Consider the following 57,003-nt stretch of genomic DNA (forward strand, 5'->3'; position numbering starts at 1 on the left):
TCGGCGTCGATGACCCGGATGACGCCGGGAAGGTCCGCAACGAAGAGTCGCCCGGTCCCGTCTGCGGGGGATGCAAGCGCAACGGGCATGGTGAACCCCTCTGCGACGAGTTCGAGGCTCACCCGGTCCGGGGCTGCTTGTTCCGGCATAGCGCTCTCGCTCCCGGTTAGGATGGATCAGGTGGAAGTACTTAAAAGTACCCGGCGGGGTGTGACTACGAAGCATATTGTGATACTGGCTGCACTGTGACCCCCATGCCGTCGCTGCATATCTCAAGGGCCGCCTCGAACGGTGCGGCTCCCTTGGACTTCACCCTCTATGTGCCCGCGGGGTTCGGGAGTCTCGCGGGTGCGAAGATCCCCAACGTAGAAGAGACGGACGATCCAGGCAGGATCTTCACCGCCCATTTTGCCGGCGGCCAAGAGGTCTGGTGAGGAGGGGAGGCGGGCAACCCCGCCGAACTCCCGTCAGTGCACCCGAGATCGCCCATAGACCGGGACCTTCATAGCATTCGGGAGGAGGGGCTGGCGCCCCCGCTTCCCGATCAGCGCTTATGGCCGGTGAACGAACCCCATATCGACGCCGACGATCCCGACGCTGGAGCCGCTCGCGTTCATGATCGGGGCATACGCGTAGATGATGGAGTAGATCTCGGCGGTGGGTCCCTCATAGCCGGCGAGGAGTCCGGCGTCGAGATCCGTCAGGGCGTAGCCGTTGCCTATCGCAACTCCGTCTTCGCTGCCGTAGTCTGCGTCCACGACATACTCGACGGTATCATCGACCTTACGCATCGTGTAGATGTAGCTGATCTCGGGGTTCGCGGTCCGGAAGGCTTCGAGCTGGTCGCGAATGGTGATGAATGCCGTGGTATTCTCATCGCCGGGCTTGAGTGCGGCGAAGGCGTCTCCGTCGATCTGCCCTGCAATCTCCGCTGCAAGGGCTTCGATCCGCTCCTGCTCGATCGGGCCATCCGGTTCGAGGCAGACTACGCCAACGGCGACGCCGCTTGCATCCCTCACCGGAGCATACCCGTAGACCCTGGAGTAGACCTCAGTGTAGGGCTCCGTAAATCCGGCAAGGAAAGGCTCGTCCGGTTCCGCAACGTAGTATCCGTCGCCGATTGCGTATCCGTCGCTGCTGCCGTAGTCCGCATCAACGACCTGCTCGATGGCGTCCCCCACCCTGCGCATCGTCGAGATGTAGACGATCTCGGGATTTGCGGACCGGAAAGCATTGAGCCGGTCATGGATGGCGATATATGCCGTGGTATTCTCGTCGCCGGGCCTGAGCGCGGCGAAGGCGTCTCCGTCGATCTGCCCCGCAATCTCCGCCACGAGAGCCCTCATCTCATCCTGCGTGGGCACCTTCTTCACCGGCACGCTCTCGGCGGGAGCCGGCCCGGTCGCGCCGGGCCCAAATGCAAGCATAATCCCTGCTGCAACAATAATCAGCGCAATAACTGCGGCTATCAGAACTTTCTGGCCTGTCATCCGATATGCCTTCACGGATCTATTGCAGAAGCAGGAACTTAAAGACTCGCAAATTTACAGCGGCTGATTACGATTTTCACGAAAATTTTCGCGGATAACTCTCTTCAGCCGCTCCCGGAAGCGCCGGGCACCCGGTGACGCAGAGGCTGCACCGGATCGTCGCCGTCCTGGCAACGAGCGGCGCAAGCGGGGCAAGAACTCCGAGAAGGAGCCGCCGCCGGAGCAGCCACTTCACGGCCGGGACGACCGGGGGCGGAACCCATGCACGCACCGTCCGACACCGGAACGCATCGACACCCTCCGGCCCCAGCGCTCCCTCCGGGCATGCCCGGATGCAGGCCCTGCACCCGGTGCAGAGCGGCGCACCGTTGCCGCCCGCCCCATCCTTTCTCCCGAATTCCGGGGCACCCGGGCCGGTCACGACGCCGGAGAGCAGCAGCCGCGGGCCGAAGCGCCGGTTGAGGAGGAGAGTGCTCGTGCCGATCTCCCCGAGCCCCGCGGCCGCGGCGACCTGTTTCAAGCGGACGACGCCCTGCACCCTCCCGTCGACGACCCGCACGGGCAGGTAGAGCGGGACGGGGCGGGCAGCGATACCCTCCGCACCCAGGAGGCCGGCGAGCCGCAGGGCGGTGTCGTCCAGGCTCCCGGCGATCCGGAGCATCTCCCGAGTCTCCTCGTTCGGCGGCATCCGGTATACCGCAGCGGGGACCTCTCTTCCAAAAACGATCACGGATCGGGCGGCCGGGAGGAACCGCAGCACCGATTCTCTATCCGCATCGGGGAGTTCCTCGATCCCGACCCGGGCGAAGACGTCGACGCCCTCATCCAGAAAGAACTTCACACAATCCATCCTGGCACTTCCCGGAGTTGTATGCGCATGAATGCCGCATCGGGATGGTGGTGGAGGATTCTCCCCGGGCAACCCGCCCCGATGACCGGCTGGAGGGCGCCGGCTTATCCCGGCCCTCTCTCGCTCTCCATCATCTTCGCCATCATCTCCTTCGCCCGGCCGATGAGGTACTCGAGTTCCGCAAGTTCCCCGGCGCTCCCGCAGGCTCCCCTGCTGCACGCCTCGTCGTGCAGCCTCCAGCACTCCTGCTCGATGCGGTTGAGGTCGTCCATCGTGTAGGTGTGGTACCGGGCAAGGACATCGGCGTACTCGCGGGTGAATGCGGCGATCTCTTTGAGGAGAGCCATGCGGTCCGCCTTCGGCGCGGATGGTCCTGCAGCACACTGGCCCGTCCTTGAGACTGTATCTTTCATAATACGCTCTTGCCGCATGGAGAGTTATCTTTTCCGGAAAAAAGATCCCCGGAGGGGATGATACATTCCTCCGACCGGGAATGGAGAGTGATCAGTGGAGAATTCCCAGATCGACACCAACGAGTCCGACGATGGTACCGTCTGAGCTCTTGACCGGAGCATATCCGGAGATGACGGTGGCGGTCCTGTTACCCCAATCGTCGAGGTAAAACCCGGGTTCTACGGATGGTTCCGTAAATCCAGCAAGGAGCGCGACGTCACTCTCGTTCGGCACGTAAACGTCGCCGATCTTGGCAGATTCCGCGCGACCGTAGTCTGCATCCACGACGTACTCGGCTACGTCCCCTGCTTTACGCATGGTATAAACATAGATGACCCCGAGGTTTTCCTTCCGGAAGGCCTCGAGCCGATCGCTGATGGCGATGTACTCCGGAGTGCCCTCATCGCCGGGTTTGAGCGCCGCCATGGCATCGCCGTCGATCTCACCTGCAATCTCCACCGCGAGCGCTTTCACCCTCTCCTGCGTGATCGGGATTCTTGCTTCGAGAATCACTGCCCCGACACCGGCGCCACTCGCGTTCTTGATTGGAGCATAGCCATAGACATAAGCGTAAATCTCAGCCGAGGGCTCCTCAAATCCGGCAAGGAGGGCAGTGTCCAGAGCCGTTGGGGTGTATATGTCGCCTATTGCCCATCCATCACCGGTGCCGTAGTCTGCATCCACGACGTACTCGGTGATGTCCCCTGCATTGCGCATGGTGTAGATTCCACTGATCTCAGGGTTTTCCTCCCGGAAGGCCACGAGCTGATCGCGGATGGCAGTGTACTCCGGGGTGTCCTCGTCGCCGGGTTTGAGTGCGGCGTGAGCGTCGCCGTCAATCGCACTTGCGATCTCCGCCGCGAGAGCCTCCAGGTCGCTCTGTGCAATCGGGACTCCGGGTACCAGGCAGACAAGCCCAACGCTGGCGCCACTTGCGTCCTTGATTGGTGCGTAGCCATAGACGGTAACGTCAATTTCGGCCGCAGGCTCCTCAAACCCGGCAAGGAACACGGTGTCTTCTTCCGTGGGAGAGTAGATCTCGCCTATTGCGCATGCATCTGCATCACCAGTGCCGTAGTCTGCATCCACGACGAACTCTGTGACATTCTCGGTCTTGCGCATGGTATAGACGTAGGTGACCCACGGGTTTGCCTCGCGGAAGGCCACGAGCTGGTCGTGGATGGCAGCGTACTCCGGGGTGGTCTCATCCCCTGGCTTGAGCGCCGCCATAGTGTCGCCGTCGATCGCACTCGCGATCTCCACGGCAAGAGCCTTCATATCATCCAGCGTGGGCGTCTTTGTTGCTGGTTCGGTCACTGCGGGGGGCGTAACTACTTTCCCGGGCACCTTCTCTGCCTCATTAGTTCCAACACATGCAGCAACGGTGACTAGGGCAATAATTAGGGCAACTATACTGATCAATGGGATTCTTTTACGTGCCATACTGCACACTCCTGCTTTCAGATTTTTGCAGAAAAAGTAACTTAAAGATTTGTAAATGTTTATCGGTCGTAGACGGCTGTACGGCAACTTTGGCTGTCTTAGATGAGACTTCTGGAGTGGTGCGAGGATACTGGAGGCGCCTCGAAATATCCACTTAAGAAAAGGAGTTGGTTAAGAAATGGAGATGGAATCCATACACCTGCAGGGCCGTCTCTCCATTACCTGTTCTTCCGGTACAGGCATACCAGCGCACAAGCCAGCCCGGCAAGTGCGGCCAGCGCGCTGAATCCGGGCAATGCAAGGGCCGGGACCTCGCTTTTAGCATAGATCTCAGTCGTGAAGACGTCCGTACCGGTCAGGTGCCACTCCGCCTTATTCCCGTTCACCGTGTTTGCGTTGGTATCAACGATCTTCCCGGGCATCTCAAGGTAGTAGTGCAGGCTGACACCGCTTAACAACGCATCGCCGAGGTCGTCTGCTTCATTGCCGAGCCAATCTGAATCATCAACGAACTCATCCGACTCATTGCCGAGCCAGTCAGAATCATCAACAAACTCATCTGATTCATCGACGAGTTCTTCCGAATCATCGGTAGACTCATTTGATACGAACCTGGCATCCCGGTAAATCATATACCCGTCGACCTTTTGCACCGTCCAGTTTCCTGGATCGAGCAACTGTGTGGGTCGCAGGCTATCCATGCGGATCGTAACCGTATCGCCATCCCAGACCTCGCTGTATTCGATAGTCCCAGGTTCGGTCTGCGATAGGAGTGATTCCCGTAACGTAGCATATCCCTGCTCTTTTGCGCTCTCCTTCAGTGCATCATACACGAACTGGTTCGTTGTAAGATTGAACGAGTACGAGCTCACCGTGGCGTCTACATCGACCTTAGAATGGACTTCAACCGTGAGACAGCCACAGAAGAGCACCGTAAGCGCAATTGCGAGGCAGATAATAGAGTGCCATGCCCTCATAGGCATTTATGTGTTATAAATTGATTTATGGCTTTGTATTATGTTTTCCTGAAATTTGAGGGGCCTGGAGGCGGGAGTGAGACCGGCCGGAGGTCTGGTGGCTCCTGGGCAACAGGGACGTTTACCGGCAGCCCTACACTCTCCTCGTTATCGACGCAAACCAGGCATGGTGCCCTTCGGCCTGGATGGCGTTCTCGAAGACCGCCGGCCTGATGTAGTCGATGGACCAGCCCTCCCGGAAGGTCTCCCGGATCTCCTCCTGCGCAATCCTCCTTGGCAGGGGGTACTCGCCGGGGTTCTGCTCGCTGAAGCAGAGCATGAAGTACTTCCCGCCGGGCGCAAGAGCGGCCGCAAGGCTCTCTGCAAAGCGGGACCGGTCCTCGTCGGAGAGGACATGGAAGAATCCGGAGTCGATGACGGAATCAAACGTCCGCCCAAGCCCGGCAAGGTCGAACGCGTTCCAGACCCGGAACTGCGCCCCAATCCCCCTCTGGGCGGCCTTCTCCTCGGCCTTCTGGATCGCGAGAGCGGCGGTGTCTATCCCGAGGACGTCGTGGCCTTGCTCTGCAAAGAAGAGGGCGTTCTCCCCCGTCCCGCACCCGACATCCAGGACGGAGCCCGTAACCTCCCCTGCCGCCGCGAGGTCGATGAATGCCTGCTGGGGCCGGCCGATGTCCCAGGGCGGCGTGCCTTGGTAGACTGTATCAAAGATATCCATATCTCCTGTACTGGATTTTGAATGATTTGACTTAAATATTGTAATCGGTAGACGGTATTCACCCCTCCACTGAAGTGAAGGGCCTTCTGCCTGATTTTTTCATAAATCGGGTGAATTAGTTCATTTTTGCATTGTCTGAATCTGGATGAGGTTGCCGCAGGTGTCTTCGAAGACTGCTATTGTCACCTGACCGATGACCTTTGTCGGCTCCATCGTGAACTTCACGCCCAGGCTTTTGAGCCTCTCATACTCCGCATGGGTGTCTTCGACACCAAAGGACGCGGCGGGGATGCCCTGTTCGAATATTCCTCTCTGGTATGCCTGTGCCACTGGATTCTCGTTCGGCTCAAGCAGAAGCTCAGTGCCACCTGGATCCTCGGGAGAGACGACGGTAAGCCATCTGTATTCTCCGGCAGAAAGATCGCTCTTCTTTACAAAGCCCAATTTTTCAGTGTAGAATTTCAGAGCCTTCTCCTGGTCGTCCACAAATATACTGGTTAGTATGATCTTCATAGCCATCACATATCCAGGGAGCCATATGTCTGTTTCGGCAGCTGGTTGTCCCTGAACGCCAGGCTCAAACCATCTCTTTTAGTTTATTACGGTTCCTGGCCCCTGGAGACCGACCCCGCCCAGTCATCGATGAGCGCCCGGGTTATGCTGAGTCTTGGAGGCAGGTCCGGGAGGTGGTCCCGGTCGAACCATGCGGCACTCTCGATCTCGACGCCGTCCGGGGTGACTTCTCCGCTCTCGTAATCGGCAACGAACGCGAGCATGAGTGAGTCGGGGAACGGCCACGGTTCACTTGCAAGGTACCGGAGATTCTTGATCGAGATTCCCGTCTCCTCACGGACCTCGCGGTGTACGGCATCTTCGATCGTCTCGCCGGGCTCGACAAATCCGGCGACGAGGCTGTACCTGCCGGGCGGCGCCCTCACCCCCCGGACCATGAGGATGGAGTCGTTCTTCCTCACGAGTACTATAATCGCCGGGGAGAGTCGGGGATAGATAGCCCGGTGGCAGGACGGACAGACTTTGGCACGCTCGATGCGTGCGGGCTTCGTCGGCGTACCGCACCTCCCGCAGAATCGGGTGTTTCGGTCGTAATCGATTATCTGGACTGCAAGCCCGGCAACGGCAAGCTCCTCGTCCGGGATGAGGCCGGCAAGTTCGCGTACGCCGAAGTATGCCAGTCCTTCGGGCAGGGGCTGGTCGCCGGGAACCTCGACGGCGTAGCAGGGTGTGCTTCCCCGGTGGCCGAGGTACTGGGCGCTCTTTTGCAGACATTCTGGAAGGTCCGGGGGTTGCGCATTGTAGATGGTTGGTGTGCTGCCTCTTCTGACGCAGACCCCCTCGCCGCGGACAAAGACCAGGGATGCATCTACCGGGAGTCGTTCCGGCTCAGGGTAGTGCTTATGCAGGGAACGAGCTGCAAACCTTGCTTTATGATCCATGATTCTCCCGTGATTCTGGCATCCATCGCATCACAGGATGCCTGGAGCGTATCTCTGCAGATATTCGGCAGCCAGTTCGTACGCCGCCTGCACCTTCCCGCTCTCGACCCCCGGCACGCCGCAGGCCACAATATGCACGACCTTCGTAGCGAGGGTGATCTTTGTTGCATCCGAGTCGCGGTAGGGATAGACGGCGACGATCGCGTTCCCGTCTTCCAGAACGACCTGGTTCTTATGAAGAAGAACGGGCGCCGCCATCCCGATCCCGAGGAACTCTTCACCCTCCTCTGCAAACCGCATAGCGAGGTCTCCGGCAAGAGTATCGGCGTCAAACGCGGCGATGGGTATGCCCGTGCGAATCGAGGCCAGATTGTAGGCACCCACCGCGGTGTTGATCGTTGGGAGCATCTTCCCGGCCAGGATCCTCCGGACCAGGGCCTCCGAGGCAGGCCGGGTCTTTGTCGGGTCGACACCCACCCTCCAGAAGAAGTCTCTGTAGGCTCTAAAGATCGGTTCGTCTTTTACCCGCTCAAGCGTGAACTGCTCTCTTACCGAGCGGATGACTTCGTCCCTCAGAGCTTCCAGACTCGGGATCTTCTCCTGAATCGAGAGCGGTCCAACATTGCCTTCTGCGACAGAGAGGCCGGGGAAGGTCTCGAGAATCTCCTTGTGAATCTTCATGGCCAATTCTTCTTACACCTGTATCTGGGTCTGCGGGATACTTATAGTTGTACACATTGCCCCATGCCATGATCGTCCGGGTGCTGTGCCGGATGCCGGCCAATATGATTGGCGTCGAATGGAGGTGATACAAAACTCTCAAAATCCCGGACGACCAGGGAGATCCGTATGAGCGGGATAGCCAGGAGAGTTATCCGCTGCCCGGTATGTCGGAGCACCGAGATCTACTGGGAAGCCCGCGGCCTGTATGCGACGCTGTATCACTGCAAGCAGTGCGGGTACCAGGGGGCGTTTGTCCTGGAGTGTGAGGAGGGGGAACAGGATGGAGCAGGTGAGGATTGAGTCTGCGATCTCTTTCCATATCTGGAAGTTATCTCGTTCTTGTTCACGGATGAGATAGAGTGCTGTGAATATCCAAGAGATATGGGGTCTGCAGGCATTTGACGCTGAAAATCCGGGTCCCCTCAAAGGCCTTGCGGCTGCTCAGTGGTAGCCCCTCAATGAAATGGTTCGGAAAAGGCAACTATAATCCGTCTGAAGCACCCATATACGCATATCTTGGAGTGTGCGGCATGGGAGTGCATTACATCTGTGATGCAGAAGGCAGAAAGACCGATGTTATCGTGCCCATTGACCTCTGGGAGAGCCTGACCGCCGGAAAACCTGCTGACGGACCTGTCGGGGTTGCCGAGCCAGCGAGATACCGGGGCATGTACCGGGACCTGGATCTCGACCTGGAGGCCGAGGCCAAGATCCTGCGGGATGAGTGGGACCGGGTATGAAACGGTACCTGCTCGATACGAATATTCTCATCTATTACCTAGCAGATGCCATTCCGCCAGAGCGGGTGGGCGAGATAGAAGATATGCTCACCTCTTCGTTTCGGGTCTCGATCGTCACGAAGATCGAGTTTCTCGGCTGGAAGAAGCATACTCCGAAAGGGTATGCACTGGCTCAGGACTTCATCCGCTCTGCCAAAGTGTATCCCCTGACTGATATGATTGCCGACCGTGCCATCCACCTGCGCCGAACGTGTGGAATGAAACTCCCCGATGCGGTCATCGCAGCCACTGCTCTCACCCACGACTGTGCGCTTGTCACCCGAAACGAGAGTGATTTTTCTGGGATCTGCGCACTTGAGGTCGTAAATCCATTCCGCGACGAGTAAGTAGGGCGAGGCAGCGTCCGCATGGACCCTCTTACATCGTTGGGTTATGGCTGCAAGCAGGGTGCGATACGATGAGACTAGTCAGTTACTGTATCTTCCTCAGGAAAGAGCCAGAAGGCGAGTACACCGTCACCGTACCGACCCTTCCTGGCTGCGTCACCTATGGGGAGACCATTGACGAGGCGATAGAGATGGCACGGGAGGCTATCGAACTCTACATTGAGCATCTCCAGGAGAAGGGCGAGGAGATACCTACAGAAGAAGGACTCCTGGAATACACCCTCACCGTCGAAGCCCATGCCTGAACTTCCGGCACTCACGGCCCAGAAGGTCATCAAGATTCTTGAGAAGAAAGGGTTTGTTCTGGACCGGGTGAAGGGAAGCCATCACATTTTCTACCATTCGGAGACAAAACGCCGGGTCACCGTCCCGGTGCATGGCCGGGACCTTCCGATCGGCACGCTTCTTGAGATCCCCAAGCAAGCCGGGGTTGAGCGGGAAGAGATTGAGGATCTTTTGTAAAACATTATCCAGTTATACGGGATAGGTTCAGCGTGGCCTGCCGAGGTGTCCCCCAGTATTGAACTCAGTCTCTTCATACTCCTGACATTGGCAGCAGATTGCAGCATGTTTGCAGCAGTTGCTGCCAACGCTCAACCCCGCAGACACCCCCTCCTGGATGAGTGTATGACAAACCTGTTACATAACAAATCTGTTATTCATCAGATAGGTCTGCTTCCAGGGGAGCAGAAGGATCGGCACTATCTCAATTCCAGTCTATGCGTAGCGGCGCTTGGGCAGGAGGAACGACAACAGACTACAGTATCTTCGCTTCCGGAAAGAGATCCTTGAGCAGGAGAGGTGCTGGTTTATCTGGTAGAAACGATAGGTGATACGGTGGATCTTACAGAAAAAATATGCTTAAAAGAACAAGATGGACCGAGCGGGATTTGAACCCGCGGCCTCTACCATGCCAAGGTAGCGATCTCCCCCTGATCTATCGGCCCCTGTTACCCTACTATGTTGATCGTCATCAGATAAAAAGGATTCCGGCCCCTCACCTCCATATCACGCGTCCGCGAGGCCTGATAGCCGGGAGAGCACCCGCTCCCGCGCATCATCCATCTCCGGGCGCGCGACGACGGTGCCGTTCCTGATGAAGGGGACGAGGAGCGGCACTGTGTCCTCCGGCGCCGGGGCGGCGAGGGGCAGCGTGACCCGCCGGCCGTCCGGCATCTCGTAGACCTGCTTTACGCCGCTTCGTTTCCCGCGCTTTGCGATGGGCTTCCCCTCGACCTCGACGATGTCCATTGCAAAGTCGATCACCGGCGCGTTCGCGATCGCCCCCCCGACCCCGAAGGCATCCACGATATCGCGGTAGGCTGCGACGTCGGCGCGGGTGAGCCCCCCGGAGAGGAAGATCTTGACGTCCGGATAGCCGTGGATATCGAGCTCCCAGCGCACCTCCTCGATGATCGCCCGCATGTTCCCCCGCCGCGACCGCGGGGTGTCCAGCCGGACCGCCTTCGCCCCGCACGCCGCCGCCCTCACCGCCTCCATCTTTTCGTCGGCGAACGTATCGGCGAGCATGATCCGCGGCACCTCCGGCCCCGCTCCCCGGGCAAACGCAGACCAGGTCTCCTCCGTCCCCGGGTAGCACATCACGAAGGCATGCGGCATCGTCCCCGCGAGCGGGATCCCCTCAGGCGCACAGGTATTGCTCACCCCGTCCACCCCGCCGATCCAGGCCGCCCGCTCGACCATCGCGGCAATCGCCGGGTGCTGGCGGCGCGAACCAAAGGAGTAGACCGGGCGATCCTGAGCTGCGAGCCGGATATGGGCCGCCGCCGACGCCACGCCCGAAGCATGGCAGAGGAACCCGAGGATGGCGGTCTCATAGACCGCGAAGTCCCGGTAGCGCCCGGAGATTCGGAGGACGGGCTCGTTTTGGTGAATGATCGAGCCTTCCGGCATCGCCTCCACGTTCACAGGAACACCCTCAAGGAGTTCGACGACATCGGCTAGGCCGCAGAAGACTCCCCAGGGATCCGGGAGGACCGCGGCGGTCACCTCCATCGTGACCTCCGGGTTGACGCCGTCCTTCTCCATGACCTCCACGACCCGCTGGAAGTAGACGTCCGTGCACTGCCCGGCCCGAATGGCGTCTTCGCCGACTATGAGAATCCTGCCCATGAATCCAGGTTGTCGCCGAAGATGTAAACCCTTCTGGACCGCGTCTCTCCTGCACCGAAAAGATGGGCTTTTTCCCATAAGACGTCGACCCGATAGACAGGAATGACGCACGGAGAAGTGTATGCCGCTATGCCGGCTAAAAGAGCCGCGGGGTGGGCCTAGTGCTCGGGATCATCGGGGGCACGAGCCTCCTCTTCGCCGACCTGCCGCCCCTCGAGAAGACGACCGTCGCCACACCCTATGGAAAGGCGGAAGTGTATACAGGAGCCTTTGCCCTCCTCCTGCGCCACCAGTACAGTCTCCCCCCGCACCGCATCAACTACCGCGCGTGTCTTTCGGCACTCGCCATCCTCGGGGTGGACCGGATCGTCGCCATCGGCTCGACCGGCTCCTTAAAGCCCGAGATCCCGCCGGGCTCGATCGTCATCCCGACCGACTACTTAAGCCTCACCGACATCCCGTCCATCTATGAGTGCAGCATCGAGCACGTCCGCCCCGAACTCGACGCGGACCTCATCCGCACCCTCGGCGAACTCGTCCCCGAAGCCCGTGTAGGGGGCGTCTACGCCCAGACCCGGGGACCCCGGATCGAGACCGTCGCCGAGGTCAAGGGGCTTTCAAAGGTTGCCGATATCGTCGGGATGACGGTTGCAAGCGAAGCGACGCTCGCCCTGGAACTAGGAATGCGATTTGCCGCCCTCTGCACCGTGGACAACTATGCAAACGGTCTCGGGAGCGAGACCCTGACCTACGAACACATCCTCGCGACCTCTCGGGCGAATGCCAAAAGGACAGGGGATATCCTTGAAAAAATTGTGGAACGACTTGCATGACAGACTTAGATGACATCTTTACTGCCCGGGGCTCGGTCCTGATCGCCGGGGCCTCCATCAACGGATCGACTGCAGACATCGCGATCGACGAGACCGGAACGATCGCCGCGATCGGGGAGGACGCCCGGCGGGCGATCGACGCCGATATCGTCATCGACGGCTCCGACCGGCTTGCCGTCCCAGGCCTTGTCAACACCCACACCCACGCCGCAATGACCCTGCTGCGGGGGTATGCAGACGATATGCTGCTGCAGGAGTGGCTCTCGCAGAAGATCTGGCCGCTTGAGGCACACCTTACAGGCGACGACGTCTACGCCGGGACAAAACTCGCGTGTCTGGAGATGATCAAGAGCGGTACCGTCGCGTTCAACGACATGTACTTCTTTATGGATCGGGCTGCAGCGGCGGTTGACGATATGGGGATGCGGGCGACGCTCGCCTACGGGTTCATCGACCTTGGGATGGAAGAGAAGCGCGAGGCCGAGATCAAGGCGACCGAAGCCCTCGTTGATCACATAAGATCGCTCAATAACCCGCGGATCCAGGCGGCCGTCGGTCCCCACTCCGTCTACACCGTCTCCCCCGAGGGTCTCTCCTGGTGTGCGGAGTACGCAAAGGAGCAGGGGATCGGGATCCACGTTCACCTCTCCGAGACCGAGAAGGAGGTCACCGACTGCGTCGCGCAGTTCGGCAAACGTCCCACGTACCTTCTCGACGAGTACGGCTGCCTCACCCCCCGGACCGTCGCCGCGCACTGCTGCTGGCTCGACGAGGCCGAGTGCCGGCTCCTTGGAGAGCGCGGGGTCTCCGCCTCCCACAACCCGGCAAGCAACATGAAGCTCGCCGTCAACCGGGCGATGCCCTACCACTGGCTGAAGCAGTATGGGGCAAACGTCGCCCTCGGGACCGACGGCTGCTCCTCGAACAACAACCTCGATATCTTTGAGGAGATGAAGTTTGCCGCGCTGCTCCAGAAGTTTGCCTGGAATTCACCGACCCTGCTTCCCGCCGGCGAGGCTGTCATGATGGCGACCGCGGCGGGCGCCCGGGCGCTCGGTATTGGCCCGGGGACGCTGACCGTGGGCGCACCGGCCGATATCGTCCTCCTCGATGCCCGGGCGGTCTGCAACACCCCGCTCTACAACCCCGACTCTAACATCGTCTACGCCTGCAACGGCGGTGCGGTCATGACCGTCCTCTGCGGAGGCAGGGTCCTGATGCACGAACGGACGGTGCCGGGCGAAGAAGAGATCATCCAAGAGGCTGCTGCGGCAGCCCGGTCGCTCATCGAGCGGGCAAAAAATTCGGCCTGATCAGGTCTGGAGGAGGGCAGGGCCCCCTCCCCTCGAACCGGTCATGCGCCAGGAGTATAGAGGTAGATATCCCAGTTCCCGGACCGGTTATCCATCCAGACGATCCGATCGCCTGATATTTGCGGGAGATACTGCGCAGCGTTGTCGCTCGTGATCTGCTGGATCTCCCCGGTGGTGATCTCATACAGGTAGATGTCATCGGTATCCTGACTCGTGGCGTTCTGCCAGACGACTAGATCCCCTGATATATCGAGGTAGGTGACCAGCCCCGGCGGGCCGCCGGCGATCCGCTGCTCCTCACCAGACGTGAGGTTATGGATGACGAGCGACGACGAACCGTTCCCCACCTCGGACCAGACGGCCCGGTCTCCTGAGATCGCCGGGAACCCCTGCATCGCGCTGCTGCTTGCAAGCGATACCGGTGCTCCTCCTCCCTGACTCACGAAGACGGTATAGTTCCCGCTGCTCTGGTCAGCCCAGATGACAGTATCGCCCGAGAGATCGGGCGAGATGATCAGGGGATCCCCCTGCACCGGGCCGGATGAAATCCGCGTCGTCTCTTGAGTTGTCAGGTTCATGGCATAGATGCCACCATCGTCTCCGGCCCGCCCATCAAGCCAGACGACCGTATCTCCATCGATTGCCGGCACATTTCCGCCGGTTCCGTTGGTGATCGGGGTCTCCGTCCTGGTTGTCGTATCATAGAGCCAGATCTCCGGTGTTCCTGAACGGCTGTCCTCCCAGACGATACGGTTCCCCGAGATCTCCGGCCAGAGCGCGATGGCATTCCCGTCGGTGACCCTAGTCTCTGTGCCGCCGGCGATATCATAGAGGTAGATGTCGGCGCCGCCGTGCCGTCCATCCACCCACACGATCCTCTCGCCGTCAATCGCTGCGGAGATCTGGTCGCTTTGGTTCGTCGTCACCTGCACCGGGGCGACTGCACCGGTCTCCCCGACCGGTGCCGCACCTGCAGCGGCCGCCAACGCTACAATAAAGATACATACAAGATACAGGAGTCGATGATCCATGGATCTCCCCCGGGGTGGGGTAACGTCCATGGTATAAAAATGAAGTTATGATGATGCCTGAAGAAGTCTTCCGGAGTTTCTATTCTTGAGCGCCTTTTTGGATCAAAAAAAGGTTTACGCGGTCTCGATCTTTGATTCGTTCTCAAGACCGAGCTCCTCGATCGCCATCTCCCGCATCTTGAACTTCATGATCTTCCCGGATACCGTCATCGGGAAGTCATCGACGAACTTGACGTAGCGTGGGATCTTGAAGTGCGCAATCCGGCCGCGGCAGAACTCCTTCACTTCATCTTCCGTAAGGGTCGCACCGTTGACGGGTTTGACCCAGGCCATCAGTTCCTCGCCGTACTTCCTGTCGGGCACCCCGATTACATAAACATCGGCGATCTTTGGATGGTTATGGAGGAACTCCTCAATCTCGCGCGGGTAGATGTTCTCTCCACCGCGGATCACCATATCTTTCAGCCGCCCGACAATCTTGATGTAATCCTCCTCGTCCATCACGCCAAGATCGCCGGTGTGGTTCCAGCCGCTCTCGTCGATCGTCGCCCGGGTGGCGCTCGGGTTGTTGTAATACCCGCGCATCACGCAGTAACCCCGGGCGCAGATCTCCCCGGTCTCGCCGCGGGGAACGATCCGCTTCGTGTGCGGATCGACGATCTTGATCTCGGTGTGGGGGAAGGGTTTTCCCAAGGTCGTGATACGCCGCTCCAGCGGATCGTCGGTCGTCGTCATTGTGACGCCGGGTGAGGTCTCGGTCTGTCCGTAGACGATCACGATCTCGGACATATTCATCTTCTTGTTGACCTCACGCATCACTTCGATTGGACAGGGCGACCCGGCCATGATCCCGGTCCGGAGCGTATCGAGACGATACTTCGGGAAGTTCGGGTGGGAGAGTTCCGCGATGAACATCGTCGGCACGCCGTGGAGCGCCGTGCACCGCTCGTCCTGAACCGTACGGAGGACCGCTTCGGCGTCGAAGATCGGCGATGGGAGGACCATCGTGGCGCCGTGAGTGACGACGGCCATATTCGAGAGGACCATCCCGAAGCAGTGGTAGAACGGCACCGGGATACATAGCCGGTCTTTATGGGTGAACTTCATCCCTTCGCCGATGATGAAGCCGTTGTTCAAGATATTGTGGTGAGTCAGGATGACCCCTTTCGGAAACCCAGTCGTCCCGCTGGTATACTGGATGTTGACCGGATCGTCGAAGTCAAGCGCCTCTTCCCGCTCTCTGAGTTCGTCGGGGCTGATGAGCGCGGCCTTCTCCATGAGCTCGTCCCAGGTGTACATCCCGTTGTAGGGAATATCCCCAAGGAAGATGACATTTTTTAAGAACGGGAATTTGTCGCTGTGGATCCGACCGGGTTTTGCCTCGAATGCCTCCGGGCAGGCCTCGTAGAACATACCAACGTAGTCGGAGGTCTTGAACCTCCCTTGAATGATGAGCGTCTGGATCTCCGCCTGCTTCATGGCGTACTCGAACTCATAGGTCCGGTAAGACGGGTTGATGTTCACCATGATGGCGCCGATCTTTGCCGTGGCGAACTGGACAAGCACCCATTCCGCATAGTTCAGCGCCCATATTCCAACCCGGTCACCGCGCTCCACATCAAGCGCCATGAGGGCGCGCGCAAGGGTATCGACGCGCTCGAGAAACTCCGCATACGTCCAGCGGATATTCTGATGGACGGAGACGAGCGCCTCGTTATCCGGATGCGCTGCTGCAATTCGGTTCAGCATCTCACCGATGGTGATGCCAAGAAGAGGTATCTGCGAGTTCCCACACGCGTAACTGCCCTCAACCATTCTATATAAATGGGTCAGCATATCGTTATATGGTTTACTGGTTTTTCCAGCGCAATCCTTATGTTTCATGACGTCGACGATATAGAGGAAAGGGGTCGTGGCCTAGTCCGGAATGGCGACGGGCTCCAGCGGTCTTTGCACGTGATGAACAATGGGTCTCCTGAATACGAGATGATGACCCGTTGGAGCACTGATGCATGTCGGAGAGACCCGTCGATCGTGAGTTCAAATCTCACCGACCCCACGTTCTTTCGATCTTTTGCCTGATACTGTGGGGTATCTTCCTGGAACTTTTTCAGACTGAATCCAAGGATACTTGCTTCGTATCTGAAGATAGAGTAGGCGCTGGCGGTTCCTTTCGCACCCCCGCGTGAGCCCATGCCCTATCTCCTGAGTTAAATCATTCCGTCTTCTTTCTCTCTTCAACTGCCGCTGCCCGGCTTCGGTCGGTCTCGCGATAGGTCAGCGCTGAGATGTCGCCGTCACTCTCGATGTAGGCGATCCGCACCTCCTCGATACTGGCGATACCCAGTGCACGGAGCCGCTCGCGGAGGTCATCATGCGTCATCAGTTCTCGCCTGAGGCTCTTTTCGATGATCTTCCCGTCCTCGATCACTTTCAGTGCTTCAGGGGAGACAATCTTGCGGATTCGTTGGCTCTTGTACTGCCCGATGGATACGAGTACTGAGAGGGCGAGGAGTGTCGAGGCGCTGACCAGAGCGGCAAGCAGGGAACTGTCACCGGCAGTGAACGCTTCTGCGATGCTCTCAGATATGATGAGCAGGAGAATGAGGTCAAAGGGGGTCAGCTGCCCGAACTCGTGCCTGCCGATGAGCCGCATGACAAGCAACAGAAAGAAGTAGATTACCGCCGCCCGGAGGATGAGTTCAAGGAGCGGCGTCTGGAGGGTGAAAAGTTCCGACATGCCCGGCGCAAGAGAGCGAGGATGGATTATACCTTTCGTCACCCTCACAGGCCGCACCCGACCGCCTTTCCTTGGGGCGGAACCTCCGCTCTATTCATTCCTCTTCGCGAAATGTCCCCTTGCAGGGCTGGTTCAGGAGGGGAACCGGGAGGTCTTTAATAGGAGTCCCACTAATATTTCTGCACTATTTGAGGGCATGCATATGTATCTCATCGGTGAAGCACTGGTTGGAGACGGCGCAGAACTTGCGCACATTGATCTGATAATGGGGAACAAAGAGGGCGCGGTAGGGCAGGCGTTTGCAAACTCACTCTCACAACTCTCAAAGGGGCACACACCGCTTCTTGCGGTCGTCAGGCCGAACCTGCTGACGAAGCCCTCGACGCTCATCATCCCGAAGGTCACTCTAAAGAAGGAGTATCAGGTAAACCAGATGTTCGGACCCGTCCAGGCGGCGGTCGCGAAGGCAGTCGCCGACTCGGTCGAGGAGGGCGTCTTTGAGGGGATCGATATCGAGGACACCGTCATCCTGGCGAGCGTCTTCCTTCACCCCACCGCACAGGACTACAACAAGATCTACCGGTTCAACTACGGCGCGATGAAACTCGCGATCCGCCGGGCTCTCGACCGGTTCCCTGACGTCGAGACGCTCATGCACGAGAAGGACCGGGCGGCCCACGCGGTCATGGGCTTCAAGGTCCAGCGCCTCTGGGACCCACCGTACCTCCAGGTCGCGATGGACCTTGTCGATAAGAACCACATGCGCAAGGTCCTTGAGTCGCTGCCCCAAAACGACCACCTGATCATCGAGGCGGGCACACCCCTGATCAAGAAGTTCGGGCTCTCGATCATCTCCGAGATCCGCGAGATCCGGCCGAATGCGTTCATAGTCGCCGACTTAAAGACGCTTGATACCGGCAATCTTGAGGCCCGGATGGCCGCCGATGCCGGTGCCGACGCCGTCGTGATCTCCGGCCTTGCGCCGCTCTCGACGATCGAGAAGGCGATCGAGGACACCCGGAAGACCGGGATATATACGGTCGTCGACATGCTCAACGTCGAGGATCCCCGCGCCGTCATCGAGCAGTTGAAAGTGAAGCCGGATGTCGTGGAGCTCCACCGCGGTATCGATATCGAGGAGACTACTCACGCCTGGGGAGACATCCCGGCGATCAAGAAGGCGGGCGGCGAGCGGCTGCTGGTCGCGACCGCGGGCGGTATCCGGCAGGACGTCGTGAAGGACGCGCTCAAGGCCGGTGCGGACATCCTGGTCGTCGGTCGGGCTATCACCGCGAGCAAGAACATCCGGCATGCGGCGGAAGAGTTCCTCGAGGAACTGAACACCGAAGAGATCGATCAATTCCGGGTTATGACCGACTTTTAGTCGGTCAGTACCTTTTTTCTGCCGGAGAATTTCCGGTAAAATTATCCGGCGCTCCCAGAAATGCACGCCATCTCGGACATAGGTTAAAGTGAGCAGAACGGCATTACATTAACCATGACGTATCCCGGCTTGGTGAGCAGACGAACTCCAGCCGATGAGGGATCCCCGGCTTCCGGGACGAATTCAGCCGCGAACGGTTACCGGCGGCTGAACTGGAAGTGCATGCTCTCGATGTACATCGGTCATGCCACACTGTATCTCCTCCTCCTTGCAGCCTATATCCTTGTGAGATCCCATGCGCAGGGGTTCTTGGGCTTTTATTATGAGCCCGTCATGTATGCCTTTACCGTGCTCCTTGCGATCGTCCTGGTCTACACGATGGCGGCTCCGCCGGTCTTCTACGTCCGCTACCGCTACCGGATCACCGACGACCGGATTGACGTGCGCTCAGGGGTCCTCGTGCTGCGCCACATCCTGGTGCCGATCGAGCGGGTGCACCAGGTGGAGATCTCTCGAGGCCCGATCAACAGCATCCTTGGCCTTGCGGAGGTCACCATAACCACCGCCGGCGGCGTTGCAACGTTGAGTTACCTCGAGGTCGAAGAGGCGGAGCGGGTTGCTGAACTGTTAAACAGCCTGGTTGGAAGGATGCTCAGGGAGAGACTATCGGCGACCCCGGCCTCGCTCTCCGGGCCTGCAGGTGACTGAACATATGGTCGTGCCCGGCGAGAAGATCAGATGCCACCCAAGCATCATCGTGGAGAGGTCGCTCTCGGGAGTCGTGCTCCTCGCGTTCCTCGTTACACGGTTTGAAGGGACTCCAGTAGCGGCCGTCCTTTTGGCCGCAATCGTCGCGCTGCTGCTCTTTTACTACAGACAGTGGAAGCTGACGACAATCCGGTTCAATGAAGCAGAGATCGTAGTGGAGAGGGACACTCTCTTTAAGATGAAGAAGACCCTCCCCTATACAAAGATTGCATCGGTCAACGTGAACCGGGGCATCATAAACAGGCTCTTTGGAACCTCGAGGCTGCAGATCAACATCAACTCCGGCAGCAGCGCAACAGTCCCGGAAGCGGTCCTGACGTTTCGCCGGGATCTGGCGGACGAGTTGCGGTCCACGATATCGGAGCATCTCTACGGCCAGGAGATCGCACCGGACGAGGACAAGGCAGTTGAGCCCCTCGTATCCTTCTCACCGGTGGATGTGATCATCCACGGCCTCTTCAGCGTCTCGACCTACCAGACCTTCGTCGGCTCGCTCTTCCTGGCTTACTCGGTCTTTGAACTGTATACCTCTATGGGCACGGGGTTTGGGGCCGACGGTAAGGCTCTCATCTCCCTGCTGATCTTCGTTGCGGTCCAGGTAGGACCGTCGATATCGCTCATACTCCGCTATTACAACTACCGGGTCTACCGCCGGGGCGAGACGATATACCTGGAGCACGGTCTGCTCCGAACCTACAAGACATCGTTTGAAGTCTCGAGGGTCAATGCCATCCGGGTAAAACAGACGCTTATCGCCAGGCTCATGCACCGGTCGTGCATTGAGGCCGAAGTAGTGGGGCTCGCGTCTGGGAGCGGGGAGAGCCTCCGTCCCATCCTCTGTCTCTTGAAGGACGATGCGACGCAGCAGCGGCTCCTTGAGGAACTGGTGCCGGAGTTTATGCACAAGACGAGCCTGGAGAAGCAGCCCGAGGGTGCACGGAGCGTGCTCCTGATCCGGGCGGCTATAGCCTCTCTCGCGCTCGCCGCGGCGTTGATCTATCCATCGATCTGGATTTACCGCGAGACGAGAACCATGGATGGGTTCGCCGGGACCGTCCTCCCGTTCGCGCTGCCCCTTGCCACGGCGCTTGCCATCCTCGCGATCTTCTACGCGACCCATGTCTCGTACCGGATCACCAGGTTCGGCGCCGGCAGCGACCTTTTTGTCTTCGTGAACGGCGCCGTCGACCGCGAGACCGTCGTGATGAACTACGACAAGGTGCAGATGGTCCGGATCACAAGAGGCCCGCTCGCCCGACACTTCGGTGTTGCGCGGGGGAAGGTGTATATGCTCTCATCGACTGGAGGTGCGAGCGTCTCGTCGGGGTATTTCGCCGGGAGCCGGCTCGCCGCCATCGGGGAGACCGTCATGGAGCGGATCGCGAGCGGGGAGTACGATTGGCGGAAGAACAGCATCTGAACAGGATATTTTTACAAGGCGAGTATTGAGCAGAAGGAGGGGTGGCCTCTCAACCCCTCTTTTCTTCCACCCGGATCTGTAACCCCTCGTTGTCGACCGTCGTCGCAATCGCGACCCGGAGGCCGGCCTTCTCCAGGATCTCCGTCACCTCCTCCTCGGGGCGGTCGGTGATGACCGCAATGGAGGGGCCGACCGAACTCATTCCGACGAACTCGAGGCCGGCGTCCCGGAGCGCCGCCATGTATCGGTAGATCTCAAACCCGTGGTGCTCCACCTCTGCGCGCTTTGAGCCGCGGAACTCGATCTCCCAGATGACGTCGCCGATCTTTGCGAGATCTCCCCGCTCCAGCGCCGGGATGAGGTCCATCAGGATGAGGTAGGACTTCAGTTCGCGGTCACGGTAGTCGAGAGTCCGCGCTTTGTTCATCAGGAGATCGAACTCCTTCTCCCCCGCCGATGAGGTCGTGGAGGTCGGAATGACGATGTAGACCTTTTTGCCATCGGCAAACGCATGCCGGTAGATAAGCGTCAGTTCATCGCCCATCACCGCCATACCGCCGTACGTGCTCGCGGCCGGCCCGACACCGGTCTCGAACCCGAACGCGACATTCCCGATCTCCGTCTCCTCGACGTAGTTGCTGCCGATGAGGACCCTGAGCTGGTCGCGGCTCAGCGGCGAACCCACTGCGGTATTGAGGGCGTTCGCGACGGCGACCAGGATGGTGCTCGTCGATCCGAGTCCCACGTGCTCGTGCTGGTGGTCGCGTGCACGGATCCTAAAACCGCCCTCATAACCGACGACCTTCCGGAAGACTTCCACAAAATGCCGAATGATCGGCTCACGAGCATAGTCGATCTCGATACCGGACTTTGTGCATTCGACCTCGGCGGTACAGTAGACCCCGATCGCAAAGCCGATCCCGCCGCCTCCGGGGCGGTCCGGGGAGAACCGGTTCATGTCGAGCACGGTGAGGTGGATCCGCGCTGGAGCGCGGACGACGACGGTCCCGGAGACCGGCGTGAGCCGGTAGTCTTTCATGAGTCCGCACGGGCGGATATGCTCGCCGGGTGAGAAGGAGGTGAACTCGTACTCGACGAGATCCAGATCCCCTCCCCGGATCTTCATGGTGGGCATGTTGCAGTTAGTGTGCGCGGTCAAAGAAGATATTCTTTCCTGATGCCCGGAGCGGAATGCCGTAGGCGACGCCGCAGCCGTCCAGCCACCCGAGCGCGAGAGCGCCGATCCCGGCCGAGTACATGACCCGGTTGTCGACGTTGTGGATGCTTGCGGTCTTCACCGCAGAACCGATGGCGATCCCGAGATCAGCCATCCGAACAGCGCAGTTCGGGCCGCGGAAGGGGGCGGCCTGCGGTTGCTTCTGTGCGGCAAGCATCTCCGCGCAGGTTGCGTAGCCGCACGCGCCGCAGTCGAGACCTACGGCGTCGTTGTAGATCGACCCGACAAGAAGGCACGCGTCGCTTGACGCGACGTTCTCCGCATCCCTGATGATGAACGCCGCGTTGTACTGCTTGCCTAACTTTCGCATAGCTTCTGCAAGCGTATTCAGTTCCTCGCCGGCGACGACCATCGTCTTGATGACGTCGATCCCGCGTGCTTTCGGGGCTGTGCGTGCAGACAGCGCCATCAATCCGGCAACCATCTTAACAGCGTCTGAATCAGAGAACATACGAGTACGTTGGACCTGCCAAAAATAAGGGTATGCCCAACTCCCCGGGGCATCGATACTTTTTTCCAAACGTCGACCGAAAGGCGGGACTGCCATGGCACAGAAACGTACCGAGAAGGCTACCTTCGGCGCAGGGTGTTTCTGGGGCGTCGAGGAGACGTTCCGGCGCGTGCCCGGCGTCGTCGATACGGCGGTGGGGTTCATGGGCGGCACCCTCGAGAACCCGACATATCGTGACGTCTGCACCGGGAGAACCGGGCACGCGGAGGTCGTCCAGGTGACCTACGATCCTGACGAGGTCTCATACCGCGATCTCCTCACAGTCTTTTGGAACGTTCACGACCCGACCACGCCGAACCGGCAGGGCCCCGATATCGGTGAGCAGTACCGGTCGGTGATCTTCTACCACACCCCGGAGCAGGAAGCGGAGGCACGGGCCTCAAAAGAGGAGATGAAACGCTCGGGTAGGTTTGGGCGCCCTATCGTCACCGCGATCGAGCCCGCCGGGACGTTCTGGCGTGCCGAAGAGTATCATCAGCAGTACTTCGCAAAACGGGGCGGCGGACACTGCAGGATTATGTAGTGGTTCGAGAAGAAACGGGATCGTCGGTAAAGGGAGGTCCCCCTTTACTTCACCGACTCTTTCATCTTGTCGACGACGTCCTGGAAGAAGCCTTTGCTCTTCTTTGCGGGGCGCCTCTTCCCCTCAATCTCAAGGAGGCGCCCATAGAGATCGCGCTCTTCGTCTGTCAGGCGTGTGGGGACGACGATGTGCACCCGCACCAGCATATCGCCGGGCTTCGTCTGCCACCGCACACCCTCGCCTGCAATCTTTAACCCGGTGTTGTGCTGCACACCGGCCGGAATACTCAATACGACCGTCCGCCCGTCGATCGTCTTGATCTCGACCTCGGAGCCCAGCGCCGCCTGGGCCGGGGTGATATCGACGGTCGTCTCCAGGTCGTCACCCCGCCTGACGAACGACTTATGCGGCGCAACACTGATCTCGATGTAGAGATCCCCCGGCGGCGCACCGTACTCTCCGGCGTCGCCGTAACCTTCCATCCGGAGGCGCATGCCCGTGTCCACGCCCGGCGGGACACGGACCTTCACAGTCTGCCGGGCGCGCCGGTGCCCGCTCCCGCCACAGGTCTTGCACCGGGCCTCGGGCATCCTCCCCCGTCCCCCGCAGGCGGTGCAAGGTGTCATCCGGACGAAACTCCCGAAGATGGACTGGCTCATCTGGCGCATCTGTCCGCTTCCGCCGCACGTCGGGCAGGTGGTGAACTTCCTCGTCTCGCTCCCCGTTCCATCGCAGACAGGGCAGGGCTCGACATGATCGACGGAGATCTCCTTCTCCGTTCCGAACACCGCCTCCTCAAGCGTGATGCGCATATTCATCAGGAGGTCGGCGCCGGGGCGGGGGCCGCTCTGCCTGCCCCCGCCGAATCCGCCGCCGAAGAACGCATCGAAGATGTCACCGAACCCCGAGAAGTCGGCGCTGAACCCGCCGGAGTAGCCGCCGCCGGAGTACGAACCGCGGGACGCGTTGCTATAGGCTTCATGCCCCATCCGGTCATACTGAGCGCGCTTCTGGGCGTCGGAGAGGACGCTGTAGGCCTCGTTGATCTTCTTGAACCGCTCCTCGGCCCCCGGCTCCTTGCAGACATCGGGGTGATACTTTCGTGCCAGGTCCCGGTACGCTTTCCTGATCTCCTTCTCGTCGGCGTCTCTCGCGACGCCGAGGATATCATAGTAGCTGTCCGGACCCATCGACCTCACTCTTTGACTTCGTAATCGGCATCAACGACGTTATCATCCTTCTTTGCGCCGCTTCCCGCCGCTTTCTGCTCCTGGGCGGCGGCCTGGGCTTTCTGGTACATCTTTGTCGTGACCGCATATACCGCTTCGGTCAGGAGATCCATCTTCTGCTTGATGGCCTCAAGATCGTCACCCTCAAGAGCCTTCTTGAGGTCGGCAATCGCAGTCTCGATCTTCTCCTTCTCCGAAGCGTCGATTGAGTCCCCGGCGTCCTTTATGGCCCGCTCGGCGGTGAAGATCGCGGTGTCGGCGGTGTTCCGAAGATCAATCTCCTCGCGCTTCTTCTTGTCCTCTTCCTCGTATTTCTTTGCCTCATCAATCATCCGCTGGATCTCGGACTCGGAGGGGCGGGAATCCTGCGGCTTGATGGTGATCGACTGCTCGTTGCCCGTGCCGAGGTCCTTTGCCGAGACGTGGACGATGCCGTTTGCATCGATATCGAACGTGACCTCGATCTGCGGGATACCCCGTGGTGCCGGCGGGATACCGGTGAGCTGGAACCGACCCAGAGTGAAGTTGTCCTTTGCGAGCGCCCGCTCGCCTTGCACGACGTGGATCTCGACCGAGGTCTGGCCGTCGGCAGCGGTGGAGAAGATCTGGCTCTTGCGCGTCGGGATGGTGGTGTTGCGCTCGATCAGTTTCGTCGCGATACCGCCGAGCGTCTCGATCCCGAGCGAGAGCGGGGTCACGTCGAGGAGCAGGACGTCTTTTGTCTCGCCGGTCAGCACGCCGCCCTGGATCGCGGCGCCGAGGGCGACACACTCGTCGGGGTTGATGCCCTTGTCGGGCTCCTTGTTGAGGATCTTCTTCACGGTCTCCTGCACGAGCGGTACACGGGTCGATCCGCCGACAAGAAGGACGTGGTCGATATCGCCGGGGCTCAGTTTAGCATCAGAGAGCGCCTGTTTCACCGGTCCGATGGTTGAGTCGACGAGATCGGCGATGAGCTGCTCGAATTTTGCACGAGTAAGATCGATATCGAGGAACTTGGGCCCGCTATCCGTCGTGGTGATGTAGGGGAGGTTGATGTTGGTCTTCTGGACCGTAGAGAGTTCGATCTTCGCGTTCTCGGCTGCGTCCCGTAGCCGCTGCATGGCGACCGGATCCTTGCGGAGGTCGACGCCCTCCTTCTTCTGGAACTCATCGACCAGGTAGTCGATGATCCGCCGATCGAAGTCGTCACCGCCAAGGTGGTTGTTCCCTGCGGTCGCCTTGACCTCGAAGACACCGTCGCCGAGCTGGAGGATGGAGACATCGAACGTACCGCCGCCGAGGTCGTAGACGAGAACCGTAGACTCGCCTTCCTTGTCAATACCGTAGGCGAGGGCGCTTGCAGTCGGCTCGTTGATGATCCGGAGCACCTCGAGACCGGCGATTGTTCCTGCGTCCTTGGTTGCCTGTCTTTGAGCGTCGTTGAAGTATGCGGGAACTGTGATGACGGCTTTTGTTATCTTCTCGCCCAGGTACGCCTCTGCGTCCAGTTTGAGCTTCTGGAGGATCATCGCAGAGATCTCCTGGGGCGTGTAGGTCTTATCCCCGATCGTGACCTTCTCACTCGTGCCCATCTTGCGCTTGATCGACTGGATGGTACGGCTTGGGTTTGTGATCGCCTGCCGCTTTGCGACGGTCCCGACCAGCCGCTCGCCCTCCTTGGTGAAGGCTACGACCGAGGGGGTAGTCCTCCCGCCCTCGGCGTTGGCGATGACGGTCGCCCGCCCGCCTTCCATGATTGCCATGCACGAGTTCGTTGTTCCGAGATCGATGCCAAGGACTTTCTCTGAAACCATCTGCTTATTCCTCCATTCCCTTAGACACTACGACTTTAGAGCACCTGATGACCTTATCCTGCATACAATACCCACGGATGACCTCGTCGATCACGGTCCCTTCTTCTGCTTCTGAAGGAACGTAGGCGATAGCCTCATGCCGTTCGGGATCAAAAGGAAGGTTCCGGCACTCGATAGGCTTGATCCCATGCCGTTCAAGAATGGTCATAAAGAGCTTCTTGATCTGCTCCATTCCTTCCTTGAGACCCGCACCGTCGGCCTTCTCCGCCCGCTCAAAGTTGTCTACGACGTCGAGCAACTCCACCGCGAACTCCTCGATGGCAAATGTTGTACGAGCGTCGAGCTCCCGGGCCATCCGCTTTCGGTAGTTGTCGAAATCTGCCGCAAGGCGCAGATAACGGTCGTTAAGGTCATCATACGCCTTCTGCAACTCTTCAAGCGTCGGAGATGCTGCATCCGTCGTTTCATCGAGATCTTGTTGCTTCTCGTTTGGTTCGGATGTATTCTCCTGCATACGCCTTACCTGCTTGAGAATGATGTAAACTACTCGTTTTTGAATATATTGTAATGTAGTTCTATATAATATTGGTGGATAGGGCAAGAATCTGGGTTCTATAATGAGTCGATTTTTCGATTGGGCGCTCTTTCGAGAATATTCCTTCACCGATATGCAGTCCCGAATGAGGCAACTGAAGCCTCTCTGGCTAAATAGCGTCTGATTCACCCCGCATACAGGCCGGCGGGATGAAATACCCCCAAATCCGCGGGCGGCGCCAAATATATCTCCCTATCCCGCTCATGTGTTAACCATGAAGTGGGCACTGCTGTCAGTCTGGGATAAAGCAGGCATCGCTGATCTTGCAAAGACGCTTGTAGAGCATGGTTATCGGATCCTGAGTTCTGGCGGCACCGGAGCCGCGCTGGAGCAGGCGGGCGTTCCGTTCACAGATGTTTCCACCTACACCGGGTTTCCTGAGATGATGCACGGTCGGGTGAAGACCCTTCACCCGAAGATCCACGGAGGTATCCTTGGGCGCCGCGGCATCGATGACGCTGTGATGCAGGAGTACGGGATCGAGCCGATCGATCTTGTCGTGGTGAACCTCTACCCCTTCGAGAAGATGAAGGATGCGGGGTTAACACTCGATGAGATCATCGAGTACATCGATATCGGCGGTCCGGCAATGGTGCGGGCGGCGGCGAAGAACCATAAGTACGTCGCGGTCGTTGTTGACCCGGCCGACTATCCCATGGTCGCGGATGCCGTCCGGCGGGGCGGGTTTACAGCAGAAGAGCGGCTGGCCCTCGCCGCAAAGGCGTTCGCCCGGACAGCGGCTTATGACGGCGCAATCACGAATTACTTCACCGGCATTGACCGGCCGTTCCCTGAAGTCCTCACTCTTCAGTTCAAGAATGGAAGACCACTCCGCTACGGTGAGAATCCGCACCAGGCAGCTGCAGTCTATGGTGATGCCGGCATCGCCGGGGAGGAACCCCTCCAGGGAAAGCAGATGTCCTACAACAATTACCTTGACGTCGACGCTGCAGTCGGCCTGCTCAGGGAGTTCGAGGAGTGCGCCGTCGTCATCGTCAAGCATAACAACCCCTGTGGGGTCGCGACCGGCGAGAACCTTCTTGAGACCTACATCGCTGCGCGGGAGGTCGACCCGGTCTCGGCGTACGGCTCGATAGTCGCGATGAACCGAGAGGTGGGGGCAGACGTCGCCCGCGAACTCACAAAGACCTTCGTCGAGGTCGTTATCGCCCCGTCCTACACGCCTGAAGCGCTTGAGATCATGAAGGTCAAGGAGAACATGCGGGTGCTCCGTCTGCCCGAGCCGGTGGTGCGGGATGAGGTTCGGAGCATCGACGGCGGCGTGCTGGTCCAGCGGACGGAGCCCTATAAGGAGAACTGGCAGGTCGTGACGGAGCGGGAACCCACAGCCCACGAGATGCGGGCGATGCAACTCGCCTGGAAGGTCTGCCAGCACACAAAGAGCAATGCCATCATATTTGCGGATGAGAAAGCCGTCATCGGGATCGGTGCCGGACAGATGAATCGGGTCGAGTCCGCAGAGATCGCGGTCAAGAAGGCCAGAAAGTCCCTTGCCGGTTCAGCGGTCGCCTCGGACGCTTTCCTCCCCTTCCCCGACACCCTGGAGGTCGCGGCGGCGGCGGGCGCAACGGCGCTCGTCCAGCCGGGCGGCTCCATCCGGGATCAGGAGGTCATCGACGCGGCGAACCGGCTGAACGTCGCGATGGTCTTTACCGGTGTGCGGCACTTCCGGCATTAAACACTTTTTTTGAGTTATTCCAAACTGTTATATTCCCCGCCCCCTCTTTGCGGCCGAAGGTGATGTGGTATGGACTATGGTAGTATCATCTCCCGGTCGTTACGTTACACAAAAGACGCCCTCTGGGGCGAATGGTGGCGGTGGGTGCTCCTGGTCATCCTATCGCTCATCCAGACGTTCACGCTCTTTTTAGTCCCGCTCTACAGCGGCTACCTTGTCCGGGTGCTCTCCGGCCGGCGGCCCGCCCCGGACGTGAACCAGTGGGGCAGGCTCTTTGTTGACGGATGGAAGCTGAACATCATCACTCTGATCTACCTGATCCCGGTAATCCTGGTCCTAGCCGTCTTTGGGGGAATTGCAGCCATCTCAGCCATAGCGGCAAAGGGGCTGGATAACCCCGATGTATGGGCATCGGCCGTCGCGGCAGCCGTCACCGGGATCGTGATCGCAAGCATCCTCTGGATCATTATATCGTTCATATCCATGCTTGCCGTCGTCCGGTTTGCCCACACGGGGAGATTCTTCCAGGCGTTCAGCTTCGGGGCGATCTTCTCTCATATCGGGCGAATAGGATGGGGTGCCTGGATCCTTGTGGTCATCATCCTCGCCCTCATCGGCCTCGTCTATGCGGTTGTAACCGGGCTCATCACCTCGATACCCATCCTCGGCTGGATCATCAACCTCTTCCTCGGGGTGGCCTACGGCATTTTCCATGCCCGCTATCTTGTTGAGGCCTATGAGAGCGTCCCGGCGCCGGGATAAGATTACATTTTTTGGTGCAATATCGGTCTTCCTCTGCAGGGAGAACTGCACCATTTACCGATTCATGAAAAGAATTAGTCAATGAACCTGGAGGTATCCTCGCCGGTATTCATCCTTGTGGCAGAGGTGCATGCATCGACGTTCCCGATGAGCCGCCGGAAAGTCGATCGGGATAAAGAGTGATAGAGTACAGGGCACGTCCAAACTATCCATGATACATCTGACCAAATCCAGAGAGGAATAAGGACAGAATTGCGGCGATGACTAGACTCCTCTGGTGAACGATGCTGCCAGTTCTGGCCGGGTCGCCTGGATCGCGACCGGGACGGCCTACAGAATCCCTTCAACCCAACTTCCGCCCTGTCCTAGGCTCTAAACGCCACCTCGCTGTGATTTCGGGATAGTTTTTCTGCACCTCAGTTGACCAATTTGAACCGAAAATATTGCTCATTTTCCATAAAAATTGGCATAATGGAGAGGGCTATGGCAACACTTTTATATCATCCTGTCTCAGGGTAAATCATAGGGGTTATACCTATGGACGTTGGAAACATGCTGAGCGATTCGTTCGGCTATGCAAAAGACGCAGTCTGGGGAAAGTGGGTCCAGTGGATCCTGCTTATCATCAGCACGATCATATTCCCGCTCATCATGGGATATATGGTCCGCATTTATAGTGGTGTGAAGCCGGCTCCCGAGATGGGGAACTGGGTGAAGACATTCATAGACGGCCTGAAACTCTGGATCATCGGGATCATCTATGCCATCCCGATATTCATCGTCATGGCCATCTTCATGGTGCCGATATTCATGGCAGCTGACAGCGGAGACGCCATGCTCGCCCTCGGGTCGCTGGGCATCGGACTCATCGTCATGCTCATCGTAGGAATCATTATCACGCTGGTCTCGGCGATCGGTATGATCCGGTTCGCGCGAAAGGACAGCATGGGCCAGGCATTTGCCTTCGGCGCTATCCTTGAGCACATCGGAAAGATCGGCTGGGTGAACTACATCGTCGCCCTCATCGTCCTCTGGATCGTCGGGATTGTCTTTGGCGTCATCGTCGCCTTGCTGAGTTTCATCCCGATCATCGGCGGACTGATCGCACTGTTCCTGTTCCCGGTCTGGGCGATCTTTGCGGCACGGTATATGACCCTGATCTACGAGAGCGCCCCGGCACCGGCGTAAAAATCTATTCTTTTTTGACTGCGGTCACATACTGCGTCTCCTCTGTATTTCCAGATCATCGCTCTGATGACTCTGATACGCTTCTCAAGGACCAACAGTTTCAGAGAGGCATTCAACATCGGTGCCATCGTCGCGGCAATCCTCGTCGAACCGTTTGCAGCAGTATTCGTGACGAGGTACTACATCCTCATCTATGACAGCGCGGCAGCACCTGCCTAAACAATCCTCTTTTTTTTGTGAAATCCCGCTCAAATTGGCGTTCATCTATCGCCCTCCTCCGTAAGAACTTCGCAGTCTTGAGGCAGAACCTCCCCTTTGCCTGACCGGGAGCTCCCGGCAGGCACGCTCCAAGGCCAGCATCCCCGCCATGAACGGACATACCGGGGCGCTCTAGCCCCGTCCGGATATCATCTTTCGGCATTTGAGTGATTATACAAGGATTACTGCATACTTCTTCAGAAACGAACGATATCTAACCAGATAAATCCAGCATATTTATATACAGTATTCTCACATCTACTCGTAGGTAAATCCTATGGACTACGGAACTGCAATCTCCAGGTCATTTGAGTATACCAAGGATGCCCTGGTGGGAAAATGGATGCGGTGGGTCATCCTGGCGGTCCTGTCAATCGTGCAGGGGCTTACGCTCTCTCTGGTCCCGCTCCTTAACGGCTACGCCGTGCGGGTGCTTGCAGGGAAGACGCCGGCTCCTGAAGTCGACGGATGGGGCAAACTCTTCATCGACGGATGGAAGTTGAACATTATCGCGCTGATCTATATGCTCCCGGCGATCATCATCTTCGCGGTATTCGGCGGGTTTGCTATCATCAGTGCCGCGGCAAACGAGGCCACCGGCGGCGACCCGACGGCAGCAGTGCTGAGTCTCCTCGGGGGTTCCCTGCTTGCAGCGCTCATCGCGATCATCCTCGCGTTCATTGCCCTGTTTGCTATCATGCGGTTCGCCCACACGGACAGCCTCGGTGAGGCGTTCAACTTTGGTGCAATCTTTGCGCACATCGGCAAACTCGGGTGGGGAACCTGGATCATCGCGGTCATCGTCCTTCTCATCATCGCACTCATCTACGGGTTTGTGGTCGGCCTCCTTTCCATGATACCCTTGATCGGGTGGCTCATCGTCCTCTTCCTCAACGTGGCGTTTACCGTCTTCTACGCACGGTACCTTGCCCTGGTTTACGAAGAGACATCTGCTCCGATGTAAGTCGGAGGAACCCTTTCTTTTTCCCCGCCTGCAGGGCCGCGATCAGGCCGGGGCAGGTCACTTGCAACCACTCACCGTTATAAACAGTCTTTCATTCCGTCATCACCTTTTACGAACAAAACGGCATGTTTTTCCCCAAAACAGTAGGACGCTATCGTCATATCCGGTGACACACATGGATTGCATGCGCCTACTCAGCGCCTCCTTCGACTACACGAAGGAAGCCCTCTGGGGCAGGTGGATCCGCTGGTTCCTCCTGCTCATCGCCTCGATCATATTCCCGCTCATCTACGGCTACAGCGTACGGGTCATGAGCGGCGCAAAGCCTGAACCCGAGTTCGAAGGCTGGATCAGGCTCTTTATCGACGGCATCAAACTGCTCGTCATATCGATCGTCTACTCGATCCCGCTCATAATCCTCATGCTCCTTCCACTGGTGCTCTACCTCACCCCGGTCTCGACGACAACGACCCCGGCGGGGGCGAGCTCCGGCGGGCTCATCGACCCGGGGCTTGGCATCTTCGTGGCTCTCGCCTTCTTCGTCATCTGTATCCTCGCCGTCATCGTCCTCGGCATTCTTGCGACGTTTGCGGTGGTCCGGTTCGCCCGCACGGGGAGGATGCGCGAGGCCTTCAGGTTCAGGGCCATCCTTGCACACATAAAAAGGATCGGGTGGCTCAATGTCTTTGTCGCTCTCCTCGTTCTGACGGTCGTCATCACGGTTGCGCAGGTCATCCTATCCCTGATCCCGATCATCGGCTGGCTCCTCTTCTTCCTCCTGACACCGGCGTTTATCATCTTCGCCTCCCGCTACCTCGCTCTCCTCTATGAGAGCGCCCCGGCGCCGGTGTAATATCTCTCATTTCTTTTTCTTGTCCTCCAAATGCCCAACATTTAAGTAACGGTGTCGCCAAATGTTATGGCGGTGGAACCCACTATGAGTGATTGTTTTATTTGGTGAATCGATCCGCTTTTTTGACACTACCTTACGGGACGGCGAACAGACACCCGGTGTCTCTCTCACGCCGGACGCAAAGCTTGAGATTGCGACGCACCTTGCCGAGGTTGGCGTACACGTCATCGAGGTCGGCTCTGCGGCCGCCTCTCTCGGGGAGCGCGAATCCATCCGCGCCATCGCCGACGCCGGGCTTTCGGCCGAGTGCTGCACCTACGTCCGGGCTCTTCCCGGGGACATCGATCTCGCCGCCGATGCCGGTGCCAACTCTGTGCACCTCGTTGTACCGGTGAGCGACCTCCATATCAGCAAGAAGCTTCGAAAGACCCGCGACGAGGTCTCCGAGATGGCCTGGAGCGCCGTCGAGTACGCGAAGGAGCGCGGGCTCATCGTCGAACTCTCCGGGGAGGACGCGTCCCGCGCCGACCAGGCGTTTCTTGCGGAGGTCTTCCGCGAAGGAGTGGAACGGGGTGCCGACCGGCTCTGCTTCTGCGACACCGTCGGGCTCCTCACCCCCGAGCGGGCGGCCGCGATGATACCGCCGCTCTGCTTTGCCCCGCTCTCGATCCACTGCCACGACGACCTGGGGTTTGCGCTCGCAAACACCGTCGCCGCCCTCAGGGCGGGGGCGACCGCTGCCCACGTCACCGTCAACGGCCTCGGCGAGCGGGCGGGGAACACCTCTCTCGAGGAACTGGTGATGGCGCTCGAGGTTCTCTACGGGGTCGATACCGGGATTAAGACCGAAGAACTCTACCACCTCTCGACCCATGTCTCCCGGCTGACCGGGGTGCCGCTCCCGACCAACAAGCCGATCGTCGGAGAGATGGCCTTCACCCACGAGAGCGGGATCCATGCCCACGGGGTGATGCGGGACGCAAGCACCTACGAACCCATCCGGCCGGAGCAGGTGGGCCGAAAGCGCCGCATCGTCCTCGGGAAGCACTCGGGGTCGGCGGCGGTCGAGGCCGCGCTCCATGACATGGGGTATACCCCGAATGCGGCGCAGCTTGCCGAGATCGTTGCCCGGATCAAGCAGATCGGGGATGCCGGAGTGCGGATAACCGACGCAGACATCATGGCGATCGCCGATACGGTGATGGAGATCGAGTTTAAGCCCTGTATCGAACTGCGCCAGTTCACCATCGTCTCGGGGAGCAACGCGATGCCGACCGCCTCGGTGACGATGCTGGTTCACGGCGACGAGATCACCGGAGCCGCAGTCGGGACCGGGCCGGTGGATGCGGCGATCCGCGCGCTCCAGCGATCGGTTGCAGCGGTCGGAAACATAAGACTCGACGAATACCGCGTGGATGCCATAACCGGCGGCACAGATGCCGTCGTTGACGTAACGGTCAAACTCAGCAGGAACGGGAAGACCGTGACCTCGCGGGGTGCCCGGACCGACATCATCATGGCCAGCGTCGAAGCAGTTATCGCCGGAATGAACAGACTACTCAGGGAAGAGCATGAAAACCGGAGCCAGGACTCTGATTGACGCGCTGCAGCGTGAAGGGGTGGACACCATATTCGGCTACCCCGGTGGCGTAGTGTTGCCGATCTACGATGAACTCTACGATTCGTCGATCCGGCATATTCTGGTAAGGCATGAGCAGGCAGCGGCGCACGCGGCCGACGGGTACGCGCGTGCAAGCGGCCGCGTAGGCGTATGCCTTGCCACCTCCGGCCCCGGCGCGTGCAACCTGGTTACAGGGATCGCGACGGCGTATATGGACTCCATTCCTATCGTGGCGCTCACCGGTCAGGTGCCCACCGGCCTCCTCGGGAACGATGCGTTCCAGGAGTCGGACATCACCGGGATCACGATGCCGGTGACGAAGCACAACTATCTGGTCAAAGATGCCAACGATCTCGATCGCATCGTTCAGGAAGCCTTCTACATCTCCCGGACCGGACGGCCCGGTCCGGTGCTGATCGATCTCCCCAAAGACGTCAGCACGAGCGAGGTGAGGAACAGCAAACCCGTCCCGGAGACAGTCTCCCTCCGCGGTTACCAGCCCACCTATCAGGGGCATATCCGCCAGATCGACAAGGCGATAGACCTTATTGCAAGAGCGGAGCGCCCGCTCGTCTATGCCGGCGGGGGCGTGATCCTCTCGGGGGCATCTGCCGAACTCCTGCAGTTCATCGAGACGGCAGGGATCCCCATCACGACGACCCTGATGGGGCTCGGCGCCGTCCCCGGCGATCACCCGCTCAACCTCGGGATGCTCGGGATGCACGGCACCCAGCCCGCGAACTACGCGGTGACGGAGTGCGACCTCCTGATAGCCATCGGCGTCCGGTTCGATGACCGGGTGACGGGCAAGATTGAGTCCTTCGCGCCGAACGCGGCGGTCATCCATATCGATATCGACCCGGCCGAGATCGGGAAGAACAAGGTCGTCGATGTCCCGATCGTGGGTGACGTCAAAGCTGTCCTCCAGGCGATCCTCCAGCGGATGCAGAAGCGCGGTGATACGGCGGGCTGGGTCAGTCGGGTCAGCGCCTGGAAGACGCAGTACCCCCTCCGCTACCGCGATGACGGCCACCTTCGCCCGCAGTACGTCATCCAGGAACTCAGCGACATCTTGAACGGCGAGGGTATCATCACAAGCGAGGTCGGCCAGAACCAGATGTGGACCGCGCTCTACTACTGCTTCAAGAAACCCCGGACCTGGATCACCTCGGGGGGCCTTGGGACCATGGGCTACGGCTTCCCGGCAGCCATCGGCGCTCACTTCGCCCGGCCGGATACGCCGGTCGTCGATGTTGCAGGCGACGGGAGTTTCCAGATGAATATCCAGGAACTCGGGACGGTGGCGCAGTATAACATCCCCGTCAAGGTCGTGATCCTGAACAACATGTACCTCGGGATGGTGCGTCAGTGGCAGGAGCTCTTCTACGACCGCCGTTACTCCTACACGGAGCTCCCGCCGGTGGACTTCGTGAAGATCGCAAACGCCTACGGCGTCGAGGGGATCCGGGTCGAGGAGAAGGCCGACGTCCGGGAGGCACTCGAGACAGCGCTTGCCACCGACGGGCCGTTCGTCCTTGACTTCAGGATCGAGCGGGAGGAGAACGTCTTCCCCATGGTTCCTGCGGGTGCCGCCATCAACGAGATGATCGGGGTGAGGCAGGGATGAAATCGCATACGCTGAGCGTCCTTGTCGAGAACCGGGCGGGTGTCTTGAGCAGGGTCGCCGGAATGTTCTCGCGTAGGGGGTTCAATATCGAGAGTCTCGCCGTCGGGACCTGCGAGGAGCCCAACATGAGCCGGATCACGATTGTCGTGAACGGTGATGACCGCGTCATCGAGCAGGTGATGAAGCAGACCAACAAACTCATCGACGTCATCAAGGTCTCGGACCTGACGGAGCGCGAGAGCGTGGAGCGGGAACTTGCGCTCATCAAGGTTGCTGCTGAATCAGGCACATCCCGTGCCGAGATCCTCCAGATCGCCGATATCTTCCGGGCCCAGGTCGTGGATGTCGGGTCAAAGACCCTGATCCTCCAGGTGACCGGGGATACGGAGAAGATCGACGCATTGGAGAAACTCCTGCGCCAGTACGGCATCAAAGAACTCGTCCGCACTGGTAAGATCGCACTCCTCCGGGGTGCAAAGACCGTTAAGAGTTCCAAATGACTCCTTTTTTGATGTGATCGAACTGACCATCCATCGGGGTAGTCTCCCGGTTCCCCGGCGATCGTGTTATATGTTAGCACGCCACACAGTGTCATAGCATGTTCTTCGGGTTACCTACTCATACGGCCCTCATCGTGGGCGGTGCGACTCTCTTTGCCGTCGTATTGCTCACCCTCTGGGGCCTCCGGTTCAGGGAGGCCGCTTGAATGGCGGATATAGCAACGCTCGTCCTGATCGCGCTCTACTTTATTGTGCTCATCGGCATCGGGAACTGGGCCTCGAAGAAGATCCACAACACCGAGGACTACATCCTCGCAGGCAGATCGCTCGGGTTCTGGGTCTTCACGATCCTGATCGTCTGCTCGATCTGCAGCGGGATGACCCTGCTCGGTGTGAGCGGCTTTGGGTACACATCAGGCTGGCCGGGGATATGGGAACAGATCTTTGTCCCGCTCGCAGCCTCGTTCTGCATCATCTTCTTTGGGGTGAAGCTCAACGCCATTGGAAAAGAGCGGGGTTACCTGACTGTCCAGGACTATCTCGCCGAACGGTTCGAGAGCCCGCGGGCGCTCCGGGGTCTCTCGGCCATCTCCGGGATCGTCGTCTCGCTGATCTACCTCGTCGGGCAGTACGCCGCGATCAGCATCGTGCTGGTCTGGCTCTTCGGTATCCCGCACTGGCAGGCGCTCCTCATCGCCGGGGTCATCATCACCGCTTACACGGTCGTCGGCGGGCTCTATGCGGTCTCCTGGACGACCCTCTTCCAGGGCGGGATCCTGATCCTCGGCGTCCTCCTGATGGCGCCGCCGGTCATCATGAGTGCCGGCGGGCTTGAGCATATCAACACAGTTCTTACCGGGATCGACCCGAACTTCGTCGAGCCCTGGTACCCGACTGCCTACGCTTCATACGCCTACACGACGCCGGAGTTCCTCTTCTCGTTTGCGATCCTCCTGATGGTCGGCCTTGCCTGCGCACCGCACGTCATCAACAACGTCCTCGCTGCAAAAGAGGCACGTTACTTCAAGTGGGCGCCCCTTGTGGCGTTCGCCATCTACGCGGTCATCATGTTCCTCGTGAAGTTCACCGGATTTGCCGTCCGCTCGCTCGTTGAGGAGGAGACGCTCGTCCTCCCGGACTCCGTGAACGCCCAGGACTTCGCCTTCATCGCCGGCGTCGAGTACGCGATACCGAACGTGGCGCTCTGGGCGTTCTTCGCGGTGATCGTCCTTGCGGCGGTGATGTCGACGACCGACCGGCTGATGCTCACCGTCGGCACCTCGTTCGCGTGGGACGTCTACAAGAACATTCTCCGCCCCTCGGCGTCCGACAGAGAGGTGCTCCTCGTCTCGAAGGTCGCGATCGTCCTCGGGGCCGGCGGTACACTCATCCTTGCTATCAATCCTCCTGAGATGCTCGCCTGGCTGATCTGGATGGGCATCGGGGTGATGCTCGCGACGTTCGCGGTCCCGCTGCTCGCCGGGCTCTACTGGCGCGGCGCGACCGGAGAGGGAGCGATCGCGAGCATGGCGGTCGGGCTCGTCTCTTCCGGCATCTTCGGCTACTGGCACCAGTTCGTGGCGAAGCTCCCCGTGCACTTCAGCCTCTACGCGCTCATCTGCTCGCTTCTCGCCATGGTCGTCGTCAGCCTCATGACCGCCCGGAACTCCGAGGACGTACTCGACGGCACCCGGACCGGCTGGTTCATCCAGTCGCCAGCCCTCCCGTCACAGGCCGCAAGCCCCGGAGAGACCTGGTTTGCCGACCGGGACGCAGCCCGCCGGCAGTGACGGGGGAACGCATCCCCGCTTTCTTTTTTAGCCAAGTTCAAGCGCTATTCACAACCTCGACGATGCGGCGGCTCGCCGCGGCGGATGCAGAACATGGTGCAATTGCTGGCCGGATCCAGCGGGGTGCCGCACCGAGGTGAGGAGGCGCTACAGGCGCCTGGAGATCACGGTTGCGGATATACAGGCACAGGCGGGGAGCGAACCCCGTGCATAATCCCTATTCGTTCTGCTGCCGTCAGCTCCATTCTATTTGGCCAGCGGCATGATCTCGACCGGTGGGATATGCCCCCCTCGCCATCACCACCATGTTCTGGCAAAGATCAGACCCTCGCACATGCTCCGGCCACTGCAGAACCGGTGGTACACCCGAACACTCACCCCGCGTTCCCGGCCTAATTTCACTGAATTTTCAGCCCAATATGCAGCAATCGCGGAGAACAGATGGTCAACCATATATGGCATCGGCAGTAAACCCTATAAGCGTGAAAACGGCGGTACTGGGTGGCGGTCTCACCGGGATTACGCTGGCCCGCCTGCTCCATGAACAGGGCGAGGATGTGGTTGTTCTCGAACAGAATGTAACAATCGGGGGGCTCTGCCGCTCGAGGAGTGAGTCGGGTTTCACGTTTGACATTGGGGGCTCGCACATCATCTTCTCCCGTGACACGGAAGTCCTCTCATTCATGCTCTCGGTCCTCGGCGAGAACGCCGATCGACGAAAGCGGAATACAAAGATTCTCTATAAAGACCGCTACGTAAAGTATCCCTTCGAGAACGGTCTCTACCAACTGCCCGACGAAGACCGTTTCTTCTGCATCAACGAGTTCGTCAAAAACCTCATCGCCGTCGAGAAGGGCGAGGTTCCGCCGCCCACGAACTTTGCCGAGTGGATCACCTATACCTTCGGCCGGGGGATTGCCGAGTGCTACATGCTCCCCTACAATCAGAAAATCTGGAACTATCCGGCCGATCGGATGTCGCACCACTGGGTTGAGGGGCGCATACCCCGCCCTCCGGTCGAGGATATCATCAAATCAGCCATCGGGATCGAGACCGAGGGCTATGTTCATCAGGCGGTCTTCTCCTACCCGATCGAAGGCGGGATCGAGGCGCTGGTCCGGGCCATTGCAGAACCGATCCTCCCGGCCGTCCGGACAGGGTTTCGCGTCGCCTCAATCCGTGAAGAAGACGGGGGATTTGCTATCAGCGATGGCAACGAGGTCATCCACGCCGACCGCCTGATATCGACCATCCCGCTCCAGAACCTGCTCCCCAGTCTAGCGGACGTCCCGGCCGAGGTACAGGCGGCCTGCGACGCCCTCCGCTATAACTCGCTATGCTCGGTCTTCATCGGGCTTGCAGGGGAGGTCCCGGATATCTCGTGGCTTTACATCCCCGATCCGGCGACGGGCCTCTTCAACCGGATCTCGTTCCCCTCAAACTATAGTACTAAAGTCGCTCCCCCGGGCCACTCCTCGATCCTCGCCGAGATCACCTACAACGACGGGGACGCGGTCTCGAGGATGTCCGATGCCGAGATCATCGAGCATACCGTCACCTCCCTTGTAGCCGCAGGGATAATCCCCTCGAAGGATGCGGTCGTCTACACCGGTCTTGAGCGACAGAAGTTCGCCTACGTCGTCTATGATATCGATTACCTCCGAAACATCGCGATTGTCCGGGAGTTCTGCCGGGAGCGGGGCATCAACCTCGTCGGCCGGTTCTCGCAGTTCGAATACCTTAACATGGATGGCTGCATCAGGAGCGCGATTGACTTCGTGGGGGCAAACCGATGAAGGTCAATATATTCGTCGAAGATTTCCGGTTTCTTCGGTATATCGGGTGCGCAACGGCTGCAAGGACGCTGTACAACCACCTTGCCCGTCTCCCCGATATGGAGGTCTCCCGAAACCAGTATCTCGGCGATTTTGACCTGACTCACTACCATACCTTCGGGCCCTGGGCGATGTATCACCTGAAGTTCACCAATGGCGTAAAGGTTCTGACCGCTCACTCAACCCCTCGCCTGAATGACGGGAATGTCGCCTTCGCAAAGAGGATCAACACTGTATATCCGAAAATCTACCGGCAATTCGACCATATCATCACGATCTCGGAGCCCTGCCACCGGGAGGTCGAGCAGCTCGTCCCCGAGATCCCAAAGACCCTCATTCCAAACGGCATCGACCGGGAGTACTTCAAACGGGACAACAAAAAGCGCAGACTCTTTCGCAATGAGTATGGGATCGATCCCGACCAGAAAGTGGTCCTCTCCGTCGGCCAGCAGACCCCGCGGAAGGGCATCTATGACTTCCTCAAACTTGCCAACCAGCACCCTGATATGACCTGGGTCTGGGTGGGCGGGTTCCCCTACGGGACGCTCTCAAAGGACTATGCGAAGATCCAGATGCTCAAGACCCACTGCCATGAGAATGTCATCTTCACCGGGGTCATCGATGACATCTCCCGGGCATACAGCGGGGCGGACGTCTTCTTCATGCCGTCCCATGCCGAGACGTTCGGTCTTGTGATCGTCGAGGCTCTCTCGGCCGGTCTCCCGGTCATCGCCAGAGATATCTTTGAGTTCCGGGAGATATTTGGGGATTCTGTCCTCTTTTTCTCCGATGTTGGCGAGGCGCAGGACCTCCTTACTGACGATGCAACCCTCCGACGCTGTGCAGCGAAAGCCCGTGCCTCAACCGAGGGCTACGACATCACGCTTATAGCAAAACGGCATCAAGAGTTATACAAGGAGTTGATCGAGGGATGATCTCCGTCGTCGTTCCAACCTATAACGAAGAGCAGAACATCGAGCGCTGCCTGCGGTCCCTTGCCGACCAGACGGTGCCGAGGGAGACGTACGAGATCATCGTCGTCGACGGAAACTCGAAAGACAGGACCCGGGAACTGGCCAAGCCTCTTGCGGATAAGGTTTTTATCCAGACGAGCAAGCGGGTCGGCGGGGCGCGAAACGATGGGGCAATGGCCGCAAAAGGCGATATTATCGCCACGACGGATGCCGATTGCATCCTTCCCCGAGACTGGATAGAGCGGATCGAGAGAAACTTTGCGGAGCGCCAGATCGTGCAGCTTTACGGTACGGTCTATCCGATCGAGGATACCTTCCGCAACCGGCTCTCACTCATGGGCGCAAACGCCTTCTCGCGCTTCGGCTACTACACCCGGACGATATACTTCACGCTCGGGTGCAACACGGCCTTCGACCGGGATGCGTTCTTCCAGGCCGGGATGTACCGGTGCATCGATGCCGGGGACGACCTTGAGATCGCGCAGAGGATGCGCAAACTCGGGAAGGTCTACCTCGATCCCCGCCTGAAGGTCGGGTTCTCGATGCGGCGCTACCAGCAGTTCGGGACTATCAAGTCGCTCTGGGAGTGGTTGTATATCGTTCTTCGCGGCGGCGAGGCAAGCGGTGCGACCTACTCACGGCGGGAGTATAAGTAAGCGTGGAGACCAAACGACCTATCCCTGAGATCTTCGCTGAGGTGGTGCACCGGTCCGATAACTGCGAGTTTGCCCGCCGCCTCGGGATGGTGGTCACCGAGATCGCCGATGGGTGCGTCCGGGTGACGATGCCGACTGCAGGGATGAAGAACGGTCACGGCACAGTCCACGGGGGCGCAATCTTTGCCATCGCTGACCATGCCTTCGGCATCGCCGGAAACCTGGATGAGGTGGAAGAGACGGGGCTCTCGGCTCATATCCGCTACTTCTCTCCGCCAGCAGGGGGGACGCTTGAGGCGGTCGCCCGCAGGGTCGCGGAGACTGAGAGGACATCAGTGTATGCCGTGGATGTCTACTCAGACGGCCGCCCTGTTGCCTCGTTTGAGGGGATCGGGTTCAAGGTCGGCGCTCAAATGAAGCGGGCGTGATCGGCCTACGTATCTTCCCGCCCGTTTTATCGCCCTATAGGGCCAATATCCTTTGGATGAAACTGCTCTTCGAACTCTCCGGTGAGCACCCCGATCTTCCGGTTGCGGAACTGGAGTGCGTGGGCACCGTGCTTGACCGGCGGATCCAGGTCGCGGTTGCCGAATGTCCGGACCCGGGAGCCGCCCGACGACTTGCCCTGACGCATGTGGTGATGGAGTACCTTGGGGAGTGCGAGCCCACCCATGATGCATTTGTCTCTCTCCTCCGCGATCTTGCCATCCAGACCGAGAAACCATTTGCCGGCCGGGTGAAGATGATCCAGGGGAGCCGGATGGATGTCGCCCGGCTCGAGGTGGAACGGCTGATCGGGAGCCTGATCGTCGGCCCGGTGTCGCTTCGTGAGCCGGTCGAGGAGTACCGCGCCGTCGTATCGGAGGACCGTTGTTACTTCGGCCGCGTCATAATGCGGATCGATCGGGGGGCGTTTGATGTTCGGAATCCCATGCGCCGGCCATTCTTTCATCCCGGCGTCATGATGCCCCGGATGGCCAGGGCACTCGTCAATATCTCCCTTGCTGCCCCTGGGGATTGGGTCTACGACCCCTTCTGCGGCACCGGCGGGATCCTCCTTGAGGCCCGGGAGATCGGCGCCCGGATACTCGGGAGCGACTTCGACCCTGCAATGGTTGCCGGCTACCGGCAGAACCTCCCGAACTCGGATGTGCTGATCGCCGACGCCACCGCGGTCCCGGTCTGCGACCATGCCATCGACGCGGTCGTGACCGATCTCCCCTACGGTCAGTCCGTCCGGATCCGGGCCGAGAGCATGGACAGACTCTACGACGGCTCGCTCGCGGAGATCCGGCGGATCCTCAAGCCCGGGAGGCGCGCGATCGTCGTCACGCATCGCGATATCACGGATATCGCCGCCCGCCACTTCACCGTCCTGCAGGAGCACGAGCAGCGGGTCCACAAGAGCCTGACCCGCCGGATCCTGGTGCTTGCGTGACGGTGCCGACCCTGATTTTTATGAGGTGGGCCGGCAAACTTCATACGTGGAAATAAATTTTAAACGCTATGGCCTTTACCTCATCCGGTGGCAACTCTCGACCCCGATCCTTGCCGGGGTGCTCGCGCTGCTCGGGGGCCTTGGGGCGCTTGCCGCCACCATCATTGCAAACCTCATCGGCGGCCTCATCTTCTTCTGGGTCGACCGGTTCATCTTCACCTCCGAGTCGCTCGCCGCACAGTGGGAGGTCAAGGAGGAGGTCCGGTGCGTGGACTGCGGGAAGGTTGCCCGGGGCTACCGCCTGGTGAAGGCGGAGAACTACGACAAAACAAGAGATCCCGCCCCCGAGTTCCGGTGCGAGGAGTGCTCGAAGAGGAAGTCGGAGGAACTCCGGAGAAAGGGGATTAAATTCTGATGTGGGGGCATAAGAGGGCCAGCAAATCTTGTTAGGTCGTTCTGCAGCACAACGCTACGTCTTTCTTTTAGATGTGTCTGCAGGTGATGGGTCTGTGTACGGATTTCGAGGGGGCATCGCAATTGGGGGGAGGGGCTGACGGGGAGTGCGATGATCCGAAGGACCGGAGCTCGAGCACCGTTAGGTGCGAGGTGCGAGCGAAGCGAGCTTGAGAAACTCGAAGAGTTTCGAGGAACGAAGGGCGGAACGCCCTGAGTTCGAGCACCGTTAGGTGCGAAGGGGGTTCGCCCCCCCTCCCCTGTCCCCACCCCCACATGGCGATAGCCCCCACGGTCCAGTGTACTGGGTTAAGTTTGGTATTCCCGATTCTTCTGTCACAACCTTATACCCCACGTCAGGACCACACAGCCCGACCATGCCGTCCGGTCCTGTCCAGCGCCCGCGGGCGAACCGCAAGTGGGAATACTGCAGTTCGGAGATGAACCCGGTTTCGTGATCATTCCCGCGGATACGGCTCGTCTCCAGAGCAGTCCATCCACCTCACCGCGATTGCAGCCGCGGAGGACGAACACCGTGCAGGTCTCCGGTTGTTCGCCGGGAACAGTCACTTTAATGAGATCTCCATCTACCCTACATCCCCTTGAGGGTGAAGAAGATGGCAGAAATACGAAAGTACGTCAACCCGCCCGCCGCCGAAGTGATATGCGAGTTCCGGTTTCCCGAGGATCTCCCCTGGGATATGACCTATCCCGGCATGCTCTATGCCCACTTAAAAGACGCATACCCAAAACGGGACCAGCGCTACGTGCGCGAGGTGGTCATGCTCCTTGGTCCAGAGGGGCTCCGCGAGGAGATTGTCGTCAGCGAACGGTCGATCTTTCTTACCGAGGACGAGGGCTGTGCCGTCCAGGTCGGCCCCCGCCTCCTCTCGGTGAGTTGCCAGAGGCCGTACGTCCATTGGGAGGCATTCTCGGAGAAGATCCTCGAGGGCTTCGACCGGTTCCGGGAGGTCATCAGTATCGATGCTATCGGGACGATGAACCTGCGCTACGTCAACCTCATAGAGATCCCCGAACGCGAGGTGACACTCTCGGACTACTTCGCCTTCTACCCGACCCTTCCACCGGAGCTGCCACGGGTCCCGGCGGGGTTCATCACCGGGTGCGAGTTCGCGTTCCACGACAACCGCGACAACTGCCGGGTGGAACTTACCGACGCTGTGCCCGAGTCGACGGAGAACAATGCCTTCCTCCTGAATATCGACTACTACCTGACAGAGGGAGAGAGCATCCCACTGGACGGGGTCGCGGACTGGCTGGAGATTGCCCACACGCACGTGCGGGATATCTTTGAGGCCTGCATTAAGGACCCCCTGCGCGACCTCTTCGTCCTCCGGGAGGAGGCAGCAGCGCCAGCACGGTGAGGGTGAATCTCATATGGGCGATATTGTCCGCCGGAAATGGATGAAGATGATGGATGCCCATGCCGGCGAGGTAGAGGAGGTCTACGGGGGGCCGGTCGGGCTCATCTGGGAGATGCTCGCGGGCGAGGATGCCGACGGAGATCTCGACGTACTTGCAGAACGGGCGGGACTGGCCCCGGGGACCCGGGTGCTCGCCCTCCTCCCGGGCCCGGGGGGCCCTGCCAGGCATATTGCGCGTGAGCACGGTGCGACCGTGATCGGGCTTGTCGCGCTGCCGCAGATGGTCGATCTGGCGGTCAAAAAGAATGAAGAGGCCGGTCTTGCCGCCCTGGTCGACTTCCAGCAGGGGAACGCTCTTGAAATGTCGTTTAAGGACGGAATCTTCGACGCAGTCTGGGGCGAGGATGCGTGGTGCTACGTGAGGGATAAAGACCGAATGATCCGCGAGGTCTATCGGGTCTTAAAGCCAGGGGGCACGCTTGCGTTCGCCGACTGGGTGCAGACCGGGCCGATGAACGACGAAGAGTGGCACACCCAGAATACCTTCCGGGCCTTCCCCTACTTTGAGACCCTCGAGAGTTACGCGGGACTCCTTGAGCGGAATGGATTCTCCATCATAGACCTGGGCGATCTCCCCGGCGACTCCACACAAAAGATCTGCAAGATCCGGGAGAGGCTCGAGAATGACCTGAGGGATAGCATCGTCGGGCTCTTCGGGGAGGAGGCATACAAGGATGCCCTGAAAGGGCTTGACCTCTGGGCGATGGCGGCCGACCGGGGGCTCGTCGGCCGCGCGTGGCTGCTCGCGGGGAAGCCGTAGGGTATGACCGCAGGCAGGACTGATCGGTGGACGCTGCCCGACCTTGATGCGGCGATTCAGCGTTGCCGGATGCAGAACGACCGGGGTATCCGGTGCATCCTCGCACCCCTCGGCGAGTATGCGAGAAGCGAGCGGCAGGTCAGGGAGAACCTGGAGCGCTCTTTTGCCGCGATAGCCGCGATCGACGAGCAGGAATTGGACGCATCCCTCACCGTGAAGATGACCGCGCTCGGAGCCCTCATCGACCGGAACGCTGCCCGCGATCTCCTACTTCGGCTCTCCCGCGGGGCGTATGAACGCGGCATCGGGTTTGAGGCGGATATGGAGGGGCGGGGATTTGTGGAAATGACGGTCGAGGCCGCTATCGCTTCCGCTCGGGAGGGGGTGCCGGTGACGCTCGCTCTCCAGGCCTCCCTCGACCGTACTCCGGGCGACCTGGAGCGCATCGTCCGTCACGGCATCCGGCCCCGCCTGGTGAAAGGCGTCTATCCCGGGGATACCGACGACCCAAGCGAGGTTCGGGAGCGCTTTCGTGCGCTTGCAGCGGGACTCCTCGAGCGGGGCGTGCCGTTCTCGGCCGGAACCCATGACCCGGATCTGGTAGCGTGGCTGCTCGAGGATACGACCGGAGTGGTTGAGTTCGCGTTTCTCATGGGGCTTTCAGACGAGACGAAACTTCGGTTCGCAGAAGTTGGCAGGGCAGTTGCAGAATACGTGCCTTTCGGAGAGCAGGCGGATGTCTATATCGCCCGGCGCGAGGCCTACCTCACGAGGCTGGCGGCAGAAGGGCGGATGTCGGTGCCCTGACTCTTCATCACCACCCCTTCCGTCTCGGCCAGGATGCCCGGGCTTGAGTACCTCCTCAGGCATACTCGATCGCCTCCTGGCACGGGGTCGAGTACGGGTTCTGCCCGGTCCAAGGGTATAAAAGGATCGAATCCAATCTTGCGCACCAACTCAGGGGGTGGTGGATGATCCAGGTGCGGGGGAGCGGTATACTCCTGCATATCACGTCCCTGCCGTCAGAGTACGGCATCGGGGACTTCGGTCCGGCGGCATACCGGTTCGTGGAGGCGCTGGAGCAGGCCCGGCAGCACTACTGGCAGATCCTGCCGCTCAACCCGACACAGGCCGGATATGCTCATTCTCCCTACTCCAGCCCATCTGCGTTTGCCCTAAATACCCTCCTCATCAGCCCCGAGATGCTCGTCCGGGACGGACTCCTCAGGAAGAGTGAACTGGAGCCAGCTCCAGAGTTTTCGGAGCGGCGGACGGCATACAAGGCGGCCGCGTGGTACCGGGAACGGCTCTTCTCGATGGCGTACAGGCGGTTCCGCGGTTCGGGGCCGGATCGTGAGTTCGAGACATTCTGCGACGCAAGCAGGTGGTGGCTCGACGACCATGCGCTCTTTGTCGCGCTTAAAGACCACTTCCACGGAGAGGCCTGGGACCGGTGGCCGGAGGAGATCCGGAGCCGGCAGCCGGAGGCTCTCAAGGAGATGCGCGAACTGCTTGAGGAACGGATACGCAAGGAGAAGTTCCTTCAGTACGTCGCCGCCCGGCAGTGGTCGGCCCTCCGTCGGCACTGCGCGAGGCACGGCATCCAGGTCATCGGCGATATCCCGATCTATGTCGCATACGACAGCGTCGACGTCTGGGCGAATCCGGGAATATTCAAACTGGACGAGAACCTCCGCCCGAACGTGGTGGCAGGGGTGCCTCCCGATATCTTCAGCAAGACCGGGCAGCTCTGGGGGAACCCGGTCTATGACTGGCCTGTGCTCAAAAAGCTGGGCTACGACTGGTGGGTGCGTCGGATCGCCCGGTCAGGAGAGCTCTACGACCTCTTCCGGATTGATCACTTCCGGGCGTTCGCCGACTATTACGAGGTCCCGGCGGGGGATGCGACGGCCGAGCACGGCACCTGGGTCGACGGGCCGGGAGCCGACTTTTTTGAGACGCTTGCCCGGCGGTTCCCCTGCTTTGCCATCGTCGCCGAGGACCTCGGGGCGAACACTCCGGCCGTCCAGGCTCTTCTCGACCGGTTCGATCTGCCCGGGATGAAGATCCTCCTCTTCGCGTTCGGCGGGGGGATCGAAAAAAGCCCACATATCCCTCACAACTATGTCCCAAACCTCATCTGCTACACCGGGACGCACGACAACAACACAGCCCGGGGGTGGTTTGAAGAGGAGGCATCGGAGGAGGATAAGGCGCGGTTCTTCGCCTACATCGGGCGAAAGGTGGGGGCGGACGAGGTCCACCGGGAGCTCATCCGCCTTGCGATGACATCGGTTGCACGGGTCTGCATCATCCCCATGCAGGACCTCCTCGGGCTCGGATCGGAAGCGAGGATGAATTATCCATCGACCACCGAAGGGAACTGGGTGTGGCGGATGACGCCGGAGGAGTTCGCCGGTGCGCCCTTCGAGTGGCTGCGAGGGTTGACGGAACTCACCGGGCGGGGGTGATCTGCAGTGGTGCGGATTTGCCCAGGGGTTATTTCGAAATGTCGGGTTAGATGTTGAGTAGCAACTTGAATGCAACGATGCTATCGGCTAAAAGAAAGAAGACATTCAATGGGAAAAGTCTCCCCATAGCAACCCGGATACGGATTCCCACTGGGCATCGCATTACAGGGGGGAGGGGACAGGGGAGTGCGAGCGAAGCGAGCTTGAGAAACTCGAAGAGTTTCGAGGGGGGAGCATCCCCCCTCACACCTAGCGGTGCTCACGCTCACTTTCGTTCGCGCCTCGCACCTAGCGGTGCTCGAGCTCCGGTCCTTCGGACCGTCGCACTCCCCGTCAGCCCCACCCCCCAGCGCGATATCCTCACGGTCCAGTGTATTGGGCACTTCAGGGAAGAGTCAGGTTCTGTTTATATCGCTCTAGTATGATGTCCGACAGTTTGAGGACCAAATCAATACCTCGACGTCAGCATCTCAAGCTCTTCCCTGATGGTCCGGCGGATCATCTCCTCGATGGCCGTGTAGTCGCGCTTCGCCTTCTCCTGCTTCTTCAAGAGCTCTTCCATCTTCATGATCCCGGCTGAGAGGTTCTTCCCGTACTTCAGGGCGACCTCCAGCGCCTCCTCGTCGATCCGGACGACCTTGGACATAGAAAGAAGATTTTCCGGGACGAAATTTAATTGTTACAGATCTGTAACGGACTTGGCCGGGGTTGTAACAGATTTGTAACATTTTTGAGGGAGTTGTAACAATTGTGTTACAGGGCGCGACAGTCGCGACTCCCGGATGGAAGATGTGCTTTATCACCGCTCTGATTCCATTTTAGCCCATTTTTGGGAGTAAGGACGAACCCCGATCACACTTCACGGTTTGGGATCGCACCTCCTGATCCCGTCCCTCACCGGGGCACCGGAACGGCCTCCTTCTCCTTTGCTAACCGCTCCTCGACCTCAGCCACGCGAAGAGTGATCTTTAAGAGTGCGTCGGGCTCGACCGATATCGAGTCGATCCCCTGCTCCACCAGGAAGTCGGCGAACTCCGGGTAGGTGCTCGGCGCCTCGCCGCAGAGCCCGCTGTGCCGCCCATTCCGCCGGCATCCTTCTACGGCCATCGCGACCATCCGCTTGACGGCCGGGTCGCGTTCGTCGAAGGCCTCCCCCACGACCGCCGAGTCACGGTCGATCCCGAGGACGAGCTGGGTCAAGTCGTTTGAGCCTATCGAGAACCCGTCGAAGTACTTGCTGAACGCGTCGATCTCAACGATGTTGCTTGGGATCTCGCACATCTGATAGATCTGCAGACCGTTCTCGCCTCGCCGAAGACCGTTCTTCTCGAGTTCCTCAATGACCCGCTTTGCCTCCTCCACCCTGCGGCAGAAGGGGATCATGATGATCAGGTTCGTAAGCCCCATCTCATCTCTGACACGCTTGAGCGCCCGGCACTCGAGGCCGAACCCCTCCCGGTAGCGCTCATCGTAGTAGCGGGAGGCCCCGCGGAACCCGAGCATCGGGTTTGCCTCCTCCGGCTCAAAGTAGGCCCCACCAAGCAGGCTTGCGTACTCGTTGGTCTTGAAGTCGCTTGTCCGGACGACGACCGGGTTTGGGTAGAACGCGGCGGCAATGGTCCCGACGCCTTCGGCCAGTCTCTCGACGAAGTACTCCTCCCCGTCCGGGTATCCATAGACGAAGTCGGCGATCGCCTCCCGGACGGCCGTATCCTCGATCCGCTCGGGGTGGAGAAGCGCCATCGGGTGGATTTTGATGTAACTGCTGATGATGAACTCCATCCGGGCAAGCCCGATACCGTCGTTCGGGACCATTGCAAGCCCGAAGGCCATATCGGGATTCCCGAGGTTCATCATCACCTCGGTCTTGGGCCGCCGCAGGTCGGAGAGCCGGATCTCTTCGACATGGTACGGGAGGCTGCCCTCGTAGATGAACCCCTCCTCCCCCTCGGCGCAGCTCACCGTCACCTCCCGGCCCGTCGGGATCTTCTCGGTCGCGTCGCCCGTGCCGACGATTGCAGGGATGCCGAGTTCCCGGCTGACGATCGCGGCATGGGATGTCCGGCCGCCCCGGTTCGTCACGATGGCGGCGGCCGTCTTCATGACGGGCTCCCAGTCGGGGGTCGTGGTATCGGAGACCAGAACCTCCCCCGGCTTAAATTCCGGGAGGCGGCTGACGTCGGTGATGATCCGGGCCTTCCCGGCGGCAATCTTATCGCCGATGCTCTTACCTGCGGCAAGCACCGGCCCGCGTTCATCAAGGACGTAGGTTTCGAGGACGTCCCGCACCTTCTGCGAATGCACCGTCTCGGGCCGGGCCTGGACGACGAAGAGTTCATTGGTCTCGCCGTCCTTCGCCCACTCGATGTCCATCGGGACCGGCTTACCAGCCTTCATCGAGTAGTGGTCCTCGATCGTGAGGGCGTATCCTGCGAGCGCAAGGATCTCGTCGTCGGTGATGCAGAACTTCCTTCGGTCCGATTCCGGGACATCGATCCTCCGGGTGACTTCTTTTTCACCTCCGTGAGCGTAGACGAGTTTCACCCGTTTCTCACCGAGGTTCTTCCTGATGACGGCCCGGTAGCCCTTCTTGAAGGTCGGTTTGAAGACGTAGAACTCATCGGGGTTGACGGCGCCCTGGACGACCATCTCGCCAAGGCCGTAGGACCCGGTGATGAGGACGACGTCCCGAAAACCGGTATCGGTATCGAGCGTGAAGATGACCCCGCTTGAGGCGAGATCGGAGCGGACCATCTTCATGACCCCCACCGAGAGGGCGACCTTGAAGTGGTCAAAGCCGTTGTCCACCCGGTAGGCGATCGCCCGGTCGGTGAAGAGGGAGGCGAGGCACCGCGTGTAGGCCTCTCGCAGGGCCTGGTAGCCGCGGATGTTTAAGTACGTCTCCTGCTGGCCCGCAAACGACGCCGTGGGGAGATCCTCGGCGGTTGCGGAGCTCCTGACGGCGACGTCGGCATCGGGCCCGTATTCGTCGCAGAGCATATCATACGCAGCCCGGATCTCGTCCCAGAGGTCATCCGGGACCCCGGCGGAGAGGATCAGGTCGCGGGCACGCCTCCCTCTCCTGGCGAGATCGGTGACGTTGTTCCGATCAAGACCCCTAAGCGTCTCTTTGAGGTCATCGAGGATTCCGGCGGACGAGAGGACGTGCCAGTAGCCCTCTGCGGTCACGGCGAAACCGTCGGGGATCTTTACGCCCTTCGGCGTCAGTTCGCGGTACATCTCGCCGATTGATGCGTTCTTCCCCCCGACGAGGGCGGTGTCCTCTGACCCGATATCGGCGAACCAGCGGATATAGGCCGCATCCTGTCTCATGCTCCCCTGCCCCCGGTCGGTGCCGCTGCCGGCATCCGATAGGTCCCGGCGACGACGTTCTGCGGGTTCCCGGCAAAGAAGGCCTTTATGTTCTCGATGCTGGTCGCGAGGATCCGCTCGACCGCCTCGCGCGTGTTGAAGGCGTTGTGCGGTGTGAGAATCGCCCGATCCGAGTGCAGGAGGGAGAAACTCTCAAGCGCGTCCCGCAGTTCGTCCGCCGGCGCCTCATCAGCCCCGGCAAACTCCTCCTCGATCCAGACCCGCTCCCCCTCGAAGGTATCGAGCGCGACCCCCGCAAGCCGACCCTCGCGAAGGGCATCCGCGACCGCCCTCGTATCCACCACGCCGCCGCGGGCGGTGTTGACGAGGAGAGCAGTGGGTTTGACCAGTCGCAGCCGTTCGGCATTGATCAGGTGGTGGGTGGCCTCCGTGTAGGGGACATGCAGGCTGATGACGTCTGCTTCGGAAAGCAGGTCGTTGAGATCCATGTAGCGGACGCCGTACTCCTCCGTAAGGGCCGGGTTCGGTCTTGTGTCGTAGGCGATCACCTTCATCCCCGCTGCATGGGCGATCCGGGCGAGGTGCGAGCCGATGCGCCCGGTCCCGATCAGACCGAGGGTTTTGCCGGAGAGATCCATTCCCTGCAGCCCGGCACGGGAGAAGTCGCCCCGGTCCACCCGCTCAAACGTCGGCCTGAACCGCCGGACTAGAGCCAGGATGAGCCCGAACGCGAACTCCGCCACGGTGGCATCGCCGTAGCGCGGCACGTTGCAGACGGCGATATTTCTCTCCCGGCAGGCATCTACGTCGATATGATCAAACCCCGTGGACATGGTGGCGATCATCTTGAGGTTCGGCAATCGGTCGAGGACCTCTCGGGTAATTCGCGAGAGGACGAAGATACCGATGCCGTCAGCGTCGCGGGCAAGCGATACGTTCTCGATTGTGAGCTGTTCGGTGTGCAGGGCAATCTCATAGCCGCTCGGGCCGGCGAACGCTCTCCAGATCACGTCCTGTTCGTGCTCATCGAGGCCGAAGAAGACCAGCTTTGGCATGGTTCAACCTCCTCATTCACGAGATGCCATGTAGGAGGCGATATCGACCATCCTTTTAGCATACGCAAACTCGTTGTCGTACCAGACCAGGATCTTGACCATCCGCCCGCCGACGACGCTCGTGGACTGCCCGTCAACGACCCCGGAGTGCGGGTCGCCGACGATATCGGCGGATACGAGGGGATCATCGGTGTACATGAGAAGCCCCTTCATCGGTCCTTCCGCCGCCTGCTTCATCGCGGCGTTCACTTCATCCGCCGTTGCGTCCCGCGAGAGCTCCGCAACGATATCGAGGACCGATCCATCGGGGATGGGGGCCCGGATGGCTATCGCATCCATCTTCCCGGTGAGTTCGGGGAGGACCCGCGTGGTGGCGACGGCGGCCCCGGTCGATGTCGGGATCAGCGAGACGGCAGCAGCACGCCCCCGGCGCGGTTTCTTTGCGGCCCGATCCACCAGCGCCTGGGTGGCGGTGTAGGCGTGGATTGCCGTGGCCATCAGGCGTTCGACGCCGAACGTCTCGTTCAAGACCTTCGCCGCCGGGGCAAGCGCATTGGTCGTGCAGGATGCGTTCGAGATGACGACGTGCTTTGCGGGATCGTAGGACCCCTCGTTGACGCCGAGGACGACCGTCAGGTCCGCATCATCCGACGGCGCACTGATGACGACCCGTGATGCCCCGGCATCCAGATGTTTTGCGGAGGCCGCCCGCTCGGTGAACCGCCCGGTGCACTCGAGCACCATATCCACGCCGAGGTCTTTCCATGGGAGGCGTGCAGGATCTCTCTCGTGCAGCACCCGGACCCCTTTCGAGCCGGCCCGGATGGTATCTCCGCTGACCTCGACCGGGTAGGGTGCCCGCCCGTGGACCGAGTCGTACTTCATCAGGTAAGCAAGCTGGTCTGTCGGGTTTGGATCGTTCACCGCAACGATCTCGATATTCTCTGGCGGGTCGATCACGTAGTTGTGGAGAACTTTCCGCCCGATCCGCCCAAACCCATTGATGGCAACCTTCTTCATCAGACTTCCCCCTGTGAGGCTGGACCACCCCCTCTATGGGTTGAGTATATGATTCTTCCCCCAACCCATGGGTCCCGGGGAGGGGGCTATCTTGGCCCGGCCTGCCGGGCCACGCCGCGGGCGGCCGCCGCGACCTCTTGTGGGTCGCCCAGGTAGTAGTGCCCGACCGCCGTTAAGTCCCCATCATCCAGTTCGTAGATTAAAGGATAGCCGGTGGGAATGTTTACGTCCGCGATCTCGTCGTCCGGAATGTTATCCAGGTGCTTGACCAGGGCGCGGAGGCTGTTGCCGTGGGCAGAGATCAGGACGGGCTTGCCTGCCGCAAGATCCCTCTTGATGTGGTTCTCCCAGCAGGGGAGGACCCGCTTGAGCGTGTCATGCAGGGATTCTGTCGCCGGGAGGCTTGCAGGGTCCAGGTCCGCGTAGCGGGGGTCGAACCGCGGGTGCCTCGGGTCGTCCCATGCGAGCGGCGGCGGCCGCACGTCATAGGCCCGGCGCCAGAGGTGCACCTGTTCTGCGCCATACCGCTCCGCGGTCTCCTGTTTGTTCAGACCCTGCAGGGCGCCATAACTCTTCTCATTCAGCCGCCACGACCGGTGCACCGGGACGTACATGAGGTCCAGGTCGTCCATGACTATCCAGAGCGTCCGGATGGCCCGCTTCAGGACGGATGTGTAGGCGACGCGGAACGTATGTCCACCCTCCTTAAGGAGCGCCGCCGCCCGGTGGGCCTCTTTGATGCCCTGCGCCGAGAGGCCCACATCGGTCCAGCCCGTGAACCGGTTCTCCCTATTCCAGAGGCTCTCGCCGTGCCGTAAGAGGATTAACTCGACCATTCCAGTCATCTCCCGCCCGAGGGTGGTTTTTGCCTCCCCATAAACCCTATGCATCACCCAAAAAGACGATCCACGGGAGCATCTCCCGCACCCGGGCAATAGGAAAGTACGGTGGGGCAACAGAGTGATCCGATCTCAATGTCGAATATAATCACCTGGTTTTGGAAATCGGTCGCATATAGGTTCGATTTTTTTCGTAACTTACAATTCATTTATCTTTTCTTCCCGCCCATATGCTGTTGTATGGCACCGAATAGAAACTGGAACAGGAACCAGATCCTTGCGGCGGCATCACTGCTCGTCATCGCTGTGGCGTGCATCATAACCGCAGGATGTATATCAGGGACGTCGACCCCCGGCCCGGCTGTCGCGCTCCCTGGAACCTCCTGGTCACTTTACTCCTACCTTGCCGAGAACGGCTCCCTCGTCTCGGTTCTGCCGGGAACGGAGATCACCGTACGGTTCGAAAACGACGGCAAAATCATCGGCTCCGCCGGGTGCAACGGATACGGCGGCAACTACCTCCAGAGCGGCACAACCCTCTCGATCTCCTCACTCGTCCAGACACTGAAACTCTGCACGGAGCCCGCGGGTATCATGGAGCAGGAGTCAAGGTTCATGGATCTCCTCGGCTCGGCGGCAGGTTGCCGGATGGAGAACGACCGGCTCGTCATCACCGATGCGGCAGGCACCGACGTGCTCGTCTTCGTGCAGGACTCCTTCGTACCCGTGATGCTCCCCGGAACGTCCTGGAAACTCGTAAGCCTCGCCGATGAAAACAGCACCCTGGCCCCGGTCATCGCCGGCACAACCGTCACGGCGATCTTTGACGCTGACGGGAAGGTCAGAGGCAGCGCCGGGTGCAACCACTACAGCGCACGCTACACCGCAAACGGCGCGAACCTCTCGATCGAACCGGTCACACGAACCGAGATGTACTGCAGCGAGCCGCCCGGCCTCATGGAGCAGGAGGACCGCTACCTCGCTCTCCTCGCGGACGCCGCATCCTACCGCGTTGAGCGCGTGATGGCGGACGGCGAGAGGATCCCTCTCAGCGCTTATGTCTCCTCAAGGACGACGAGCGACCGGCTGACCCTCACGGACAGCGAGGGCAACGACATCCTGGTCTTCGAGCTCGACCTCCCGAAGCCCGACCTCCCGCTCTTCGGGACAGACTGGGTGCTTGAGGCCTACAGCACCGGTGGAGGTGCAGTCTCCTCGGTGATCGCCGGCACGACCATCACCGCGAACTTCGCGGCCGATGGGATCGTCACCGGGAATGCCGGGTGCAACCACTACGGCGGTCAGTACAGCCTTGACGGCGCAAACCTCACGGTCGCCTCGCTCTACAGCACCCTGATATACTGCGAGACGCCGGGGGTCATGGAGCAGGAAGCGGCGTTCATGGGCCACCTAGCAAACGTCTCCTCCTACCGGGTCGAGGGCGACCGGCTGATCCTCGCGGATGCGGAGGGTAACGAGATCCTCTTCTTCGTACAGGCGCCGGAAGTGCCTCCGGCACCCCTCACCGGGACGGAGTGGACGCTTGAGTCATACAGCCTTGGTGGGGAGGCCGTCTCCTCGGTTATCGCCGGGACCACGATCACTGCGGTCTTCTCGCCCGATGGGAACGTCTCCGGCAATGCCGGGTGCAACTCCTACGGGGCTGGCTACCGACTTTTCGGCATGAGCCTCACCATTGATGCGCCTATCAGCACGAAGATGTACTGCGAAGAGCCCGAAGGCATCATGAAGCAGGAGAGCACATACCTTAACCTCCTTACGTCGGTAGCGGGCTATCGCATCGATGGAGACCGGCTCGAACTCCTCGATGAGGCTGGAGAGACCCTCCTCTCCTATCGGGCAGAGAGCGCGGATCGCTCCTGATCCGCTCTTATCCTCCATGGCAGGGATCGTATCTCATGAACCAGTCCCTGCCTTGCTTTTTCCAATTCATCACATTTGGTCATCCGTCTCCCTTGCCAGAGGATGCTCAGAGCGATACACCGGGATCGGGACCGTTACCTCATCTCAGCAGAATGAAAGGGAATTGAGAGAATCTCGATAAAAATAGATTACTTTTTAATTCTGTTTCCCTAACGCCTACCTGTGGTATAGATGGGCAGAGGCGGACACCACACACTCGCAAAGGCTGCACTCCTGATCATCGCGGTGACGTGCCTCATCTCAGCCAGTTACTCCGGCGCAACAACCTTGCCCCATAACGATGCTGATCGGGCCGCCGAACCACTCGGGGGGACGACCTGGAAACTCACTCAATTTTGTGCGGATAACGGCTCGATCATTGCACCCCTGCCCGGAACGGAACCGCTTATCGCTTTCAGCGAGGACGGCACGCTCTCGGGTTTGGCCGGGGGGAATCCCTACTCCGCCTCCTACAGAATCAATGGTTCAACCATCACGGTGGAATCAGGCGACGTCGCACTGGCCCACCCCGCAATAGCCCAGGACTTTGCCCGGCAGGAAAGCCGGTACCGCGAACTCCTTGTTGCGGCCGCTTCTTACCGCGTTGAAGATAACCTTTTGATCCTCTCCGGTCCGTCGGGCAGAAATCTGCTCGTGTTCTCGCGGATAGAGGGGCCAAAGACCGGACCACTGCTCTCGGCCGAACGATAACCCTGCTACCAGATCGTCGAA

The 57,003-nt window shown here is 59.9% G+C and carries 57 protein-coding genes and 2 tRNA genes; 35 read left to right on the plus strand and 24 right to left on the minus strand.

All coding sequences use genetic code 11. From position 1 onward, the window contains the following. Positions 1 to 254: 254 nt before the first annotated feature. A complete protein-coding gene (locus ACI94_RS07710) occupies positions 255 to 434 on the plus strand; it encodes a hypothetical protein (protein ID WP_066958443.1) in 180 nt (59 codons plus the stop codon). 117 nt (positions 435 to 551) lie between these two features. Here ACI94_RS07710 and ACI94_RS07715 read toward each other — a convergent pair whose 3' ends face one another. From ACI94_RS07715 to ACI94_RS07755, 9 genes are all read right to left on the minus strand, one after another. Continuing rightward, positions 552 to 1,490 carry a cache domain-containing protein gene (locus ACI94_RS07715; protein ID WP_150468735.1) on the minus strand — a complete coding sequence of 313 codons (939 nt, stop codon included), beginning with the start codon at positions 1,488 to 1,490 and terminating at the stop codon, positions 552 to 554. Between the two features lie 76 nt (positions 1,491 to 1,566). After that, entirely contained in the window at positions 1,567 to 2,331 is a 765-nt protein-coding gene (locus tag ACI94_RS07720) for a hypothetical protein (protein WP_066958440.1), read from the minus strand. 113 nt (positions 2,332 to 2,444) lie between these two features. Then, positions 2,445 to 2,753, minus strand: coding sequence for a hypothetical protein (locus ACI94_RS07725; protein WP_066958438.1), 309 nt, complete (start codon positions 2,751 to 2,753; stop codon positions 2,445 to 2,447). A gap of 91 nt (positions 2,754 to 2,844) precedes the next feature. Further along, the gene (locus tag ACI94_RS07730; protein ID WP_066958436.1) at positions 2,845 to 4,110 is read right to left on the minus strand and encodes a hypothetical protein; all 1,266 of its coding nucleotides are present in this window, start codon (positions 4,108 to 4,110) and stop codon (positions 2,845 to 2,847) included. Positions 4,111 to 4,454: 344 nt separating this feature from the next. Next, a complete protein-coding gene (locus tag ACI94_RS07735) occupies positions 4,455 to 5,213 on the minus strand; it encodes a hypothetical protein (protein ID WP_286681281.1) in 759 nt (252 codons plus the stop codon). 133 nt (positions 5,214 to 5,346) lie between these two features. Continuing rightward, positions 5,347 to 5,931, minus strand: a complete 585-nt coding sequence (locus tag ACI94_RS07740; protein WP_066958432.1) for a class I SAM-dependent methyltransferase — start codon at positions 5,929 to 5,931, stop codon at positions 5,347 to 5,349. 120 nt (positions 5,932 to 6,051) lie between these two features. Continuing rightward, entirely contained in the window at positions 6,052 to 6,444 is a 393-nt protein-coding gene (locus tag ACI94_RS07745; protein ID WP_066958584.1) for a VOC family protein, read from the minus strand. An 86-nt stretch (positions 6,445 to 6,530) separates the two neighbouring features. Continuing rightward, complete coding sequence (gene nudC, locus ACI94_RS07750) at positions 6,531 to 7,385, minus strand: NAD(+) diphosphatase (protein ID WP_273258953.1); 855 nt, start codon at positions 7,383 to 7,385, stop codon at positions 6,531 to 6,533. 30 nt (positions 7,386 to 7,415) lie between these two features. Continuing rightward, positions 7,416 to 8,066, minus strand: coding sequence for a B3/4 domain-containing protein (locus ACI94_RS07755; protein ID WP_066958429.1), 651 nt, complete (start codon positions 8,064 to 8,066; stop codon positions 7,416 to 7,418). A gap of 168 nt (positions 8,067 to 8,234) precedes the next feature. Between ACI94_RS07755 and ACI94_RS07760 the strand changes: the two genes are divergently transcribed. The 5 genes from ACI94_RS07760 to ACI94_RS07780 all read left to right on the plus strand — a co-directional run bounded on the left by ACI94_RS07760 (position 8,235) and on the right by ACI94_RS07780 (position 9,756). After that, positions 8,235 to 8,408 (plus strand): TFIIB-type zinc ribbon-containing protein, encoded by a 174-nt coding sequence (locus tag ACI94_RS07760; RefSeq protein ID WP_150468736.1) that lies wholly within the window; start codon positions 8,235 to 8,237, stop codon positions 8,406 to 8,408. 230 nt (positions 8,409 to 8,638) lie between these two features. After that, complete coding sequence (locus ACI94_RS07765; RefSeq protein ID WP_066958427.1) at positions 8,639 to 8,848, plus strand: hypothetical protein; 210 nt, start codon at positions 8,639 to 8,641, stop codon at positions 8,846 to 8,848. Continuing rightward, positions 8,845 to 9,234 (plus strand): type II toxin-antitoxin system VapC family toxin, encoded by a 390-nt coding sequence (locus ACI94_RS07770; protein ID WP_273258950.1) that lies wholly within the window; start codon positions 8,845 to 8,847, stop codon positions 9,232 to 9,234. The genes ACI94_RS07765 and ACI94_RS07770 overlap by 4 nt, the downstream gene beginning before the upstream one ends. A 71-nt stretch (positions 9,235 to 9,305) precedes the next feature. Then, positions 9,306 to 9,539, plus strand: a complete 234-nt coding sequence (locus ACI94_RS07775; protein WP_066958425.1) for a type II toxin-antitoxin system HicB family antitoxin — start codon at positions 9,306 to 9,308, stop codon at positions 9,537 to 9,539. After that, the gene (locus ACI94_RS07780) at positions 9,532 to 9,756 is read left to right on the plus strand and encodes a type II toxin-antitoxin system HicA family toxin (protein WP_066958423.1); all 225 of its coding nucleotides are present in this window, start codon (positions 9,532 to 9,534) and stop codon (positions 9,754 to 9,756) included. The genes ACI94_RS07775 and ACI94_RS07780 overlap by 8 nt, the downstream gene beginning before the upstream one ends. Positions 9,757 to 10,169: 413 nt before the next feature. Here the strand turns inward: ACI94_RS07780 and ACI94_RS07785 are convergent. Beyond that, a tRNA-Ala gene (locus tag ACI94_RS07785) sits at positions 10,170 to 10,241 on the minus strand. Between the two features lie 61 nt (positions 10,242 to 10,302). After that, complete coding sequence (locus tag ACI94_RS07790; protein ID WP_273258947.1) at positions 10,303 to 11,427, minus strand: nicotinate phosphoribosyltransferase; 1,125 nt, start codon at positions 11,425 to 11,427, stop codon at positions 10,303 to 10,305. Between the two features lie 161 nt (positions 11,428 to 11,588). On the opposite strand from ACI94_RS07790, the gene ACI94_RS07795 reads away from it, so the two are divergent. Further along, positions 11,589 to 12,260: an MTAP family purine nucleoside phosphorylase gene (locus ACI94_RS07795; RefSeq protein ID WP_066955474.1), complete on the plus strand. Its 672-nt coding sequence runs from the start codon at positions 11,589 to 11,591 to the stop codon at positions 12,258 to 12,260. Further along, positions 12,257 to 13,573, plus strand: a complete 1,317-nt coding sequence (locus ACI94_RS07800; RefSeq protein WP_066955477.1) for an amidohydrolase family protein — start codon at positions 12,257 to 12,259, stop codon at positions 13,571 to 13,573. Before ACI94_RS07795 ends, ACI94_RS07800 begins: the two co-directional genes overlap by 4 nt. Positions 13,574 to 13,614: 41 nt before the next feature. Here the strand turns inward: ACI94_RS07800 and ACI94_RS07805 are convergent, their stop codons facing one another. Both ACI94_RS07805 and ACI94_RS07810 read right to left on the minus strand, forming a co-directional pair. After that, positions 13,615 to 14,604 (minus strand): TolB family protein, encoded by a 990-nt coding sequence (locus tag ACI94_RS07805; protein ID WP_066955480.1) that lies wholly within the window; start codon positions 14,602 to 14,604, stop codon positions 13,615 to 13,617. A gap of 114 nt (positions 14,605 to 14,718) precedes the next feature. Continuing rightward, positions 14,719 to 16,419 carry an AMP-binding protein gene (locus tag ACI94_RS07810; RefSeq protein WP_066955483.1) on the minus strand — a complete coding sequence of 567 codons (1,701 nt, stop codon included), beginning with the start codon at positions 16,417 to 16,419 and terminating at the stop codon, positions 14,719 to 14,721. Positions 16,420 to 16,510: 91 nt separating this feature from the next. Between ACI94_RS07810 and ACI94_RS07815 the strand changes: the two genes are divergently transcribed. Continuing rightward, a tRNA-Trp gene (locus ACI94_RS07815) sits at positions 16,511 to 16,663 on the plus strand. Between the two features lie 156 nt (positions 16,664 to 16,819). Here the strand turns inward: ACI94_RS07815 and ACI94_RS07820 are convergent. Continuing rightward, positions 16,820 to 17,344, minus strand: a complete 525-nt coding sequence (locus ACI94_RS07820; RefSeq protein WP_066955486.1) for a DUF421 domain-containing protein — start codon at positions 17,342 to 17,344, stop codon at positions 16,820 to 16,822. 202 nt (positions 17,345 to 17,546) lie between these two features. On the opposite strand from ACI94_RS07820, the gene ACI94_RS07825 reads away from it, so the two are divergent. From ACI94_RS07825 to ACI94_RS07835, 3 genes are all read left to right on the plus strand, one after another. Further along, positions 17,547 to 18,728 (plus strand): bifunctional 5,6,7,8-tetrahydromethanopterin hydro-lyase/3-hexulose-6-phosphate synthase, encoded by a 1,182-nt coding sequence (locus ACI94_RS07825; RefSeq protein WP_066955489.1) that lies wholly within the window; start codon positions 17,547 to 17,549, stop codon positions 18,726 to 18,728. Between the two features lie 114 nt (positions 18,729 to 18,842). Then, complete coding sequence (locus ACI94_RS07830; RefSeq protein WP_066955492.1) at positions 18,843 to 19,436, plus strand: PH domain-containing protein; 594 nt, start codon at positions 18,843 to 18,845, stop codon at positions 19,434 to 19,436. A 4-nt stretch (positions 19,437 to 19,440) separates the two neighbouring features. Continuing rightward, positions 19,441 to 20,916 (plus strand): PH domain-containing protein, encoded by a 1,476-nt coding sequence (locus ACI94_RS07835; RefSeq protein ID WP_286681282.1) that lies wholly within the window; start codon positions 19,441 to 19,443, stop codon positions 20,914 to 20,916. 49 nt (positions 20,917 to 20,965) lie between these two features. On the opposite strand, the gene ACI94_RS07840 is transcribed toward ACI94_RS07835, so the two are convergent. After that, complete coding sequence (locus tag ACI94_RS07840; RefSeq protein WP_286681283.1) at positions 20,966 to 22,051, minus strand: GHMP kinase; 1,086 nt, start codon at positions 22,049 to 22,051, stop codon at positions 20,966 to 20,968. A 7-nt stretch (positions 22,052 to 22,058) separates the two neighbouring features. Further along, a complete protein-coding gene (locus ACI94_RS07845; protein ID WP_066958879.1) occupies positions 22,059 to 22,604 on the minus strand; it encodes a ferredoxin domain-containing protein in 546 nt (181 codons plus the stop codon). A gap of 94 nt (positions 22,605 to 22,698) precedes the next feature. On the opposite strand from ACI94_RS07845, the gene msrA reads away from it, so the two are divergent. After that, entirely contained in the window at positions 22,699 to 23,187 is a 489-nt protein-coding gene (gene msrA, locus ACI94_RS07850) for a peptide-methionine (S)-S-oxide reductase MsrA (RefSeq protein ID WP_273259063.1), read from the plus strand. A 44-nt stretch (positions 23,188 to 23,231) separates the two neighbouring features. Here the strand turns inward: msrA and dnaJ are convergent, their stop codons facing one another. Genes dnaJ through ACI94_RS07865 form a run of 3 tightly spaced genes read right to left on the minus strand, consistent with a single transcriptional unit; the run spans position 23,232 to position 26,726 of the window. Further along, a complete protein-coding gene (dnaJ, locus tag ACI94_RS07855) occupies positions 23,232 to 24,377 on the minus strand; it encodes a molecular chaperone DnaJ (protein ID WP_066958827.1) in 1,146 nt (381 codons plus the stop codon). A 5-nt stretch (positions 24,378 to 24,382) separates the two neighbouring features. After that, positions 24,383 to 26,212 (minus strand): molecular chaperone DnaK, encoded by a 1,830-nt coding sequence (gene dnaK / locus ACI94_RS07860; RefSeq protein ID WP_066958828.1) that lies wholly within the window; start codon positions 26,210 to 26,212, stop codon positions 24,383 to 24,385. A 4-nt stretch (positions 26,213 to 26,216) separates the two neighbouring features. Beyond that, on the minus strand, positions 26,217 to 26,726 hold the full coding sequence (locus tag ACI94_RS07865; RefSeq protein ID WP_066958829.1) for a nucleotide exchange factor GrpE: 510 nt from the start codon (positions 26,724 to 26,726) through the stop codon (positions 26,217 to 26,219). A gap of 295 nt (positions 26,727 to 27,021) precedes the next feature. Between ACI94_RS07865 and purH the strand changes: the two genes are divergently transcribed. The 20 genes from purH (at position 27,022) to malQ (ending at position 48,101) form a co-directional block, all read left to right on the plus strand. After that, the gene (purH, locus tag ACI94_RS07870; protein WP_066958830.1) at positions 27,022 to 28,506 is read left to right on the plus strand and encodes a bifunctional phosphoribosylaminoimidazolecarboxamide formyltransferase/IMP cyclohydrolase; all 1,485 of its coding nucleotides are present in this window, start codon (positions 27,022 to 27,024) and stop codon (positions 28,504 to 28,506) included. Positions 28,507 to 28,575: 69 nt separating this feature from the next. Continuing rightward, positions 28,576 to 29,268 carry a DUF4013 domain-containing protein gene (locus ACI94_RS07875; RefSeq protein ID WP_066958831.1) on the plus strand — a complete coding sequence of 231 codons (693 nt, stop codon included), beginning with the start codon at positions 28,576 to 28,578 and terminating at the stop codon, positions 29,266 to 29,268. A gap of 537 nt (positions 29,269 to 29,805) precedes the next feature. Beyond that, positions 29,806 to 30,456, plus strand: a complete 651-nt coding sequence (locus tag ACI94_RS07880; RefSeq protein ID WP_286681284.1) for a DUF4013 domain-containing protein — start codon at positions 29,806 to 29,808, stop codon at positions 30,454 to 30,456. A gap of 54 nt (positions 30,457 to 30,510) precedes the next feature. Continuing rightward, positions 30,511 to 30,675 (plus strand): hypothetical protein, encoded by a 165-nt coding sequence (locus ACI94_RS07885; RefSeq protein ID WP_263478269.1) that lies wholly within the window; start codon positions 30,511 to 30,513, stop codon positions 30,673 to 30,675. Between the two features lie 316 nt (positions 30,676 to 30,991). Next, a complete protein-coding gene (locus ACI94_RS07890) occupies positions 30,992 to 31,678 on the plus strand; it encodes a DUF4013 domain-containing protein (RefSeq protein ID WP_066958833.1) in 687 nt (228 codons plus the stop codon). Positions 31,679 to 31,853: 175 nt separating this feature from the next. Next, positions 31,854 to 32,531 carry a DUF4013 domain-containing protein gene (locus ACI94_RS07895; RefSeq protein ID WP_066958834.1) on the plus strand — a complete coding sequence of 226 codons (678 nt, stop codon included), beginning with the start codon at positions 31,854 to 31,856 and terminating at the stop codon, positions 32,529 to 32,531. 88 nt (positions 32,532 to 32,619) lie between these two features. Next, positions 32,620 to 34,131: a 2-isopropylmalate synthase gene (locus ACI94_RS07900; RefSeq protein ID WP_286681285.1), complete on the plus strand. Its 1,512-nt coding sequence runs from the start codon at positions 32,620 to 32,622 to the stop codon at positions 34,129 to 34,131. Continuing rightward, complete coding sequence (ilvB, locus tag ACI94_RS07905; RefSeq protein WP_066958836.1) at positions 34,103 to 35,779, plus strand: biosynthetic-type acetolactate synthase large subunit; 1,677 nt, start codon at positions 34,103 to 34,105, stop codon at positions 35,777 to 35,779. Before ACI94_RS07900 ends, ilvB begins: the two co-directional genes overlap by 29 nt. Next, on the plus strand, positions 35,776 to 36,279 hold the full coding sequence (gene ilvN / locus ACI94_RS07910; protein WP_066958837.1) for an acetolactate synthase small subunit: 504 nt from the start codon (positions 35,776 to 35,778) through the stop codon (positions 36,277 to 36,279). The genes ilvB and ilvN overlap by 4 nt, the downstream gene beginning before the upstream one ends. A 206-nt stretch (positions 36,280 to 36,485) precedes the next feature. Further along, positions 36,486 to 38,069 (plus strand): sodium:solute symporter, encoded by a 1,584-nt coding sequence (locus ACI94_RS07915; protein ID WP_286681286.1) that lies wholly within the window; start codon positions 36,486 to 36,488, stop codon positions 38,067 to 38,069. 482 nt (positions 38,070 to 38,551) lie between these two features. Further along, a complete protein-coding gene (locus tag ACI94_RS07920; RefSeq protein WP_224732846.1) occupies positions 38,552 to 39,865 on the plus strand; it encodes an NAD(P)/FAD-dependent oxidoreductase in 1,314 nt (437 codons plus the stop codon). Further along, positions 39,862 to 40,839: a glycosyltransferase family 4 protein gene (locus ACI94_RS07925; protein WP_066958840.1), complete on the plus strand. Its 978-nt coding sequence runs from the start codon at positions 39,862 to 39,864 to the stop codon at positions 40,837 to 40,839. Before ACI94_RS07920 ends, ACI94_RS07925 begins: the two co-directional genes overlap by 4 nt. Continuing rightward, positions 40,836 to 41,534 (plus strand): glycosyltransferase family 2 protein, encoded by a 699-nt coding sequence (locus ACI94_RS07930; protein WP_066958841.1) that lies wholly within the window; start codon positions 40,836 to 40,838, stop codon positions 41,532 to 41,534. The genes ACI94_RS07925 and ACI94_RS07930 overlap by 4 nt, the downstream gene beginning before the upstream one ends. 2 nt (positions 41,535 to 41,536) lie before the next feature. Next, entirely contained in the window at positions 41,537 to 41,962 is a 426-nt protein-coding gene (locus ACI94_RS07935) for a PaaI family thioesterase (RefSeq protein WP_066958842.1), read from the plus strand. A 56-nt stretch (positions 41,963 to 42,018) separates the two neighbouring features. Then, a complete protein-coding gene (locus ACI94_RS07940) occupies positions 42,019 to 42,972 on the plus strand; it encodes a methyltransferase domain-containing protein (protein WP_273259125.1) in 954 nt (317 codons plus the stop codon). A gap of 46 nt (positions 42,973 to 43,018) precedes the next feature. Further along, entirely contained in the window at positions 43,019 to 43,387 is a 369-nt protein-coding gene (locus ACI94_RS07945; RefSeq protein WP_066958844.1) for a hypothetical protein, read from the plus strand. Positions 43,388 to 44,042: 655 nt separating this feature from the next. Further along, positions 44,043 to 44,810: a TIGR04255 family protein gene (locus ACI94_RS07950; protein ID WP_273259126.1), complete on the plus strand. Its 768-nt coding sequence runs from the start codon at positions 44,043 to 44,045 to the stop codon at positions 44,808 to 44,810. A 13-nt stretch (positions 44,811 to 44,823) separates the two neighbouring features. Further along, on the plus strand, positions 44,824 to 45,630 hold the full coding sequence (locus ACI94_RS07955; RefSeq protein ID WP_066958845.1) for a class I SAM-dependent methyltransferase: 807 nt from the start codon (positions 44,824 to 44,826) through the stop codon (positions 45,628 to 45,630). A gap of 3 nt (positions 45,631 to 45,633) precedes the next feature. Beyond that, positions 45,634 to 46,437, plus strand: a complete 804-nt coding sequence (locus ACI94_RS07960) for a proline dehydrogenase family protein (protein WP_066958846.1) — start codon at positions 45,634 to 45,636, stop codon at positions 46,435 to 46,437. A 164-nt stretch (positions 46,438 to 46,601) separates the two neighbouring features. After that, on the plus strand, positions 46,602 to 48,101 hold the full coding sequence (gene malQ, locus ACI94_RS07965) for a 4-alpha-glucanotransferase (RefSeq protein ID WP_083524877.1): 1,500 nt from the start codon (positions 46,602 to 46,604) through the stop codon (positions 48,099 to 48,101). Between the two features lie 448 nt (positions 48,102 to 48,549). On the opposite strand, the gene ACI94_RS07970 is transcribed toward malQ, so the two are convergent. From ACI94_RS07970 to gpmA, 5 genes are all read right to left on the minus strand, one after another. Then, entirely contained in the window at positions 48,550 to 48,747 is a 198-nt protein-coding gene (locus ACI94_RS07970; RefSeq protein WP_066958847.1) for a hypothetical protein, read from the minus strand. 248 nt (positions 48,748 to 48,995) lie between these two features. After that, complete coding sequence (gene ppsA / locus ACI94_RS07975) at positions 48,996 to 51,434, minus strand: phosphoenolpyruvate synthase (RefSeq protein ID WP_286681287.1); 2,439 nt, start codon at positions 51,432 to 51,434, stop codon at positions 48,996 to 48,998. Continuing rightward, a complete protein-coding gene (locus ACI94_RS07980) occupies positions 51,431 to 52,489 on the minus strand; it encodes a hydroxyacid dehydrogenase (protein ID WP_066958849.1) in 1,059 nt (352 codons plus the stop codon). The genes ppsA and ACI94_RS07980 overlap by 4 nt, the downstream gene beginning before the upstream one ends. A gap of 12 nt (positions 52,490 to 52,501) precedes the next feature. Further along, positions 52,502 to 53,512: a type I glyceraldehyde-3-phosphate dehydrogenase gene (gene gap, locus ACI94_RS07985; RefSeq protein ID WP_394326385.1), complete on the minus strand. Its 1,011-nt coding sequence runs from the start codon at positions 53,510 to 53,512 to the stop codon at positions 52,502 to 52,504. An 83-nt stretch (positions 53,513 to 53,595) separates the two neighbouring features. Continuing rightward, positions 53,596 to 54,345, minus strand: a complete 750-nt coding sequence (gpmA, locus tag ACI94_RS07990; protein WP_066958861.1) for a 2,3-diphosphoglycerate-dependent phosphoglycerate mutase — start codon at positions 54,343 to 54,345, stop codon at positions 53,596 to 53,598. A 243-nt stretch (positions 54,346 to 54,588) separates the two neighbouring features. Between gpmA and ACI94_RS07995 the strand changes: the two genes are divergently transcribed. Continuing rightward, on the plus strand, positions 54,589 to 56,232 hold the full coding sequence (locus ACI94_RS07995; protein ID WP_066958851.1) for an META domain-containing protein: 1,644 nt from the start codon (positions 54,589 to 54,591) through the stop codon (positions 56,230 to 56,232). Positions 56,233 to 56,463: 231 nt separating this feature from the next. Continuing rightward, positions 56,464 to 56,982: an META domain-containing protein gene (locus tag ACI94_RS08000; RefSeq protein ID WP_066958852.1), complete on the plus strand. Its 519-nt coding sequence runs from the start codon at positions 56,464 to 56,466 to the stop codon at positions 56,980 to 56,982. Positions 56,983 to 57,003 lie beyond the last annotated feature (21 nt).

This window comes from Methanoculleus sp. DTU007 (assembly GCF_001512385.1).
GTDB classification, from domain to species: domain Archaea; phylum Halobacteriota; class Methanomicrobia; order Methanomicrobiales; family Methanoculleaceae; genus Methanoculleus; species Methanoculleus thermophilus.

Coding starts and splice junctions, on each gene's coding strand:
- ACI94_RS07710 (WP_066958443.1), top strand. CDS start 255: ATGCCGTCGCTGCATATCTCAAGGGCCGCCTCGAACGGTGCGGCTCCC.
- ACI94_RS07715 (WP_150468735.1), bottom strand. CDS start 1,490: ATGACAGGCCAGAAAGTTCTGATAGCCGCAGTTATTGCGCTGATTATT.
- ACI94_RS07725 (WP_066958438.1), bottom strand. CDS start 2,753: ATGAAAGATACAGTCTCAAGGACGGGCCAGTGTGCTGCAGGACCATCC.
- ACI94_RS07735 (WP_286681281.1), bottom strand. CDS start 5,213: ATGAGGGCATGGCACTCTATTATCTGCCTCGCAATTGCGCTTACGGTG.
- ACI94_RS07740 (WP_066958432.1), bottom strand. CDS start 5,931: ATGGATATCTTTGATACAGTCTACCAAGGCACGCCGCCCTGGGACATC.
- ACI94_RS07745 (WP_066958584.1), bottom strand. CDS start 6,444: ATGAAGATCATACTAACCAGTATATTTGTGGACGACCAGGAGAAGGCT.
- nudC (WP_273258953.1), bottom strand. CDS start 7,385: ATGGATCATAAAGCAAGGTTTGCAGCTCGTTCCCTGCATAAGCACTAC.
- ACI94_RS07755 (WP_066958429.1), bottom strand. CDS start 8,066: ATGAAGATTCACAAGGAGATTCTCGAGACCTTCCCCGGCCTCTCTGTC.
- ACI94_RS07760 (WP_150468736.1), top strand. CDS start 8,235: ATGAGCGGGATAGCCAGGAGAGTTATCCGCTGCCCGGTATGTCGGAGC.
- ACI94_RS07765 (WP_066958427.1), top strand. CDS start 8,639: ATGGGAGTGCATTACATCTGTGATGCAGAAGGCAGAAAGACCGATGTT.
- ACI94_RS07770 (WP_273258950.1), top strand. CDS start 8,845: ATGAAACGGTACCTGCTCGATACGAATATTCTCATCTATTACCTAGCA.
- ACI94_RS07775 (WP_066958425.1), top strand. CDS start 9,306: ATGAGACTAGTCAGTTACTGTATCTTCCTCAGGAAAGAGCCAGAAGGC.
- ACI94_RS07780 (WP_066958423.1), top strand. CDS start 9,532: ATGCCTGAACTTCCGGCACTCACGGCCCAGAAGGTCATCAAGATTCTT.
- ACI94_RS07790 (WP_273258947.1), bottom strand. CDS start 11,427: ATGGGCAGGATTCTCATAGTCGGCGAAGACGCCATTCGGGCCGGGCAG.
- ACI94_RS07800 (WP_066955477.1), top strand. CDS start 12,257: ATGACAGACTTAGATGACATCTTTACTGCCCGGGGCTCGGTCCTGATC.
- ACI94_RS07805 (WP_066955480.1), bottom strand. CDS start 14,604: ATGGATCATCGACTCCTGTATCTTGTATGTATCTTTATTGTAGCGTTG.
- ACI94_RS07810 (WP_066955483.1), bottom strand. CDS start 16,419: ATGGTTGAGGGCAGTTACGCGTGTGGGAACTCGCAGATACCTCTTCTT.
- ACI94_RS07820 (WP_066955486.1), bottom strand. CDS start 17,344: ATGTCGGAACTTTTCACCCTCCAGACGCCGCTCCTTGAACTCATCCTC.
- ACI94_RS07825 (WP_066955489.1), top strand. CDS start 17,547: ATGTATCTCATCGGTGAAGCACTGGTTGGAGACGGCGCAGAACTTGCG.
- ACI94_RS07830 (WP_066955492.1), top strand. CDS start 18,843: ATGACGTATCCCGGCTTGGTGAGCAGACGAACTCCAGCCGATGAGGGA.
- ACI94_RS07835 (WP_286681282.1), top strand. CDS start 19,441: ATGGTCGTGCCCGGCGAGAAGATCAGATGCCACCCAAGCATCATCGTG.
- ACI94_RS07840 (WP_286681283.1), bottom strand. CDS start 22,051: ATGCCCACCATGAAGATCCGGGGAGGGGATCTGGATCTCGTCGAGTAC.
- ACI94_RS07845 (WP_066958879.1), bottom strand. CDS start 22,604: ATGTTCTCTGATTCAGACGCTGTTAAGATGGTTGCCGGATTGATGGCG.
- msrA (WP_273259063.1), top strand. CDS start 22,699: ATGGCACAGAAACGTACCGAGAAGGCTACCTTCGGCGCAGGGTGTTTC.
- dnaJ (WP_066958827.1), bottom strand. CDS start 24,377: ATGGGTCCGGACAGCTACTATGATATCCTCGGCGTCGCGAGAGACGCC.
- dnaK (WP_066958828.1), bottom strand. CDS start 26,212: ATGGTTTCAGAGAAAGTCCTTGGCATCGATCTCGGAACAACGAACTCG.
- ACI94_RS07865 (WP_066958829.1), bottom strand. CDS start 26,726: ATGCAGGAGAATACATCCGAACCAAACGAGAAGCAACAAGATCTCGAT.
- purH (WP_066958830.1), top strand. CDS start 27,022: ATGAAGTGGGCACTGCTGTCAGTCTGGGATAAAGCAGGCATCGCTGAT.
- ACI94_RS07875 (WP_066958831.1), top strand. CDS start 28,576: ATGGACTATGGTAGTATCATCTCCCGGTCGTTACGTTACACAAAAGAC.
- ACI94_RS07880 (WP_286681284.1), top strand. CDS start 29,806: ATGGACGTTGGAAACATGCTGAGCGATTCGTTCGGCTATGCAAAAGAC.
- ACI94_RS07890 (WP_066958833.1), top strand. CDS start 30,992: ATGGACTACGGAACTGCAATCTCCAGGTCATTTGAGTATACCAAGGAT.
- ACI94_RS07895 (WP_066958834.1), top strand. CDS start 31,854: ATGGATTGCATGCGCCTACTCAGCGCCTCCTTCGACTACACGAAGGAA.
- ilvB (WP_066958836.1), top strand. CDS start 34,103: ATGAAAACCGGAGCCAGGACTCTGATTGACGCGCTGCAGCGTGAAGGG.
- ilvN (WP_066958837.1), top strand. CDS start 35,776: ATGAAATCGCATACGCTGAGCGTCCTTGTCGAGAACCGGGCGGGTGTC.
- ACI94_RS07915 (WP_286681286.1), top strand. CDS start 36,486: ATGGCGGATATAGCAACGCTCGTCCTGATCGCGCTCTACTTTATTGTG.
- ACI94_RS07925 (WP_066958840.1), top strand. CDS start 39,862: ATGAAGGTCAATATATTCGTCGAAGATTTCCGGTTTCTTCGGTATATC.
- ACI94_RS07930 (WP_066958841.1), top strand. CDS start 40,836: ATGATCTCCGTCGTCGTTCCAACCTATAACGAAGAGCAGAACATCGAG.
- ACI94_RS07940 (WP_273259125.1), top strand. CDS start 42,019: ATGAAACTGCTCTTCGAACTCTCCGGTGAGCACCCCGATCTTCCGGTT.
- ACI94_RS07950 (WP_273259126.1), top strand. CDS start 44,043: ATGGCAGAAATACGAAAGTACGTCAACCCGCCCGCCGCCGAAGTGATA.
- ACI94_RS07955 (WP_066958845.1), top strand. CDS start 44,824: ATGGGCGATATTGTCCGCCGGAAATGGATGAAGATGATGGATGCCCAT.
- ACI94_RS07960 (WP_066958846.1), top strand. CDS start 45,634: ATGACCGCAGGCAGGACTGATCGGTGGACGCTGCCCGACCTTGATGCG.
- malQ (WP_083524877.1), top strand. CDS start 46,602: ATGATCCAGGTGCGGGGGAGCGGTATACTCCTGCATATCACGTCCCTG.
- ACI94_RS07970 (WP_066958847.1), bottom strand. CDS start 48,747: ATGTCCAAGGTCGTCCGGATCGACGAGGAGGCGCTGGAGGTCGCCCTG.
- ppsA (WP_286681287.1), bottom strand. CDS start 51,434: ATGAGACAGGATGCGGCCTATATCCGCTGGTTCGCCGATATCGGGTCA.
- ACI94_RS07980 (WP_066958849.1), bottom strand. CDS start 52,489: ATGCCAAAGCTGGTCTTCTTCGGCCTCGATGAGCACGAACAGGACGTG.
- gpmA (WP_066958861.1), bottom strand. CDS start 54,345: ATGGTCGAGTTAATCCTCTTACGGCACGGCGAGAGCCTCTGGAATAGG.
- ACI94_RS07995 (WP_066958851.1), top strand. CDS start 54,589: ATGGCACCGAATAGAAACTGGAACAGGAACCAGATCCTTGCGGCGGCA.
- ACI94_RS08000 (WP_066958852.1), top strand. CDS start 56,464: ATGGGCAGAGGCGGACACCACACACTCGCAAAGGCTGCACTCCTGATC.